The sequence below is a fragment of the Pseudomonas sp. P5_152 genome (assembly GCF_033989915.1).
Taxonomy (GTDB): domain Bacteria; phylum Pseudomonadota; class Gammaproteobacteria; order Pseudomonadales; family Pseudomonadaceae; genus Aquipseudomonas.
Genome location: NZ_JASFAH010000002.1, coordinates 4,942,719 through 4,998,866, shown reverse-complemented (window position 1 = coordinate 4,998,866; position 56,148 = coordinate 4,942,719). Strand labels below are relative to the sequence as shown.

The following is a 56,148-nucleotide window of genomic DNA, read 5'->3' as shown; positions in this document are numbered from 1 at the left end:
AGTAGCCCAGGGACTCCATGAAGTAACGCTGGCCACGAATGCCAATACGACGCGCTTCGGCGTTGTCTTCCAGAACGATAGCCGGGCACAGCGCGGCGATGTGACGGTTGGGGCGAAAGCCGACCTGTTTCTTCTCATCACGATTGTCGTAGGCCGTATGGTAGACCTCAACCTTTTTGGCAATCTCTTCCGGGCCACCGAAGCCCAGCACCAGGGCACCCATGCCACGACCACCGGCATTTTTCAGTGACTCGGTGTTGGTGCACGCCAGGTACATCGGCGGGTGCGGGTCCTGGTAAGGCTTTGGATGGATCGGACGCTTGGGGATCTGCACGAAGTCGCCGTTGTGCTCGATCTCGTCCTGCACGAACATCTTCGGGATCAGGTACATCATCTCGTCAATCTGCGGCTGCAGGGTCGCCAGGTCGTAGCCGAAGGTGCCGGCCTCCTGCTGGGTACCGCCCTTGCCGACGCCAAAGTGCACACGGCCCTTGGACAGCAGGTCGAGGGTCGCGATGCGCTCGGCGACCTTCACCGGATGATTCATCGCCGGTGGCAGGCAGACCACGCCGTGGCCGATGCCGATGCGTTCGGTCTTGCCGGCCACGAAGGCCAGCATGGTTTCCGGGGCGGACATGTGCGAGTAATTGCTCAGGGCCGTGTGCTCTACGCACCAGAAAGTGTCGAAGCCGAGCTTGTCGGCCAGCACGGCCTGTTCGACGGTATCTTCAAAAATCTTGCGGTCGCCTTCGCGGCTGGAATCCATCGTCTGGGCTTCGTAAATCAGGGAAAATTTCATGGTTGATCCTTGTGCTTATTTGGATGCGCAGTCGGCGCCAGAGACCTGTGCCTTGCGCCCATGCTCAGGTATTGGCAGGGCGCTCGAATCACGCAAACGGACTAGCTGATAGGTAGGGAGGGCTCAGAGGAAAAAGTCGCTGCTGTCCTGCCCCATGCACACGCCGCCGAGGTTCCAGGCGTACTTGGCCGGGCTATTGGCCACGTGGGCGCGACCGGCGTGAATGTCGCGGAACGCCCGGTTGATTGGATGGCTGTGAAAGATGGTCGAGGCGCCACTGTTGAACATCAGGTCGCCGGCGGCCTTGGCGCACTTGTCGGCCACCAGTGCCGAGTCGTAACGCATCTTCACCCGCTCCGGCATGCTCAACGGTTCACCTTGCTGCGCCCGCTCCAGCATCAGCGCGAAGTTGCGGTACAGCACGGTCTTGCACTCATCGACGCAGACCATGGCGTTGGCCAGTGCCGATTGCGCGGCCGGGTCCTGGACCATCTTGCGACCGTCGTTGACCCCGACCCGGGCGCGGTTGTGCTCGACAAACTGGTCTACCGCGCCTTGCAGGGCGCCGATAGCCGAGGACGAAACGGCGCGCACGAAAATCTGCCCGAACGGCAAACGAAACAATGGAGCGGTGTTGACCGCGTTGCCCGGGCTGTCCTGCATGAATCCATCGAGCGCGCGATGGCTGCGGTACTCGGGAACGAAGGCGTTCTCCACCAGAATGTCGTGGGAACCAGTGGCTTCCAGGCCCATGACGTTCCAGTTGTCGAGAATCTGATAGTTGCTGCGCGGCACCAGGAACGTCCGATAATCCGGCGCCCCGCCCGCCTCCTCCGGCGGTACCAGCGCTCCGAGGAACACCCACTCGCAATGCTTGCTGCCGGAGGAAAACCCCCAGCGACCGCTCAATCTGAAACCACCCTCGACCTGCTCGACCTTGCCTACCGGCATATAGGAAGACGAGATCAGCACGCTGGAATCACTGCCCCATACATCCTGCGCGGCGCGGTCGTCGAATAGCGCCAGTTGCCAGTTATGGATCGCCACCACCCCCAGCACCCAGGCCGAGGACATGCAGCCCTCGGCCAGGGTCATCTGCACGTCGAAGAAATCCTTGGGCTCCAGCTCATAACCTCCCCAGCGAGACGGTTGCAGGATGCGGAAGAACCCGGCGTCGTGGAAATCCTTCAGGGTTTCTTCAGGCAACTGGCCTGCTTGCGCGGCACTCAGGGCGCGTTCACGCAGGACCGGCACCAGCTCGCGGGCACGTTGGCTCAGACGCTGGCGAATCAGGTCTTGGTTGAGCATTTTTATTGTTCTCCATGGTTCACCCCATCCGCCGGGGCGCGCGTGCAACGGGGCGGGTGTAGCGCCCCTACACTGGCATTCAAACAATGCGCAACGCGGGGGACATCCCTCAAACGGACCATGTCGAGGTGGAGAATTGTTTTGCCTGGCAGGCCGTCATCGCTGGCAAGCCAGTTCCCACAGTGATTGCAGGTGTTCACAAGATCTGTGCTCACAGCTGAAACCTGTGGGAGCTGGCTTGCCAGCGATGAGGCCGGCCCATTCAACATAAATGGCAGCCAGCAGGCCTCGCAGGCCTAGTCCCCTCGGACGATGTTGAAGAAGGACGCCAGAGCAAGAATTCATCGCACTCCATCCCAACAAAAAGGCCCAGTGCGATGAACGACGTCAATCTCAAAGCCGACATGCTCCAGGCCATGCGCCGCCTGGCCAAGTCAGTCACCATAATCAGTACCAGCAACGGCTCCGAGCGCTTCGCCATGGCCGCCACGGCTGTTGACTCCCTGAGCACCGAACCACCGTCGCTGCTGATCTGCGTCAACAAGACCGCCTCACCCCACGCCGCACTGGCGACCGGCGCGGACTTCTGCGTGAACATCCTCGGAGTCGAGCAACAAGACCTGGCGCACCTGTGCAGCGGGGCGATCAAGGGCGAAGCACGTTTCGACCGTGGCAACTGGCTGACCAGCGCAGGCGGCATCCCCTACCTGGGTGACGCGCAATCGGCAATCCTCTGCCGCCAGGACGGTCACTTCAGCTATGGCACCCACACCGTATTTATCGGGCGCATCCTGCAGATCCATACCAGCGACGCCATCACCCCGCTGGTCTATCTCGACGGCAGCTACACCACCACCGCCAAGCCAACCCCTTCCTTTGCTGTAGCCGGCTGAGGCCTGGGCATGGACGGCTTGAACGGTTTGACGGCGTTGCGAGTGGACAGCGCCGACCAGTTGCCATGGGATGATCGCTGCAACTTGCTGGTGGTCGGTTTCGGCGGTGCCGGCGCCTGTGCCGCCATCGAAGCCAGCACTCGCGGCCTGTCAGTGCTGGCACTGGATCGCTTCGAAGGCGGCGGCGCCACGGTGCTCAGTGGCGGCGTGGTTTACGCCGGCGGCGGTACGCCGTATCAGCACCAGGCTGGCTATGAAGACACCAGCGAAGCCATGTTCAACTACCTGCGCCAGGAAGTCGGCGAAGCAGTCAGCCACGAGACATTGCGAGGGTTCTGCGAAGATAGCCGCGAACAACTGGCCTGGCTCGAACGTCAGGGGGTGGCGTTCGAGGCCAGCGTTCCGCCGCACAAGACCTCGTACCCAAGCGACCAGTTCTACCTCTATTACTCCGGTAATGAAGCCGTGCCGGCTTATGCCGCCAGCGCCAAGCCAGCCCCCCGCGGCCACCGCACCAAAGGCCCGGGCATGTCCGGCGCCAGCCTGTTCGCCCCGCTCAAGGCTAGCGCGTTGCGTCACGGTGCACGCCTGCGCAGCCAGTGCGAAGTGCGGCGACTGGTGCTCGACCGCGACGGCCAGGTCCTCGGCGTCGAAGCCTGGCAGTTGCCGGCAGGTAGCCGCGCTGCCAAGCAACATGCGCGCCTGTCGCGCTGGACTGCCGCCATTCATATGTACGCGCCGACATTGGCCGACCGCTTGCGCGCTCATCAGCACCGTATCGAGCAGACCAGTGCCATCCGCCAGTTGATACGCGCCGAACACGGCGTGCTGCTGAGCAGCGGCGGCTTTATTTTCAATCGCGACCTGGTGCGCCTACACGCGCCGCAGTACCTCAATGGTCTGCCGCTTGGCGCCACTGGGTGCAATGGCAGCGGCATTGCCCTGGGCCAGAGCGTTGGCGGCAGCGTTGCGCGGATGGACAAGGTCAGCGCCTGGCGCTTTATCAACCCGCCACTGGCCTGGGCCCGCGGGCTGATCGTCAATGCTCGCGGCGAGCGTTACGCCAACGAAGAAATCTACGGTGCGACCCTTGGCCACGCCATGGTCGAAGAACAGGACGGCCGCGCCATTCTGATTCTCAACCGGGCCTTGGTGCGTGAAGCGCTGAGTCAGGTCGGCCTGGGCAAGGTGTGGAATTTCCAGCGCCTGCCGGTGCTGCTCAACCTGCTGTTCAACGCCAAGCGCAGCAGCAGCCTGGCCGGGTTGGCCCAACGCTGCAACCTCGCACCGGAACGGCTGCGCCAGAGTGTCGAAGACTATTGCCGCGCAGCGCGCGGTGAGATCGCCGATGAATTCGGCAAATCCGTCGCGATGCTTGCCAACCTCGAACACGGTCCGTGGTACGCCCTCGACTTGTCTTTCGACAGCAAACTCTTCCCCTGCCCGGTCATCACCCTGGGCGGGCTGAAGGTCTGCGAGGCCAGCGGTCGGGTACTGGACCACGCCGGCCAGCCAATAAATGGACTCTACAGCGCCGGCCGCAATGCGGTCGGGGTCGCTTCCAACCTGTATGTCTCCGGCCTGTCCCTGGCCGACTGCATCTATTCCGGTCGCCGGGCTGCCGCCCACGTGGCCGACCAATTCGCACGTCAAACCGCACGATCAGGAGAACAACAATGCAACGTGTAGAAGGCAAAGTCTGCATCATCACCGGCGCCGCCAGCGGCATCGGTCGCGAAGACGCCCTGCTGCTGGCCCGCGAAGGCGCCAAAGTAGTGTTGACCGATCTCAACGAAGAGGCCGGTCGCCAGGTGGTTGCGCAAATCGGCGCCAACGCGCTGTTCATCCGTCACGACATCGCCAACGAAAGCGACTGGCAGAACGTGGTGAAAACCACCGTCGAACACTTCGGCCGCCTCGACGTGCTGGTCAATAACGCCGCGATCCTGGCCCTTGGCAGCATCGAAGACACCACCCTGGAGCTGTGGCAGAAGGTGCACAAGATCAACGGCGACGGCTACTTCCTCGGCTGCAAGTACGCAATCCAGGCGATGAAGGAAACCGGCGGCGGCTCGATCATCAACATGTCGTCGGTGGCCGCATTGGGCGCGATGCCGATGTTCTGCGCCTACTCAGCCTCCAAAGGCGCGGTGGCGGCGATGACCCGTTCGATTGCCCTGCACTGCAAGCAGCAGGGTTATCGCATCCGCTGCAACAGCGTGCACCCGGATGGCGTCAACACACCAATGACCCAGGCACTGGCCGGTGGACAGGCGATCCCACAGGAAGCGCTGGACCAGGATCCGATGAACCGGATGGCCGCGCCCCGGGACATAGCCAACGTGGTGCTGTTCCTGGCCGCCGACGAGTCGCGATTCGTCAACGGTGCCGAGATCCGTGTCGACAACGCCCAACTGATCAGCGGGCTCTGAGGCCGAGGTGAACATGGGCACGCAACAACACAACCTGTCCCCGGCCGAATCAACAACGGCAAGCGTCTCCCTGCAAGTGTGCGCGGTGATCGACGAAACCGCTGACGCGCGCTCGTTAGTGCTGGATGTACCGCCACCGCTGCGCGAGCGCTTTCGCTACAAACCGGGCCAGTTCCTGAGTTTTCGCGTGCCCTGCGCCGGCAAGGTGTTGACCCGCTGCTATTCCATGGCCAGCTCGCCCCTCGCGGATGCGCTGCCCAAGGTCACGGTGAAACGGGTCGACGGCGGCCGGGTGTCGAACTGGATGAACGAAGTGCAGGTCGGCGACTGGCTGCAAGTGCTGCCACCGGCCGGGCTGTTCTGCCTGGACGAACGACAGGCCGAGCAAGACCGGCCATTGGTGCTGTTCGGTGGAGGCTCGGGGATTACTCCGGTGTTTTCCATCCTCAAATCCGTGCTGCATAGCGGCCGGCGGCCGATCAAACTGATCTACGCCAACCGCGATGAAGCCTCGGTGATTTTCAAGGACGAGCTGTGCCGGTTGATCAAGGCGCATCCTGATCAACTGCACGTGGTGCATGTCCTGGATTCAGTGCAGGGTTTCCTGACGGACCATCAGGTCCGTCATCTGCTGCACGGGTCGGCCGGCGGTGATTACTTCATTTGTGGGCCGGGTCCGTTCATGGACACCGTCGAGCGCACGTTGCTGGCGCTGGGCGAGCCGGGCGAATGCATTCATGTCGAGCGGTTTGTCTCACCACCGGATCCCGATGAACTGTTGGCCGAAGCAGCCGTGGCACGAGCTGCGGCCATGAATTCGCAATGCGAAGCGCTGATCGTCGAGCTCGATGGCCAGCAACATGAAATCGCCTGTCAACCCGGCGATACCCTGCTGCAAAGTTGCAAGACCGCCGGCCTGGATGTGCCGTCGTCCTGTGAAGAAGGTTTTTGCGGGGCCTGCATGTGCGTGGTCAAGGAAGGTGAGGTCCAGTTGGCACGCAACGATGTGCTGACCCCCAAGGAGCTCGCCGAAGGCTGGACCCTGGCCTGCCAGAGCCGCCCGACCGGTGCCCGGGTACGCCTGAAATTCCCTGACTGAAGATGCGCCGCCCCCTGTAGGAGCGAGCCTGCTCGCGATGAACGTCAACGATAACGTGTCCTGTCAGAATGAAAGCGGTGCCCGGACGTTTTTCGCGAGCAGGCTCGCTCCTACAGTTGAAATGTGCACGACGGGGGATCTGTTGCTTAGTCTCATTGGACGATCACTGGGGCCCGGTCTGCGGTTAGACTCGACCCCAGCATTAGCCCACAACAATAAAAGAGGTGCAGTTATGGCTCGTTTGCAGAATAACGTCGCGGTGGTCACCGGCGGCGCTTCGGGGATCGGTCTGGCCTGTGTGCGCCGATTTGCCGCTGAAGGCGCGCAAGTGGTCGGGCTGGACATCGGCAGCGCCCCGGCAGACTTTCCCGGCCTGTTCATGACCCTGGATGTGCGCAACGAAGCGCAGGTGCAGCAGGTCATGCAAGAAGTCGTCAGCCACTTCGGGCGCATCGACGTGCTGGTCAACGCCGCCGGCGTCGCCGACCAGGGCAGCGTCACCCAGACCACCACCGCCAACTGGCAACGGGTGATGGACATCAACCTGACCGGCAGCATGCTCACCAGCAAATACGCGGTGGCGTCGATGGTTGAGCAGCGCAGCGGCTCGATCATCAACATCGGATCGATCTTCGGCCTGCAAGCGTGCGACAACAACGTCGCCTATAACGTTGCCAAAGGCGGCATCAACCAGTTGACCCGCTCCATGGCCATCGACTACGGCCACGCCAATGTGCGCGTCAATGGCTTGTGCCCGGGCCTGATCGAAACACCGATGACCAGCATGGTCCGTGAGCAAGAAGCGTTTCATGCCTTCTTTGCCTCGCAACACATGCTCAGCCGTTCCGGACAACCGGAAGAAGTCGCCGCTGCCGCGTTGTTCCTGGCGTCCGATGATGCTTCGTTTGTCAGCGGCCAGATGATCGCCGTGGACGGTGGTTTCTCCGCCGGTCGCCGTTTCGCCCCGCCCGCCCAGTAATTCGCATTCCGACCGGGCGCCCTGCCCGGTCTACTCCCTTTTTTCGCAACTGTCTTCTAACCGGGGAGGCCCCATGCCGCCTGTCGCCACCGCTCAGACTTTCGCTCAACTGTTCGCCACCACCGCCCAGGTTTATGGCGAACGCCCGGCCATCGAGGATGCGGGCCATACGATCAACTATCGCCAACTCGACCAGTTGCGCGGCCAGGCTGCCCGCGCGCTGCTGGCCCTCGACGTACAGGTCGGGGACCGCGTGGCAATCTGGGCGCCCAATGTGTGGGAATGGATTGTCGCTGCCGGCGCCCTGCAAAGTGTGGGCGCGGCCCTGGTGCCGCTCAATACCCGGATGAAAGGCAGCGAGGCGGCCTACATCCTGCGTGAGAGCGGAGCCTGTGTGCTGTTTGCCATCGGTGAGTTTTTGGGGGCCGATTACCCGGGCATGCTGGCGACAGAGGAGTTGCCGGCGCTGCGCCACATCGTCAGCTTGCGCAGCGCGGGTTCGGGCACGTTGAGTTGGCAGCGATTTATGGATCTGGCCAGCGATGTGCCGCAACTGGCCTTGCGCACCCGCGAACAGCATGTCGGGCCACAAACGCTATCCGATCTGTTGTTTACCTCCGGCACCACCGGCAAACCCAAAGGGGTAATGACCAGCCACGGCCAGAACCTGCGGATCGTGCGCGACTGGAGCGATATCGTCGGCTTGCGCGAAGGTGATCGCTACTTGATCGTCAATCCGTTCTTCCACTCCTTCGGCTACAAAGCCGGTTGGCTGGCGGCGCTGATGCGCGGCTGCACGATCCTGCCGCAGCAAGTGTTCGACGTGCAGGCCGTGCTCGACTGCGTGCAGCGTGAACGCATCACCGTGTTGCCCGGGCCCCCGACGTTGTATCAATCGTTGCTGGCTCATCCGCAACGGGGCGAATTCGATTTGAGTTCGTTGCGCGTGGCAGTGACCGGCGCGGCAGCGATTCCGGTGGAGATGATCCGGCGCATGCGCGACGAGCTAGGTTTCGCCACCATCGTCACCGCGTATGGCCTGACGGAAGTCTGCGGGTTCGCGACGATCTGCCGCTCGGGTGATTCTGCCGAGCTGGTCGCCAACACCAGCGGCCGGGCGATGCCTGGCGTGCAAGTGCGGTGTGTCGGCAGCGACGGTCGCAGCCAACCGGCGAACACTCCTGGTGAGGTGCAGATTCGCGGGTACAACCTGATGCAAGGCTATTTCAACAATCCGCACGCCAGCGCGCAGATTCTCGACGCCGACGGCTGGCTGCACACGGGCGACATCGGCATGCTCGATGAACAGGGTTACCTGCGCATCACCGACCGCCTCAAGGATATGTTCATTACCGGTGGCTTCAATGTTTACCCGGCAGAGATCGAGCAGTGCCTGCTGACGTATCCGGGAGTGGCTCAGGTCGCGGTGATTGGTATTCCCGATGAACGTCTCGGCGAAGTGGCGATGGCGTTTGTATTGCCGGTACCGGGCGTCGAGATCGAGCAAACCCGCTTCCTCGCCTGGTGCCGTGAGCAGATGGCCAATTACAAGGTACCGCGGCGGTTGCAGGTGCTACAAAGCATGCCGGTCAATGCGGCGGGTAAAGTGACCAAGAATGTGTTGCGCGAGTGGGCTGTGGGGGGCGTCGACTGACTGCCCGTAACACTTGAGCAACTAAATACCTGTGGGAGCGGGCTTGCCCGCGATGGCGGTGTGTCAGTCAATATTAGTGTTGAAGCTGACACCCTCATCGCGGGCAAGCCCGCTCCCACAGATTTTGTGTTGCCGAGATGACCAGTCAGAGCACCCGCGCCGGATGCTGCTGGCGCGGGTCGCCGAGCATGGCGCGGTGCGAGGGTGGCTGGCGGCCTTCGGCTTCGCTGATGCCATAGCCCGGGGCGATTTCGGCGGTGATCAGGGTCTGCCCGGACAACGCCATCAACTGCGGATCATTGAGCAACGCGTGAATCACCCGCCCATTGAATTGCGGGGTTTCAGCGTGGGCGAGAAACGCCTGGTACTGCTCGCCATGCACTTCACCGGCAATCTTCGTGCGTTCGGTCAACTGCGGACCAAGCCACAGCGACAGCGCCGCCACGCCCTGCCCTTCGAAATCGATCGCCATGTCCGCCGCCAGCTTATCGACACCAGCCTTCTGCGCCCCGTACGCCGGGCCATGCATGTAGCACCCGGCACCGAACGACGAGGTGAAGCAAATCAGTCCTTGGACACTTTTGAGCAACAACGGCGCAGCGTAGAAGCTGGCGATGTACGCAGAACGCAGACCGACATCGAGAATGCATACCAGCTCCAGCGGCTTGGCCCAGAACGGACCGGGTTCGATCAACTGGTCATGGATGAACGCTGCGTTGTTTACCAGCAGGTCCAGGTGCCCGCATTCCTCCGCCACTAGGGCAAACAGCGCCCGCACCTGTGCGTCATCGGCGTGATCACAAACCACTGCGATGCCGCGGCCACCCGCGGCGGTAATCGCCGCCGCGGTGTCTTGCAGCGAGCCACGCAACGCCTGCCCATACAGATTCGATCCGCCCTGTTCGGGGGCGCGACCGGTGACATACACGGTCATTCCCGCTGCCCCCAAAGCCAGGGCGATGCCGCGCCCCACCCCGCGACTGGCACCGGTCACTACGGCGATCTGTGGACGCTGACTGTTCATTCGACACTCCCGAGCAAGGTTCTCGCCGAAGCGGTTTCGCTCTGGCGCTTGATGTGGTTGGCCGCCAGGTAACCAAAGGTCATGGCCGGGCCTATGGTCGAACCGGCACCTGGATAGGTGCGGCCCATCATTGAAGCGGCGCTGTTGCCGATGGCGTACAGGCCGTTGATCGGTTCGCCGTCTTCATGCAACACACGGGCATGCACGTCGGTCAGCAGGCCACCCTTGGTGCCGATGTCCCCGGCGTCGATGCGCACTGCGTAGAACGGGCCTTTGAGCAACGGCGCCAGGCAGGGGTTGGGCTGCACGTTCGGGTCGCCGTAGTAGCGGTCGAACAGCGATTGGCCCTTGTGGAAATCCTCATCGACGCCTTGCACCGCCATGGCGTTGAAACGCTGCACGGTGCGCGCCAGCCCGCCCGCATTGACGCCGATTGTCGTCGCCAACTCTTCCAGGCTCGACGCCTTGTGGAAGTAATCGCGCAGGTGTTGCGGCAACTGCCAGTCACGCTGGGCATAGCCCGGCAGCAAGGCGCCGCACGGGTACTTGCGGCGAAACTCGGCGTCGAACACCATCCAGCACGGCACGCTCGCCGCGCCTTCACGGTTGTTGGCATACATGGCATAGACGATATCGGTGTAGGGCGCGGCTTCGTTGACGAAACGCTCGCCCGCCGCGTTGACCATCACACAACCCGGCAGAGTCCGCTCGACAAACAGTGCACGTTGTTTTTCTTCGCCACGCACATGGGTGGTCGGCGCCCACCAACTGTGTTCCATCAATGCGGTTCGCGCACCAAGGGCCTGGCCGGCGCGGATGCCGTCGCCGGTGTTGTACGGCGGCGTGGCACTCCAGTTCGCCTGGGACGGCTGCGGCAAGTACTGCTCGCGCATCGCCTGATTACGCTCGAAACCACCGGCGGCGATGATCACCCCGTAGCGCGCCTTGACGTTGAGCAACTGACCGTTGCGATTGACCCGCGCCCCGCCAACCCGGTCGCCAACCAGCAGCAGTTCTTCGAGCGCACAGTTGAGCCACAGCGACTTGCCGCGATCCTGTAACGAACAGCGCAAGGCTCCGATCAAGGCATTGCCCAGGGTCAGGAAACGGTCACGACGGGACAAGCGCCGCCCCTCGCGATCACGCCAGTAGCGCCACATCACCCGCAGGGTCAGGCGCAACCAGCCTGGACCACGGCAGAGCAACACTTGCGCTTCCTTCATGGTCATCGCCATACGGCCCATCATCAGGGTGCCAGGGGATGGTGGGCGCATACGCAGGAACTCTTCGCCGAGTTCGGCGGCATCGAACGGTTGCGGATCCATGGAGCGATAGCCCGGTTTTCCGCCCTCGACTTCCGGGTAGTAGTCGGCGTAGCGCGGTTGCGCCTCGAAGCGCACACGTGTCTGGTGTTCGAGGTACTCGACCATCTCGCGGCCGTGCTCGACATAGGCTTCGATACGCCCGTCGTCGATCTCACCATGGGTCACGGCGCGAATATAGGCGATCGCTTCGGCCGTCGAATCGCTGCCGCCGATGGCGTTGATCCGATGGTTGTTGGGGATCCAGATCCCGCCGCCAGACACCGCCGAAGTACCACCGTACTCGCCGCTTTTTTCAATCAGCAGCGCATTCAGGCCCAGGTCGTGGGCGCGCAATGCCGCGGTCATGCCCCCGGCTCCCGAGCCAACCACCAGCACATCACAGCACTCGTCCCATTTGATCCCGGCAGCGTTCATGCGATCACCCTTGTTCAGCGCCCATCAGGCAAAAACCGCCGCTGCCGGATCTTCGCCCGGTGCAGTCGGTCTCGGGATTGTTCGCCGCGCGCGCCGGGTGTTCATCGTCCGATGAGACTAAGGCGCTACCTCACCCCCACCCTGCAAATCGCTTAGTCCGCTTGGACGATGTTGCGCGCAAGTCGTGACTCCATAGTCGCCCACAGCACCAATCACCCCCTGAAATACAGGTCGGGCAGGCCTGACCTGGGCATGAGGACGACATGATAAAAACAATAATCGCCCCACAATCGCTGAATCCGCGCACACAGCTTGTTCTATTGATGCTGGCGGGCGGGCTGAGCACTCAAGTCAACGCATTGAGCTTCCAGCCCAGCGATGACTTGAGCGTCGACTGGGACACGACACTGACCTACAGCCTCGCCTGGCGTACCGAATCGCGCGATCACAAGCTGGTCGCCAATGCCGACGGCAACGACGGTGACAACGCGTTCGACAGAAACAGCCTGATCAACAACCGCAGTGGCTTTCTCACCGAAGCCAACATCAAGTGGCGTGAAGACTACGGGGTGTTTGTCCGCGCGACCGGCTTCTACGACAATGTCTACGACCGCGGCAACGACAACGACACCGGCACCTCGAACTGCTTCGCGGGTGGCCACTGCAGCCGCTCCGATCGTTTTTCCCAGGACACCATCGATCAGCATCGCGACGAATTGCGCATGCTCGATTACTACGCCTACGGCACCTGGGACATCGGCGGCCACAACCTCAATGCGCGCCTGGGTAACCAGGTAGTGAGCTGGGGCGAGAGCCTGTTCTACCCGGGGATATCGGCGGCACAAAGCCCGGTGGATGCCACCAAGTCAACCACCCCGGGGGTCGAGGTCAAGGAAATCCTGCTGCCGGTCGGCCAACTGTTCACCCAGTTCAGCCTCACCGACAGCCTCGATATCCAGGCCTACTACCAATACAAATGGGAGAAGACCGAGCTGTTCGGTGTGGGCAGTTACTTCTCCACCACGGACTACATCGACGAAGGCGGTTTCAACGACGCCACTGGTTTCCTCACTCGCCTGGGCGATGACAAACCAAGTGACAGCGGCCAGTACGGCGTGGCCTTTACCTATGCAGCCGAGTCGCTGAACAACACCGAGTTCGGCATCTACTACTCGCGTTATCACGACAAGACCCCGTCACTGGATTTCCAGACCGAGCTGGGCCACTACCGCGCGCGTTACTTCGACAACATCGACCTGTACGGCGCCAGCTTCTCCACGGTCATCGGTGATGTGAGCTGGGCTGGTGAAGTCAGCTACCGCGATGGTTCGCCAGTGATGGTGGACAACGGCTTCTCCAGCCCGGTGCGCGGCGAGACCCTGCAGGCGCAGACCTCGGCGATCTACGTGGTTGGCCCGACCTCCTGGGCCGACAACACTACCCTGACGGGCGAAGTCGTCTACAACACAGTGCTCGACAACGACAAGTCGCAGCCGCTGACCCTGGCCCCCGGCTTCTCCCTGCCAGGCACCGACAGCCTGGTCTACGACCGCGATGCCTGGGGCTACACGGTCCAGGTCAACTTTGATTACAACAACGTGTTCAGCGGTTGGGACATGGCCGTGCCAGTGACCTACAGCACCGCCGCCCAGCATGACAGCGCCTTGGTGGGCTCGATCAACTCGGGCCAGGGCGACGACCGCGCGAGCGTCGGCAGTTCGTGGCGCTACCTGGGCAACTTCACCGTCGAGGCCCGCTACAACGCTTACCTCGGCAACGCCAACAACAGCCCGTTGGCCGACCGCGACAACGTCGCGCTCAATTTCAAATACCGGTTCTGATTCCCCAATCGGAGGAGCACAGCATGTCCAGATTCACCCAAACATTATTGAGCACCGCGCTGACCGTCGGCTTGCTCGGCAGCGGCCTGACCTACGCCAAGGTCAGCCCCGAAGAAGCCGCCCGCCTGGGCCAGGACCTGACCCCGATGGGCGCCGAAAAGGCCGGCAACGCCGATGGCAGCATCCCGGCCTGGAGCGGCAAATGGCTCGGCCTGCCGCCAGGCCTGAAGTTTGACGGCCCCGGCACGCCATACCCGGACCCCTATGCTGCGGAAAAACCGTTGTTCGTGATCGACTCCAAGAACATGGACAAGTACGCCGCTAACCTCACCGACGGCCAGAAGGCGTTGCTCAAGCGCTACCCTGCTACCTTCAAGATCCCGGTGTACCCGAGCCACCGCGATTTCCGCGTAGATCCGAAACTGGTCGAAGCGGTAAAGAAAAACGCGGTTACCGCCGAGTTGGACAACGACAACAACGACACCAAAAACGCCTGGGCCGGTTCGCCGTTCCCGATTCCGCAGAACGGTAGCGAGTTGATGTTCAACCACACCCTCGCCGGTCGGGCCGCCGCCGAAGAGGCCAACTACCGGCAAGCGGTGGTCTACTCGAACAAGGAGCGGGTGATCGAAGAGGTCAATTACAAGATCTTCTCGATCTGGTCCGACCCGGACAGAACCCGGGAAAGCGCCAATGGCATTCTCACCAACTTCCTGATCACCACCCTGGAGCCGGTGCGCAAGAAAGGCGAAATCGTCGTCGGCCACGAGTTCATCAACCCGACCGCTTCGCCACGCCAGGCCTGGCAGTACAGCCCGGGACAACGCCGGGTACGTCGCGCGCCGACAGTGGGCTACGACTCGCCGACCGGCGCCGGGGGTTTCCGCGTCTACGACGAAGACCGTTTGTTCAACGGCGCGCCAGACCGCTACAACTGGACCATCGTCGGCAAGAAGGAAATCTACATTCCGTACCACAACTACAAGATCGACGACCCGAGTGTCAGCACCGAGCAGATCCTGGACACCACTGGCCACGTTGACCCGCAGTACATGCGCTATGAAAAACACCGCGTCTGGGTGCTGCAAGCGACCCTCAAGGAAGGCGCCCGGCACATTTACGCCAAGCGCGTGATCTACCTGGACGAGGATACCTGGGCCGCGACCCTGGCTGACAACTACGACAGTCGCGGGCAACTGTGGCGCACCAATATGCAGACCTCCATCTACGCCTATGAGATGCAGCGTTACCACGCTCGCCTTGGCATCTACCATGACCTGATTGCCGGCTCGTATCTGGTTGACCGAATGCTGATCGATCAGAAGCCGGCCAAGCTCAACGCCACCGCCTTCTCCGAAGACGAGTTCACCCCAGGCAACCTGCGCAAACTCGGCACCCGCTAAAACCACAGCGCCCCGACCGATTCATTCGGTCGGGGCGTTATGCTTGATAAAATCCGCTCCGCCCACGGAAGACTGCCCATGAACAAACTCCTCACCGGCGTCATCGCCATGGCCAGCGTTGGCCTGTCGATGCAAGCCAATGCCCTGAACATCCTGCTGACCAACGACGATGGCTGCCGCGCACCCGGCATCGATGCGATGTACCGCGCCCTGACCACCGCCGGGCATCAAGTCACCCTGGTTGGCCCATTGAATGACAGCAGTGGCATCAGCGCTGCCAGCGTGGTGGTGCCCGGTCAGGCATTGGCCGTGACTGAGTTGGCGCCGGGGCGGTTTTGCGTCGGGGCTCCAGAAGGTTATAGCCCGCCTGTCGGCAAGACATCAGCCATTGGCACGCCGGTGGATGCGGTCAACGTTGGACTCGATGTGATCCTCAAAAACAACCGGCCAGACCTGGTGGTCTCGGGCAGCAACTTTGGCGAAAACGTCGGTCCGCTGACGCAGATGTCCGGCACTCTCAACGCCGCCGTGCGCGCGATGTTCAAGGGGATTCCGGCGGTGGCGGTGTCCACGGCCATCGACATGGACCTGATCATGGCCGATCAACAGGCTGGTTATCGAAAGACGCTTGGCGCCATGGACGATACCGCGCGGTTTGCGGTGAGGGTCATCCAGGCAGCATCACTTGCCGGTGTAGAAGCTAAGCAGGCCTGCGCCAAGGACAAGCAACAGTGCGAGTTGAACGTACTCGGCCTGCCCGCCGTAAACGGTCTGAACCTCAACTACCCGCCGCTCAAGCCGCAAGAGGTCAAGGGCGTGAGCTTTGCCCCGATCGGCAATTGGGACCGCGTCAACTTCACCTCACAACGCGGCAGCGACGGCGTGGTCCACGTCAACCTGGCTCCACCGTCCACACCAACAGCCGCCCAGCAAAAGGCCGATGCGTATCAGTTGTGGCAGGGGCATGCGGTGATCACCGTGATCGACGGCAACATGACCGCACCGGATGCGGTGCAGGATCGGGCGAAGAAGATGTTGCAGGGGATCAAGCCTTAAGGGCAATGCACTTTCGACATTGATGTCTCTTGATACTCCGCCATCGCGAGCAAGCTCGCTCCCACAGGGTTATCAGGTGTACGCAAAGTCTGCGAACACCCAGATCCACTGTGGGAGCGAGCTTGCTCGCGATGGTGGCAACGCGGTTTCGGGTCAAACCCATATCGCGTCCCACAGCGGATAATCGCCAAGCTTCTTCACCAACCCAGCCCGCAGTGGGTTGGCGACGACATATCGAGCAAGCTTTACCAGATACTCATCCCGCCTCAATGCCCGATCGTGATAGCCCTGTTGCCAAAGGCTGCCTCTACGGCCACCAGCCAGGTTCACAGCCCGCGTACTCAACGATTTGGTTTTTTGCATCAGCTGACTGAGGGAACACTGCTGCAGCTCGATCAACCAATGAAAATGATCGGGCATGACGACCCAGGCTAAAGAGTTCGCCCGACTTTGTTCCTGCGCTTCTCGAAATTGTTCAACGACCAATCTTCCCAAGGCGAAATCCTTGAAGACAGGTTCTCTATCAAGTGTGTTGGTGGTAAGCAGATAAATCCTGTTGGACTCAGCATAACGACCGATACGTAGACGATGTGAAGCAGGTAAATCAGGCATTCCATTGCCCTCTCCATAATCAAATCATAAAGAAGGCTAGACCGGTTAATGCTTGGACTCTGAGGCAGCTTGCGACGGGATGTGTCTGGTAGATAGCTATCGCGAGCAAGCTCGCTCCCGCAGGGGTGGGTGTACGCAATATTCATCGACAACCGGATTTATTGTGGGAGCGGGCTTGCCCGCGAAGAGGCCGGTACATTCAACCTTGTTGCTGACTGACCGACTGCCTTCACGGGCAAGCCCGCTCCCACAGGGTTATAGGTATTGCTTCAGATCGGGGGTTGGAACGGTACGAATTCCGTCACTTGCAGATCGAAGCCCGACACGGCCTTGTATGGCACCGGCGAACTCATCAGGCGCATTTTGCGTACGTTCTGGTCCCGCAGGATTTGCGCTCCCACGCCCAAGGTCCGTTGCGGAAATTGCGGTGGACACGGCTTACCGCCGCTGCGCTGGCGCAACTGCTCCAGCACGCCGTCGGCGGTTTCCTTGTGTGCCAGCAGCACCAGGACACCGCATCCGGCGGCGGCAATGCTCGCCAGTGAACGCTCGAGGGTCCACTGCTGCGGCCCGCCTTCGCTTTCGCAACCCAGGGCATCGCGCAAGGTCTCGATGCTTTGCACCCGCACCAGTGCCGGTTGCGTGCTGTCGATCCTGCCCTTGACCAGCGCCAGGTGCAGCGAGCCCTGGTAGGTGTCCTGGTAGGTCGTCACGCGGAACTCGCCGTGGCGGGTATGCAAGGGGTATTCGCCACCGCGCTCGATCGTGCCTTCATGCAGGATGCGGTAGTGAATCAGGTCGGCAATGGTGCCGATCCGCAAGCCATGGCGTTGGGCGAAGTCATGCAGCTCGGCACCACGGGCCAGTTCGCCATCTTCATTGAGAATGCCCACCAGGGTTGCCGCCGGTTGCAGTCCCGCTAGTCGCGTCAGGTCGCAAGCGGCCTCGACATGCCCGGCCCGCTGCATCACGCCGCCGGGCAAGGCTTGCACCGGAAAGATATGCCCAGGTTGCACCAGGTCCGTCGGAACGCTGGCCGGGTCGACCGCCACCTGGATCGACCTCGCCCGGTCTGCTGCCGAGATGCCCGTGGACACCCCGGTGGCGGCTTCGATCGAGCGGGTGAAACCCACGCCATGTTGCGCCCGGGAGTTGGGCACCATCAGATCCAGGCCCAGCGCGCGGCAGCGCTGCTCGGTCAGGGCCAGGCAGATCAACCCGCGCGCCTGCACCGCCATGAACGTGACGGCCTCGGCCCCGGCCTGTTCGGCGGCCATCAGCAGCGAGCCTTCGCCGTTGTGTTCGTCGTCGGTGATCACCACCATCTGCCCTGCGCCAATGGCCTCGATCAGTTGCGGCACCGTGTTGAAAGCCAAGCCGTTCATTTGAATGCTCCGCGCAGGTCGGCCGCCGCATCGGACAAGGCCTGTGCCGCCCCTTCGACAAACGGCGCCATGCTGATAAAGCCATGGATCATGCCGTCACAACGCTGTACCCGCACAGGCACGCCGGCCTCGCGCAAGCACTCGGCCATTGCCTCGCCTTCATCGCGCAACGGGTCATATTCGGCGGTAATCAGGGTCGTTGGCGGCAATCGCGCCAGACTCTCGGCGCGAAGTGGCGAGGCCAATGGGTTCTCCGCCTGCCCGACGTCTTGCAGGTACTGCTGCCAGAACCAGCGCATCATCCCGGCGGAAAGCAGATAGCTCTCGGCAAAGTCTTCGAAGGACTGACTGTCGCATCCCGCATCGGTGACCGGATAGAACAGGCACTGATAGCTGATCTTCGGTCCCTTGCGTTGCGCCGCCAATTGGCTGACCGCCAGCGCCAGATTGCCACCGGCGCTGTCCCCGGCCACGGCCAACCGGGTACCATCGATGCGCAGTTCAGCGGCGTGCTCAACCAGCCAGCAGGTGGCCGCATAACAATCGAGGGGGGCCGCCGGGAACTTGTTTTCCGGTGCCAGTCGATAGGCGACCGACACCACCACCGCCTCGGTCTGGCGGGCCAGCGAGCGGCAGAGATTGTCGTGGGTATCGAGGTTGCCCATGACGAATCCGCCGCCATGGAAAAACACCAGCAATGGCAGGTCGGGTTCTTCCGATGGCCGGTACAGCCGAGCGTCCAGATCACCGTCCGCACCGGCCACTTTCAAGTCGCGCACCACGCTCATCGGGTCGCCGGGGATGGCCGGCAGCAGGTTGTCCGAGAACTGCCGGTACTGAGCGGCATCGACCTGGCTGAAATCGGGCTCGGGGATGTCGCGAAACTGCTGGAGCACCCCGGCGATCTGCTTATCGAGCGGCATGGGCTTTGTCCTCTACGTCGGCCATTTGAAACTGCGGATTGGTCTCGCCCAGGATGCTTTGTACCCGGCGCTCAAGGGCCGGCTTGAAACCCTTATGGGGCAGGATCCAGAAACGTTTTTGCGCGATGGCGGCGAACACTTGCGCGGCCAGCTCCGCTGGGGTCATGCCCTGGCGAATGGTACTGTCGAGCAGTTGGCTGAAGCCGGATCCAGCGGTGTCCACCACCTGGTTCGAGGTCATGATTTCACTGGCCACCGGCCCTGGGCACAGCACCGAAACCGACACCAGCGCACCGAGCATGGCGAGTTCATAATGCAGCGTTTCCGAGAGCGCGACCACGGCCTGCTTGGTCACGTTGTACGGCGCCATCAGCGGACTGCTGACCAACCCGGCAAGGGATGCCGTGTTGATCACATGGGCGGCCCGGCCCTGACTGAGCAACAGCGGTACAAAGCTGCGAATGCCGTTGATCACACCCTTGAGGTTGACGTCCAGCATTCGCTGCCATTGCGCCTCGGTGATTTCCCAGCTGAATCCGGTTTGCATCACCCCGGCGTTGTTGAACAGCAGGTCGACCCCGCCAAAGTGCTCGACTGCCTGGTCACGCAAGCGCTCGACCTGCTTCACATCACTGACATCGGTGACGCATGCAATCGTTTGTACACCGCGGGCCTTCAATCCGTCGCACAGGGCTTGCAGGCCCGCGGCATCTCGATCCGCCAGCACCAGGCGCATGCCCAGCATCGCCGCGTGTTCGGCCAGCCCGCGGCCAATACCACTGGCGGCCCCGGTAATCACCGTCACCCGCCCTTGTTCATTACTCATCGCCAACTCCTGCCATGGGTCCAATGGCGCCAGTAGAGCGGGCCGGCCCAAAGCAGCCATCGTCCATTCAGACGATGCCCGCTTTTACAGGGTCGGCAGAATCCCTTACATGCGCCAAACCCGTGAGCCCTTGGGAGAATAATAAGATGAGTACCCTGCACCGCATCGAAGCCAAACTGCTGGAAGACCGCTACGCCCGCGGCTGGCACTGCCTGGGCCTGGCCGCGCAATACCGCGACGGCAAGGCCCATCGCCTGGAGGTGTTCGGCACCCGTCTGGTGGCGTTCCAGGGTGAAGACGGCGAACTGCATGTTCTGGATGGCTACTGCCCGCACATGGGCGCCGACCTGAGCACCGGTTGTGTCGAAGGCAACTCGATCCGTTGCCCGTTCCACGCCTGGCGCTGGGGTGCCGATGGCGTGTGCGATGACATCCCTTATGCCAAACGCATTCCGCCACGGGCCAAAATCAAAAGCTGGCCGATCATGGAAGAGAACCAGTTGCTGTTTGTCTGGAACGATCCCGAAGGCAACCCGCCGCTGCCCGAGCAACGTATCCCGCGCATCGACGCCTGCTACAGCGACGAATGGGCCGCATGGGAAGTAGCCGAATTGCAGATTGGCACCAACTGCCGCGAATTGATCGACAACATCGCCGACATGGCGCACTTCGGCACCGTCCACGGCGCGCCGGTCGAAGAGTTCATCAACATTTTCGAAGGCCACCTGGCTACCCAGCTCATGCGCGCCCGCAGTGAGCGCCTGTCCGGCGACAGCGTGTTGAGCACCGAAGCCACCTATTTCGGCCCGGCCTACCAGATCACCGAGATGACCGGTGCGATGAACGGCCAGCCAATCCATTCGATCCTGCTCAACTGCCACGTACCGATCGATCTCGACAGCTTCACCCTGCGTTACGGCGTGCTGGTGAAAAAGATCCCGGGGCTCAGCGAAGAGCAGAACCAGGCGATGGCCAAGGCCTATGTGGCGCAGGCGCAGGCAGCCTTCTACGAAGACGTGGCCATCTGGCACAGCAAGACCCGCGTCGACAACCCGCTGCTGTGTGACGGTGATGGGCCGGTCTATCAGTTGCGCCGTTGGTACGAGCAGTTCTACACCGATGTCCAGGCGCTGTCTTCGGATGTGCACGAGCATAAGAAATTTGTCGTGCGTGCCCGCGAACGTGTCTGATAGCAGCGGCTTTTCGCCCGCCCCGGGCCCGTCCGGCAGCCGCCGGTCAGGCCCGGAGCCCGAACGTTGCAAGGAGTCGATACCGGCGCTTATTCTCGGCCACCGCCAACGCTAATAATAAAAAACGGTTTTCCCTATGCAGCAGAGCCTCAGCCTCGATACGTTCAGTGATTTGCTCGGCAACCTTTATCAGGGGCCGCTGGAAACCATTCCCTGGGCGACTTTTCTCAATCAGCTCAATGTGCATCTGAACAGTAAGTATGTGACCTTCATCCTGCGTCCGCCCAGCGCCCATGTGGACGGTTTGATGGTCAACACCACCGGCACCTCGACCGAGGCGACCGCGTCCTACAACAAACACTTTTTCAGCCTCGATCCGTTTGTCGACCTGCCCAACCGCCAGGTGGTGACTCTTGCCGAATTCGTCTCCAACGACGATTGGCAAAACTGCGAGTTCTACAAGAATTTCCTCGAGCCAGTGGACGTGTTCCACATCCTCGGTGCCGACATCAACACCGTCGATGGCGCCCAGTGCCGCATTCGCATCAGCCGCGGGCGTGCGGACAAGCCTTTCGGCAATGAAGAAAAGGCCATGCTTACGCATTTCATTGCGCACCTGGAACGCTCGATCAAGATCCACATGCAGCTCAACCGCATCGAAGCCGAACGCAACCTGTACGCCGGTGCGGTGAACCAGATGGCGGTCGGCACGATCATCCTCGACGAGTCCGGCAAGGTGCTGCAGACCAATCAGGTTGCTGACCGGCTGATCCAGGAAAAGGACGGGATCAAACTGGTCAACGATAGCTTGCAGGTCGGTACGGCCCGGGATACCCAGGAGTTTCGCCGACTGGTCAAGCAATCGCTGCTGTCGCAAAAAAGCAGTAACCCCTCAGTGGTCGAAGCCTTACGCGTGCAGCGACCGTCCGGCAAAGCGGATTTGGGGATCATCGTGCGTTCGGTACCATTGACCGACTGGAGCGAAGGCAAGCAGTGCCCGACCGTGGTGATTTTCATCAGCGACCCGGAGCAACAATCCACCGCGCCCCAGGAGATCGTCCGCGCGTTGTTTGACTTCACTCCGGCGGAAACCCAGCTTGCCATGCTGTTGGCCAACGGCTTGACCCTGGATGAAGCATCGGAAGAGCTGGGCATCAGCCGCAATACCTCGCGGGCGCACCTGCGTTCGACCTTCTCCAAGACCGGTGTAACCCGCCAGACCATGCTGGTACGCCTGATCCTGCGCAGCGTGGCGACCCTCGGCTAACGGTCATCGTCACCCTCGTCCGCTTGGACGATGGCGGCCCTTGTTGCACGGCGCACAGTGTGATTATCCCAAACAGGGGCCTGACCCATGCGCAACTGCCCAACCATCCTCAAGACTGAACTGCTGGCCGAAAGTGGCCACTTCCAGATCGAAGCCCTGCACCTGCAGTTCAGCAATGGCCAGCAGCGGGTCTACGAGCGTCTGCGCGGCACCGGGTATCGCTCGGTGATGCTGGTGGCGATGCCTGATCCAGAGCATGTGTTACTGGTGCGCGAGTACGCGGTCGGTGTGGAGAAGACCATTCTTGGCCTGCCCAAGGGTGGCGCAGAGCCCGATGAAGACTACTTGCAGGCGGCGCAGCGCGAGTTGAGCGAGGAAGTCGGCATGCGCGCCGCCCGCCTCACCGAGCTGGGCGAGCTGACGCTGGCCCCGGGACATTTGTGTCACCGCTACCGCGTAGTGTTGGCCGAACAACTGAGCCCCTGCCAACTGGTCGGCGACGAACCCGAACCCCTGGAATGCCTGAACGTGCCATTGGCGCAAGTCCCCGAGCTGGTGGCACGGGGCGAGCTGCATGAAGCCCGGGCCATTGCAGCGCTGTTCATGGCCATAGCCGCCCTCGCCCAACGCATCTGACACCCCAGCAGTACATCCAGTATCCATGTCGCCTGGTAGGCCGCCATCGCGAGCAAGCTCGCTCCCACATTAGTGACTTGAGTACTACGCCGATTTGCATACAACCATCGAACATGTGGGAGCGAGCCTGCTCGCGATGAGGGCGGCACATCCAGCATCCATTTCACTGACTCTCCGCCATCGCGAGCAGGCTCGCTCCCACAGGGTACGGAGTCGCTGGTGATTGAAGGGCTAGTCCATTCGGACGAAGTCACTGGCGAGCCGCCGCCATAACCTGTCTCTACAACAATAAAACCGTGTCGAGACTCATCATGCGCAAAACTACTTGTGCTCTGTTCATCATCCTCTGTGCCGGTGCTTCCATCAGTCTGTGCCAGCTGTTCAAGAATGAAGCCTACCGACCCACCACGGCCTACTTCAGCTGTTCGAGCACAGCGATCCAGTGCTATCCACCCGTGGTACGCAATCTGCTGCCCTGAGCCGGGTTTCCACTGGCCATGAAAAAACCACCGGATCGGTGGTTTTTTCGCTGCCGTAACACTCAGGTAGGCAGTACACCCCTGGCCCGCGACAGGGTCAGCGCCAGGTCTTCAATCATGTCTTCCTGACCGCCCACCGTGCCACGTCGTCCCAGCTCCACCAGCAGTTCACGAGCTGCGATGCCGTACTTTTGCTCTGCGCGCTTGGCGAACAGCAGGAACGAACTGTAGACCCCGGCGTACCCCAGGGTCAGGGCATCGCGGTCGAGACGGATCGGCTGGTCCATCATCGGCACCACCAGGTCTTCGGCGACGTCCATGATTTTGTACAGATCCACGCCACTGTTGACGCCCATACGCTCCAGCACCGCGACGAACACTTCCAGCGGCGTATTGCCCGCCCCGGCGCCCAGCCCCGCCACCGAACCGTCGATCCGTGCCGCACCGGCCTCGATGGCCGCCAGGGAGTTGGCAATGGCCATGCCCATGTTGTGGTGGCCGTGAAAGCCGACTTCGGTCCCGGTGTTCAACCCGGCACGCAAGGCAGCGATTTTTTGTGTCACCTCATCGGGCAGCATGTAGCCGGCCGAATCCGTGCAGTAGATGCAATTGGCGCCGTAGCTTTCCATCAGCCGTGCCTGCTCCAGCAGCTTCTCGGGGCTGACCATGTGCGCCATCATCAGGAAGCCGACGGTGTCCAGGCCCATCTTTGCCGACATGCCGATGTGTTGGCCAGAGACGTCCGCTTCGGTGCAATGGGTGGCGACGCGAATGGTCGACACGCCGTGTTCGTGGGCCATTTTCAGGTGATCAAGGGTACCGATCCCCGGCAGCAGCAACGCCGAAACCTTGGCCTGCCGCATTTTCGGGATCACCGCGGCGAAGTACTCTTCGTCGCTGTGGGCGGGAAAGCCGTAGTTCAACGAAGCTCCGCCCAGGCCATCGCCGTGGGTGATTTCAATCAGCGGCACACCGGCCTCATCGAGGCCGGTGGCCACCGAGACCATCTGCTCGATACTGATCTGGTGCTGTTTGGCGTGCATGCCGTCGCGCAGGCTCATGTCATGCAGACGGACGCTCTTACCTTGCAAATTCATAGCGATTCTCCACTCAACGGGCAGGCAATTGCAGGGTGCCCTTGTGGGCTTCTTCGGCGAACATCTCGGCCGTGCGCAAACCGGCGGCGGTCATGATGTCGAGGTTGCCGGCAGACTTGGGCAGGAAATCGCCGAGACCTTCGACCTCGATGAAAATCGACACTTTGCGTCCGTCGAACACCGGCCCGTTGATCAGCTTGTAGCCGGGTACATAGCGCTGCACTTCGCGCACCATCTCCAGCACCGAGGCACGGATCGCGTCCTGGTTCGGCTCGTCATCGGTCAGGCAGTGGATGGTGTCGCGCATCATCAGCGGCGGCTCGGCCGGGTTGATCACGATAATTGCCTTGCCCCGTCGAGCGCCGCCGATCTGCTCGACTGCGCCGGCCGTGGTGCGGGTGAACTCATCGATGTTCTGCCGCGTGCCCGGCCCCACCGAACCGGAGGACACCGTGGCAACGATCTCGCCGTAGCTCACCGGTTGTACCCGCGACACCGCCGCCACCATCGGGATGGTCGCCTGGCCACCGCAAGTGACCATATTGACGTTCATCGCCAGGCTCGACGCGTGCTGCTTGAGGTTGACCGGCGGCACGCAGAACGGGCCGATGGCCGCCGGCGTGAGGTCGATCATGATCACCCCGAGTTCGTTGAGCTTGCGGCTGTTTTGCGCGTGCACGTACGCCGAGGTGGCATCGAAGGCGATGCGAATGTCATCGTCGAGCACGTGGGGCAGCAAGCCGTCGACACCCCCGGCGGTGGTTTTGATGCCCAGCTCCCTGGCACGTTTCAGGCCTTCGGATTCAGGATCGACGCCAACCATCCACACCGGCTCGATCCATTGCGAGCGGCACATTTTCATCAGCAGATCAGTGCCGATATTGCCCGGGCCGATAATGGCCGCTCTGAGTTTTTTGCTCATGGGGTCAAACTCCAAAAGTCAGGCGCAGAAAGACACCCGGGCGCTGCCCAGGCCATCAATGGTCAACTCAAAACCGTCGCCGGCACGGGCCGGCTCCAGTGGCACCAGCGAGCCGGACAAAATGATTTCCCCGGCCTTGAACGGAATGCCGAAGGCGCCCAGGGTGTTGGCCAGCCAGGCCACTGCGGTCAACGGATTACCCTGCACCGCCGAACCCAGGCCTTCACTCAATGGCTGACCATTCTTGAACACACGCATGCGCAGGTTCGGCAGATCCAGTTCTCGGGGATCGACCTGGCTGTCGCCCAGGACAAACACGCCGCAGGAAGCGTTATCGGCCACGGTGTCCTGAATGCGGATGCGCCACTCGTGAATCCGCGAATCGACGATCTCGAAGCACGGCATCACGTATTCGGTGGCGGCCAGTACGTCAGCTTCGGTGATACCGGGGCCGACCAGGTCCTGCTTGAGTTTGAAGGCAATCTCGCCCTCGGCACGAGGCTGGATCAGTTTGTTGGCCGCCAGGGAAATCTGCGCACCATCGGTGAAGGCCATCTGCCGCGTGATAAAGCCGAAATCCGGCTGGTGCACGTTGAGCATCTGCTGGACTGCCGCCGAGGTTACGCCGATTTTCTTGCCGACGATCTGGTCACCGGCGGCTACGCGACGCTCAATCGCGTACAGGGAAATGTGATAGGCGTCTTCGATGCTGATCGTCGGCCAGCGCTCGGTCAGCGGTGCCAGGGTCGTGCCGCCAAGCAGCGCTTGATAAAGCTCTTCGCCGAACTCACGGCGCAATTGCACGCTCATCCGCGGGCCTCCTGAAGAAACGCCAGGCACTCGCGGTTGAACAGCGCACGGTGCTCGACCTGAACCCAATGCCCGCATTCGCTGAGCATCACGAAACGGATCCCGGAGCAGTTTTCGAGCATGGTCTGGGCGCCGGAGGACGGGCAGAATTTATCGTTGATGCCCCAGAAGCCGAGGATCGGGCATTGCAACTCGCCCAGCCGCGCAGTCATGTTCGGCACCTGCATGGTCGACAGAACGCACACTGGTTGCTGTTGCACCACGGCCACACGCTCGTTGACGGTTTCGTCGCTGATCAGGGTTTCGTCGAACAGTTGCAACGCCAGCAAACGACGCATGCCCACCGCATCGTTCAGCTCACCCTTGGCGAACGCCGCGCCCATTTTCTGGATGCCTTCCATCTGCAGGTAATACTGTTCTTTTTCCATTAGACCGCCGGGCGCCATCAACACCAGACGGCTGACGCGCTGCGGTTGATCAAGGGCCAGTTTGATCGCGATCGCACCGCCCAGGGAGTTGCCAACCAGCACACAATGCTGGAGGTCGAGGGCATCGAGCAGACCACTCAGTGCGGCAACGAAGAAGTCCAGGGTGTAGAGGGTGTCGGGTTTATCGGACGCGCCATAGCCCGGCAGGTCGGGAACGATCACCCGGTAGCCGGCCTCGGCAAACACTGGGTAGTTCTGCTTGAAATTGCTGTGACCGCTGGCGCCCGGCCCGCTGCCATGAATGAATATCACCGGCTCGCCACTGCCGGTGTCCTTGTAGTGCAGCTGCAAACCATCCGGCAGCGTAACGAAGTGCCCTTGCGCTGAAGCGCCCATAAGGTGTCCTCCCGGCCTGTTGTTGTAGTCGGATTATTCCGAGGGGCCGGGAGATCAACATCGTCCGACAAGACTACGCCCCCTGTAGGAGCGAGCCTGCTCGCGATGGTCGTCAACGATGACGCTGGATGCCTGACACCCCGCGGTGTTCTCAGGTCCATCGCGAGCAGGCTCGCTCCTACACGGTCTCTAGTCTCATCGGACGTTGGATAACACGGTCGGCAGACCTAGCATCGAAGGCATTCCCGAGCGACAAAAAGAGAATTCCCATGCTTGATCCGATGGACTTTCGCGGCAAAGTGGTACTGGTCACCGGCGGTGGCAAAGGTGTGGGTCGCGGCATCAGCCAACGCTTTCTCGACTGCGGCGCCGAGGTGGTGATTTGCGGTCGGGAAGCACCACAAACCTTGCCGGCCAGCGCGGGGCGCGAGGCGTTGTTCATGCCCTGCAACCTGCGGGACGTCGAGCAATCCGGGCGCTTGATCGAGCAAATCGCCAAGTATTTCGGTCGCCTCGATGTATTGGTCAACAACGCCGGCGGTTCGCCGAATGCCGACGCTGCTACAGCCTCGCCGCGTTTCAGCGAGGCAATCATCCGTTTGAACCTGATCGCACCGCTGAACCTGTGCCAACAGGCCAACCAGGTAATGCAGGGCCAGGCTGAAGGCGGTGTAATCATCAACATCTGCAGCGTCAGTGCCACCCGCCCTTCCCCCGGCACCGCCGCTTATGGCGCGGCCAAGGCCGGTCTGCTGAACCTGACCACTTCGCTGGCGGTGGAATGGGCGCCGAAGGTGCGGGTCAACGCCGTCACCGCCGGGCTGATTCTCACCGAGCAAGCGGCCATGCATTATGGTGACGACGCGGGCATTGCCCGGGTGGCGGCGACCATTCCGTTGCAACGACTGGCGAATCCGGAAGACATCGGCGATACCTGCCTGTACCTGGCCTCTACGCTGGCCCGCTACGTCAGCGGCGCGGATATTGCGGTGCATGGCGCCGGAGAACGACCGGCGTTTCTTGATGCCGCCCAATCCCATTCATAAGAGGAACTCAGACATGCCCGCGACTGCCAGCCACAGCGTTTTGCTCGATCTCACGCCTCAAGCCGCATGGGCCAAATTGCGTGACTTGAGCCTTGCCCCGCACTACGTGCCCGGGTTGATCGGTTGCCAGTTTTATCCCGGCGCACACGAAGGCCTCGGCGCCAGTCGCCGGGTGTTGCGCAAGGGTGGGCAATATCTGGATGAAAGCGTGGTGCAATGGAAGGACGGCTTCGGGTTTGTGCTGCGGTTGCACAAGGGCAACAGTGATTCGCCCTTTCCGTTTCGTCGGGCGAGTTTCAGTTATGCCTTGCAAGCCGAAGGCAACGCGACGCGCATCACCCTGCAAATGAGCTACAGCCTGCGCGGTGGCAGGCTGATGGAATTACTTTTGGGAAAAGCCTTCAACAAAGTCGTGCGGCAAATTGCCGAAAACCTCAAGGCCTACTACGAAACCGGCCGAACGCAGAATCCGGATAGGGCAGTTGGCACATCCAACATCAATGTCGCCTGACATGCCGCAATCGCTGGCAAGCCAGCTCCCACAGGGGATCGGGGGGCTCGCAATGCCAAGGTCACCACAAAAACTGTGGGAGCTGGCTGCGATAAGGCCGGCACATCCAACATCCATGTTGCCTGACATGCCGCCTTCGCGAGCAAGCCAGCTCATACAGGGATCGCGGCGGTCTTCAGGAACGCGCCACTTGCGAGTGAGCGGTAAAACGGGTGGCGACGATCTTCCATTGTCCGGCGATGCGCTGGTAACGGTCCTGATAGAACCCACCCAACTGCCGCGTCGCCCCGCTCTCGCCATCCAGATTGAAGTACCACAGGGCCCAACGGCCCTGGGCTTCGTCCTCGTTGAGCCATTCAATCTCCGGGTTGGCGCCATGGTGCAGATCGATCACCCGCGCATGACAGGCGAGTTCGCGATACAAGGCGACAAAACTGTCGCGCTCACGAAAGACCCCGAGCGGACCGTAATCGATCAGCACTTCACCTTCGGCGAAGCAGTCGGTAATCACCTCGACCTGCTTCAGATCACAGGCATTGAGGTAGCGGTGCTTGAGCTGGCGGATGTCCTCCAGCGCTTCCAGGCGGGTAATTCGCTGCTGCAGATTCACACAACACCTCGCGCCGTCACATTGACCTCACTCCAGAAGGCTTTCATCGAGCGGATCTTGCCCTGGGCGTCAAACTCCATCACGTCGATCACATGCAGCGAGCAGGGTTGCCCAGCCCATTCCATGTCGACCCGGAACGGCATCGCACCGCAACCGCTCGAGGTCGCCCGCACCGGGCCGGTCCGGGTCGCCGAGACCTTCATCGCCCCCAATCCTTCACGGTAAAAGCCTGCGATGGCGTCGATGCCCTGCAACGGCGCCTGGCCGACCGGGTCTTCAACGGTGGCGTCTTTGGCGTAGAGCGCGAGGATGCCATCGATGTCACCGGCATCCACCAGTTCCACGTAACGTGCCATTGTCGTCTGGATATGTTGTGCACTGATCATTCAGACCACCTCGAACAAAGCCGCAGCGCCCATGCCGCCACCGATGCACATGCTCACCACCACGTAACGCAAACCGCGGCGCTGGCCTTCGATCAAGGCGTGGCCGACCATCCGCGCCCCGGACATGCCGAACGGATGACCGATGGCGATCGCCCCGCCATTGACGTTCAGGCGCTCGGCCGCAATGCCCAGGGTGTCGCGGCAGTACAGCACCTGACAGGCGAACGCTTCGTTCAACTCCCATAGGCCGATGTGGTCCATAGTCAGACCGTGGCGCTTGAGCAGCTTGGGAATGGCGTAGATCGGACCGATACCCATCTCGTCGGAGTTGCAGCCGGCAACGGCCATGCCGCGATAGATTCCCAGCGGTTCCAAGCCTCGTTTCTCGGCCATTTTTGCACTCATCAGTACCGCAGCCGATGCGCCGTCGGACAGCTGCGAGGCGTTGCCAGCGGTGATGAATCGACCCTTTTCGCTCCACTGACCACCGGGCCATACCGGGTCCAGTGCGTTAAGACTTTCACGGCTGGTATCGATGCGGTTGCACTCGTCGCGCAGCAAGGTGACAGTTTCATAAGTGGTTTCGCCGGTGGCCTTGTCGAACAGCGCCTTGCGGCTGGCCAGCGGCGCCAGTTCACGGTCAAAGCGCCCGGCGCTCTGTGCCTGTGCGGTACGCAGTTGGCTCTGGTAGCTGTATTCGTCCTGCTCGTCGCGAGAGATGCCGTAGCGCGCAGAGACGATCTCGGCGGTTTCGATCATCGGGATATAGGCGTGCGGGTCCAGCTCGATCACCGAGCCCGACTGATTGCGATACAGGTTCTTGTGCTTGTTCTGCACCAGGGAGATCGACTCCAGACCACCGGCCACGGCGATATCGATTTCATCGCACATGATGCCTTTGGCGGCCATGGCGATGCTCATCAGGCCCGACGAGCACTGGCGCTCGACGGCCATCCCGGCGACGGAAGTCGGCAGGCCGCCGGCAATCGCACACAGGCGCCCCAGATTGTACGACTGGGTACCCTGCTGCGCGGCGGCACCGATGATCACGTCGTCCACTTCACCCGGTTCGATACCGGCGCGGCGCACGGCTTCGCGCACCACGTGGCCGCCCAGTTGCGGCGCTTCGGTGTCATTGAACGCGCCGCGAAAGGCTTTGCCGATCGGGGTGCGGGCGGTGGAAACAATGACGGCTTCTTTCATGTTCAATTCCTCGAAAATTCTGTTGAAGGTCAAGCCGGGTAATAACGACTGATGGTGTCGACCACGACGCCTGGGCGTTCCTCGCCATCGATCTCGACGCTGACGCGAATAGTTGCCTGCACGCCGCCCCTCACTTGTTCGACCGCGATCAATTGCGCACTGCCGCGCACCCGCGAGCCGACGCGCACCACTGCAGGAAAACGCACCCGTTCGCAGCCGTAATTGACACCCATGGCCAGGCCGCGAACCTCAACGATTTGCGGCAAGAACAGATTGACCAGGGCAAGACTCAAGTAACCATGGGCAATACAGCCGCCAAACGGGCCGCCGGCGGCCTTGAGCGGATCGACGTGAATCCACTGGTGATCGCCGGTGGCCTCGGCAAACTGATCAATACGCGCCTGCTCCAGCAGCAGCCAATCGCTGACGCCGAGCGCCTGGCCCACGGCGTCGAACAAGTCCATCGGAGTGTCGAAAATACGTGGCATGTTCAGGCCCTCTGACTGGACACCGACAACACTTCGCCGGTCATGTAGGAGCTGTAGTCGCTGGCCAGGAACATCATTACGTTGGCCACTTCCCAGACTTCGGCGGCGCGGCCGAACGCTTCGTTGCTGGCCAGTTGATCGAGCACGGCCTGGGGCGCGGATTTACGCAGGAAATCGTGCAGGGCAATGCTCGGGCTGACCGCGTTGATGCGGATGCCGTAGTCGGCGGCCTCGACCGCTGCGCAGCGGGTCAGCGCCATCACTCCGGCCTTGGCGGCGGCGTAGTGCGCCTGTTCTTTCTGCGCCCGCCAGCCGAGTACCGAAGCGTTGTTGACGATGACCCCGGCACGCCGCGCCATCATTTTTGGGAGCATGGCGCGGGTCATGCGCATGGTGCCGGTGAGCGTGACATCGATGACCCGATGCCATTCTTCATCGGCCATCTCCACCAGCAATCGCGAACCGCCAAGCCCGGCGTTGTTGATCAGCACATCGACGCCTTGCAGGTCACGCTCGGCGCAGGTGATCAACTGCTGCACCTGGGCTTCGTCGGCGACGTTGCAAACCTGGCCGAAAACCTGTTGCAGTCCAGTGGCCTCGCGGACTTTCAGCACCGCTTCGGCCAACCGGCCTTCATGGATATCGCTGATCATCAGCGCCCGGCAGCCTTCTTCGGCAGCGCGCACGGCGGCGGAAAAACCGATCCCGGCGCCGGCGGCGGCGGTAATCAGCACCGACTTGCCGCGCAGCAGGCCACGACCTTCAACATATTGCGGTACAGACATGAACTCTCTCCTTTCAGGCGCGCGGACGCGGCTCTTTGGGCATGCCCAAGGCACGCTCGGCGATGATGTTGCGCTGGATTTCGTTGCTGCCGCCGTAGAGGGTGTCAGCGCGGCTGAACAGGTACAGCGACTGCAATCGGGTCAACTGGTAGGGCGCGGCTTCGAGCAACTCCGCTTCGGCGCCGAGGACGTCCATTGCCAACTTGCCGAGGCTGGCGTGCCAGGTCGACCAGAACAGCTTGTAGATCGTTGCTTCTTTGCGCAGCGATCCGTCCTGGCTACCCGAGAGCATACGCAGCGAGTTGTAGCGCATGATCCGCAAGCCGCTCCAGGCTTCGGCCAGACGCTGGCGCAGGATCGGATCGCGGGCAGCGCCGTTATGCTTGGCGATGGCGATGATTTCGTCGAGTTCGTTGTGGAACTGCATCTGCTGGCCGAGGGTCGACACGCCGCGCTCGAAACCCAGCAGCGCCATGGCAATCTTCCAGCCTTCGCCCGGCGCGCCGATGATGTTGGCGGCGTCGGTGCGGGCATCGTCGAAGAACACCTCGTTGAATTCCGAGGTGCCGGTCAATTGCTCGATGGGGCGCACGGTGATTTGTCCCTGGTCCATCGGCACCAGCAGGAACGACAGACCGCGATGGCCGACGCTGCCAGGTTCAGTGCGGACGATGACAAAGCACCAATCCGATTCGTGGGCCAGGGAGGTCCAGACTTTTTGGCCGTTGATCACCCACTGCCCCGTCGCCTCATCCAGCGTGGCGCGGGTCTTGACGTTGGCCAGGTCGGAACCGGCGCCCGGCTCTGAATAGCCCTGGCACCAGAACGCCGTGCCGCTGACGATTGCCGGCAACAAGCGCTGTTTCTGTTCGACCGTACCAAACGCCGCGATAGTCGGCCCGGCCAGCCCCTCACCGATGTGGCCCATGCGTCCGGGTCCGCCGGCGCGGGCGTATTCTTCGTGGAAAATCACCTGTTGGGTGATCGATAGCCCGCGCCCGCCATGTTCCGGTGCCCAGCCGACACAGGTCCAGCGGCCCTCGGCGAGTTTGCGTTCCCAGGCTTTGCGCTCTTGCGCAAACATGTGCTCATCGCCCGGCCCACCGCGAAAACGCAGGGGCTCGAATTCGCCGCAGAGGTTGGCGCTCATCCAGTCGGCGACTTCCTGGCGGAAGCGTTCGTCCTGCTCGCTGAAACTGATTTTCATGGCTGCTCTCCCAGGATCACCGAAGCAATGCGCTCGCGATGCCAGGCCGGTAGCCCGAGGAAGCTCTCACTGGCGCGGGCGCGCTTGAAGTAGAGGTGCGGGTCATATTCCCAGGTGAAACCGACGCCGCCATGCAACTGGATCGACTCTGACGCGCAGTGGAAATAGATTTCCGAGCACTGCGCCTTGGCTAACGCCGCCGCCAGTGGCAGTTCGGCCGCGACCTGCGGATCACCCTGCGGATCGAGGACTTCCTGGGCCACGCACGCAGCGTAATAACTGGCCGAACGCGCGCATTCGACTTGCAGCATCAGGTCGGCGGCGCGGTGTTTGAGGGCCTGGAAACTGGCGATCGGGCGACCGAACTGCTGGCGCTCCTGCATATAGGCCACGCTGAGATCGAGCACCTGCTGCGCACCGCCGGTCTGTTCGGCGGCGAGGCCGATGCAGGCCAGTTGCAAGACCTTTTCCAGATGCGGCCAGCCCTGGCCGAATTCGCCCAGCAGCGCGTCAGCCTCAAGGTACAGGCCTTTGAGCTGGATCCGTGCCTGACGTCGGGTCTGGTCCATGGTCGGCAGCATTCGCCGTTCTATGCCGGCCCGTACAGCGTCGACGGCAAACAGGCTGATACCCGCTTCGCCAACGGTTCCGGGCTGGCGCGCGGCAATGATCAAAAGATCGGCGCCGTGCCCGTCGAGCACATGCTTGAGCATGCCGTCGAGGACAAAGCCGTTGCCTTCGGCCACCACCGTGGCCTGGACATCGTCGGCCGACCAGCCGTTGGCGCTGCTGAAACCCAGGGTCGCGGTCACGCTGCCGTCGGCAATCAACGGTAACCAGCGCAGCCTCTGTTCATCGTTGGCCGCCAACAGCAGTGCAGGCGTGGCCATGCAGGCGGTGGCGAAAAACGGCGAGCACAGCAAACGCCGGCCCATCTGTTCCAGCAGGATCGCCAGTTCGACAAAGCCCAGGCCAAGACCGCCATAGGCTTGGGGAATATGAATCGCCGGCCAGTACATTTCCTGGCACAGCCGCTGCCAGAGCGCTTCGTCGAAGCCCCGTTGACTGACCATGGCCGCGCGTACGGCGGCAGAATCCGAGACATCGGCGAGGAAACCCTCGGCCGATGCGCGGATCATTTCCTGTTCGTCGCTGAATGCAAACTCCATCGCGGCGCCTTCTGCTCGTTTGGCGGGGCACGCGTGGCGCAACACCCCTTTGAGCTTGAAGTCTGGCGCCGCGCGTACGTGGTGCAATCGTCAGCCCTGCCTAGTCCAAACAGGTGATGCCGTGGACAATGAAGCGCTGCATGCCGGCAACGCTCGACTAACCTGCAGCAACGAGGTCTTATAAGCCGAGAAAATCCAGACCAACCGTTAGCGAGGTTCCAGACACTGTGAGTACTGAGCAAGAGACGACTATCGACGAACCACGCCTGAACAGCACGGAAATCCGCATTTTGGGCTGCCTGATTGAAAAGCAGGCCACCAGCCCGGAAACCTACCCGCTGACCCTCAATGCCGTGGTTATCGCCTGCAACCAGAAAACCAGCCGCGAACCGGTGATGAACCTGAGCCAGGGTCAGGTCGGGCAAAGCCTGCGCGCACTTGAAGGGCGCGGTTTTACCCGATTGGTGATGGGCAGCCGCGCCGATCGCTGGGAGCATCGCCTGGACAAGGCGCTGGAGTTGGTGCCGGCGCAGGTGATCCTGACCGGGCTGTTGTTTTTAAGAGGTCCGCAGACGGTCAACGAACTGCTGACCCGCAGCGGCCGCATGCACGACTTCGAAGATGCCGAGCAAGTCGTGCATCAACTGGAACGCCTGATCGCCCGTAACCTGGCGCTGCTCATCCCGCGCCAGGCGGGCCAGCGCGAAGACCGCTACATGCACGCCTTGGGCGACCCGGCGGATATCGAAGCGATCCTCGCGGCGCGCCAGAACCCGGTGGAGCGCGGCAGCGTCAGCGGTGTGTCACTGGAGCGCATTGAAGAGCTGGAAGCGCGAATTGCCGCGCTTGAAGAGCGCCTGGCCCGACTCGAGTAGCCCTGCCAGGCCCGTCTACCCTGCCCCGCCGCCTGATCAGGCGCGGGCAAACGCCACCGCTTGCTGGAATTGCGCTTCGCTGGGGCGCACGCCGGTGTACAACACAAACTGCTCCAGCGCCTGGATGGCGATGACTTCAAGGCCGGTGATCACCTGCTTGCCAGCCGCCTGGGCCTGCACGATCAGCGGAGTTTGCGATGGAATCGCCACCACATCGAAGACGATATGCGCCTGATCGATCACCTCGGCCGGGAACGCCAGTTGCTCGGCCTCGCTGCCACCGGCCATGCCAATGGGCGTGACGTTGATCAGCATCTGCGGGCGCTCCTCGCCCAGTTCCGCTTGCCAGCGATACCCCAGCGAGTCGGCCAGGGCGCGCCCGGCACTTGCATTGCGGGCCACGATCAGGCCGTTGCTGTAGCCGCCATCGCGCAGGGCACTGGCAACCGCCTTGGCCATGCCACCGCTGCCGCGCAAGGCGAAGCTTGAAGCCTGCGGCACGGCGTGGCTCTTGAGTAATTGCGCGATCGCGATGTAGTCGGTGTTGTAGGCCTTGAGATGACCGTTGGTGTTGACGATGGTGTTGATCGAGGCGATGGCCGCCGCCGATGCGTCCAGCTCATCGACCAGGGCGATGCAGGCTTCCTTGAACGGCATCGACACCCCACAACCGCGGATACCCAGGGCGCGAATCCCCGCCACCGCCCCCGGCAGGTCCTGGCTGCTGAACGCTTTGTAGTAGAAGTTCAGGCCCAGTTGCTCGTACAGATGGTTGTGGAAACGCAGGCCGAAATTTCCGGGGCGCCCCGACAACGACATGCACAGTTGGGTGTCTTTGTTCGGGTTCATCAGCATGTGGGACTCCTTCGCTAAGCACTTTCAGACCAACGGGATTAGCCAGCCCGCAAACGTTGATCAATCATGACAAGGTGCCCGGCCCTGTTGGCGTAGCCGGGTCCGGACGGCGCTACAGACCTTACACAAAATTTACCCAGGCGCCTCGTGAAATCGCCAAAAAACGCTGTCTGAGAGATATCCCCGCGACACTTGCTGGCTCTATCGCAGAACCAGGCGCCGGGGAGACACAACGAGGAACCATCATGCTCCGTAAACTCCCTGCAATTGCCTTGCTGATCGGAGCCTTCGCTGTCGCAGGACAGGCCCAGGCCCACGGTGGTGGTTACTACGGATGGGGTGCGCCGGCGGCAGTCGGCGCGGTTGTCGGTGCCGTGGTCGCAGGCTCGGTGATCGCCAACTCGCAACGCCCCGTGTATGTCCAGCAACCGGTCTACCTCCAGCCGCAACCGGTGTACATCCAGCAACCGCCGCCGGTCTACTACCAGCCGCCGCCGGTGTATGTGCAACAACCGGTCTACTACCGCCCGGCACCGGTGTACTACGGCCCGCCCCATGGTTATTACGGCCCGCCCCGCTACTACGGTCCACGCTGGTAAGCGCTGGCCGATAAAAACCCCAGGCCTCGCATCGCTGCGGGGCCTGTTGCCGTTTTGCAGCCGATTGCATGTCTGAATAAATCTCGCCAAGGTCGCTGCCGGGACAATGCCTGCGGCAAGATGGCGCATGATGGATCCGACGAATAGCCTGGCTTGCGTCGCCCAGGTGTCATATTTATGTCATGACAGGACCGCAATCTCTATTCTGTCCGTCACAAACGGTTAATAAAAACAAGGACGACCCTCTATGCCCACGCAAAACCCGCACCGCATTGTCGGACTCTGCACCTCCAGCAAGGTCTATAGCGCACTGACCGAACTCAAGCACCTTGAGGGCCATCGCAGTGCCAAGTTTCTTTCGCTACTGGCCGAGAACCTGGTGCGCAAAGGCCTGCTCAATGAACACGAAGTCATGAACATGCTCGACCAGGTCGTCGACTGACCGCCCCAACGCCGTCAATGTCCACTATCGAGCGCGTTGATTGTCCCAGGAATCAGCGCGCCGGTAAGGTAGCTCCATCGATTGATGGAGGTACTTATGCCCAAGGTTCAGATCATGTCCGTGATTGGTAGCGCCGTCCCCGCGCCCCTCAGAGAGCTGGGATTGCTCGCCTGTTGGTATGTGGTGCAGGACGGCGAGGCCATCAGTGGCCCGCTGACCTCGCTGCCCGCCGCCCAGGCCCTGTCGCAACGCATCGGCAGTTTTACCCTGAGCGCTTAAGGCAACTGCACCCGCGGCTTGGTTTCGACGTACAGCGCCCAGCTGGAGATGAACAGTGCGGCGATCAACGGACCAATGACAAAACCATTGAGCCCGAAAACCGCCAGGCCGCCCAGGGTCGAGATCAGGATCAGGTAATCCGGCATCTTGGTGTCCTTGCCTACCAGGATCGGGCGCAACACGTTATCCACCAGGCCGATCACGAACACCCCGTACAGCCCCAGGACCACCCCCTGCCAGACCGCACCACTGAGCAGGAACCAGGCTGCGACGGGCGCCCAGACAATCCCCGCCCCCACCGCCGGCAACAGCGACAGAAACGCCATCAACACCGCCCAGAGCAGCGCACTGGGAATGTCCAGGAACCAGAAGATCAGCCCACCCAGCGCGCCCTGCGTGACGGCCACCAGCAGGTTGCCTTTGACCGTTGCCCGCACCACGCGGTTGAACTTGAGCTGCAGGCGGCGTTTTTGATGCTCTTCCAAAGGCACTGCCGTGCGCAGCTTGCGCGCCAGCTCCGGGCCGTCGCGTAAAAAGAAGAACAGCAGGTACAGCATGATGAAAAAACTCACCAGGAACTCGAACGTGCCCTGACCGAAGCTGAACGCCTTGGTGGCAAAAAACTCGCTGCCCTGCATCGCCCCCTTGACGATTTTTTCCCGCAAGCCACTCAAGTCGCCCATGCCGAAACGATCCAGCAGGTGCTGGAAATACGGCGGCAGGCTGTGTTTGAACTGCGCCAGGTAGCCGGCAATGTCCAGTTCGCCGCTCTCGATGTTCTTGTAGAGCGTGGCTCCCTCCTGCACCAGCAAGGCGCTGATGGTGATCACCGGCAAGATCGCGATCACCAGGCACACGCTGAGGGTAAACAGTGAGACCAGGTTGCGTTGCCAGCCAAATTTCAATTGCAGCCGATGCTGCAACGGGGCAAACACGATGCCCAGAATCACCGCCCAGAACACCGCACCGTAGAACGGCAGGAGAATCCAGATAAACGCCAGGGTGACCAGGACCAGCAGGACCATCAGTGATTTGTTCTGTATCGAGGAGTGGTTCATGTCCGATCCATGTCTGAAAAGCGCCGACTGCGCCTTACAGGTTAGTCAGCCACGCAACGCGCGAGTGCCGTGATTTCTTCAGCGAGCATAGATCCAGATCAATAAACGTCCGGCGCACCTGCCCTACCCTCGCGCCCTTTTGCGATCGACGCTGCCATGACTCTCGCCACGCCCGAACTGCTTGCCCCCGCCGGCACCCTGAAAAACATGCGTTATGCCTTCGCCTATGGTGCCGATGCGGTGTATGCCGGCCAGCCGCGCTACAGCCTGCGGGTGCGCAACAATGAGTTCGATCACGCCAACCTGGCCCTCGGGATCAGCGAGGCCCAGGCCCAGGGCAAGCGCTTTTACGTGGTGATCAACATCGCCCCGCACAACGCCAAGCTCAAGACCTTTCTCAAGGACCTCGAACCGGTGATTGCCATGGCCCCGGACGCGCTGATCATGTCCGACCCGGGCTTGATCATGCTGGTGCGCCGGCATTTCCCGCAGATGCCGATCCACCTCTCGGTGCAAGCCAATACCGTCAACTGGGCCAGTGTCGAGTTCTGGCAACAGCAAGGGCTGAGCCGGATCATCCTCTCGCGCGAGTTATCCCTGGAGGAAATCGCCGAGATCCGCCAGCAGGTACCGGCCATGGAGCTGGAAGTGTTTGTCCACGGCGCACTGTGCATGGCCTATTCCGGGCGCTGCCTGCTGTCGGGCTACATGAACAAGCGCGATGCCAACCAGGGTTCCTGCACCAACGCCTGCCGCTGGAAGTACGCAGCCCAGCCGGCGACGGAAAACCACGTGGGCCAGATCGTCCAGCAGTTTGCGCCGCAACCGACCCTGGGCCTCGGCACACCGACCGACCAGGTGTTCCTGTTGCAGGAAGCCAATCGCCCGGACGAACTGCTGCCGGCCTTTGAAGATGAGCACGGCACCTACATCATGAACGCCAAGGACCTGCGCGCCGTGCAGCACGTGGAGCGCCTGACGCACATGGGCGTGCATTCGCTGAAGATCGAAGGCCGGACCAAGTCGCACTTCTATTGCGCGCGCACCACCCAGGTCTACCGCCGAGCAATCGACGACGCCGTGGCCGGCCGCCCGTTCGACCGCAGCCTGATGACTGACCTGGAATCCCTGGCCCAGCGCGGCTACACCGAAGGTTTCCTGCGCCGTCACGTCCACGACGAATACCAGAACTACCAGAACGGCAGTTCGGTCTGCGACCGCCAGCAGTTCGTCGGCGAGCTGACCGGCGAGCGCCGTGAACGCCTGGCCGAGGTCAAAGTGAAAAACCGCTTTGCCCTGGGCGACCACATGGAACTGATGACCCCCAAAGGCAATTTCCACTTCGACCTGCAGCAGTTGCAGAACGCCAAGGGCGAGCCGCTGGAAGTGGCACCGGGGGACGGCCACATCGTCTACCTGCCGATTCCGGATGCGGTGGACTTGCAATATGGGCTGTTGATGCGAGACGTGAACAAGGGCTGATCGTGGCCCTCGCACCTACACAATCCCTCTAGGCACACACCCAAGCCCCCTTGTAGGAGCGAGCTTGCTCGCGAAGAACGTCAACGATAACGCGCCCATCCAGGATGAATACAAGCACCGCAAGCGGGCGCCGCAAGCGAGCGCCGCCCCTGCAACAAGCTTGACTGCCGGGTTACAACACCATCGCCGCCACCCAACCAAACGCCAGCAACGGCAGGTTGTAGTGCAGGAACGTCGGGACCACGGTGTCCCAGATATGGTGATGCTGGCCGTCGATGTTCAGGCCCGAGGTTGGGCCCAGGGTCGAGTCCGAGGCTGGTGAACCGGCGTCACCCAAGGCGCCGGCAGTGCCGACGATGCAGACGATGGCCAACGGACTGAAGCCCAGTTGCACGCACAGCGGCACAAAGATCGCCGCCAGGATCGGCACCGTGGAAAAGGACGAGCCGATACCCATGGTCACCAGCAGCCCGACCAGCAGCATCAGCAACGCACCGACGCCCTTGCTGTGGCCGATCCACGCCGCCGACGTCTCAACCAGGGTCTGCACCTCGCCGGTGGCCTTCATGACCTCGGCGAACCCAGAGGCGGCGATCATGATGAAACCGATCATCGCCATCATCTTCATGCCTTCGGTGAACAGATCATCGGTCTCGCGCCAGCGCACCACCCCCGATACCGAGAAGATCAGGAACCCGGCCAAAGCGCCGATAATCATCGAATCCAGCAGCAACTGGATGATGAAGGCGGCGGCAATCGCCAGCCCTGCCACCATCAACGTCAGCGGGTTGTACTGGACTGCCACCTGCTCGACCCGCTCGATTTTCTCCAGGTCATACACGCGTTTCTTGCGGTAGCTGACAAACGCCAGCAACAACCCGAACACCATGCCCAACGCCGGAATACCCATGGCGTGGGTGACGTTGACGCCACTGATGTCGACGCCGCTCTTGGCCACGTTGGCCAGCAGAATCTCATTAAGGAAGATATTGCCGAAACCCACCGGCAGGAACATGTACGGCGTGATCAAGCCGAAGGTCATGACGCAGGCGATCAAGCGGCGATCCAGTTGCAACTTGGTCAGCACATACAGCAGCGGCGGCACCAGCAGCGGGATAAAGGCAATGTGAATCGGCAGGATGTTCTGCGAGGCGATTGCCACCACCCAGAGCAAACCGATCAGTAACCACTTGACCTGGCCGCCGCCATTGGCGTCCTGCCGATCCACCAGGGCCAGGGCCTTGTCTGCCAAGGCATGGGCCAGGCCAGACTTGGCAATCGCCACCGCAAAGGCGCCGAGCAAGGCGTAGGACAACGCCACGGTCGCGCCGCCGCCCAGGCCACTGTTGAAGGCCTTGAGCGTCGCTTCCATACCCAGGCCGCCGGTCAGGCCACCCACCAGGGCGCCAATGATCAGCGCGATCACCACATGCACGCGGGACAGGCTGAGTACCAGCATGATGCCGACCGCGGCAATTACTGCATTAATCATCGTTACCTCAAGGCACAGTCGCCGCTGAACGCGGCGCAAACGGGATGAGTCCGGCCTGCCAGCTGCAAGGGCCGACACCGGATGGAATAGAGGTTTTATTAGAGGGCGCGCACTGTGCCGCAGCCCGCCGCGCTTGTCAAAAACTACGCGGCAGTTGGTACAGGACTCAAGAAAGCGCTGGTGAGGCCGTTACAGGTCCAGGTCTTGGATATTTATCGATTAAGGGCGCCTCCATGTCACTCAGACAGCTGTCGATTCAATGGAAAATCACCCTGCTGGCCGGGCTGTGCCTGGCCGGCATCGTGACCTTGCTGGTGGGCCTGTCGTTGTATCGCATGGAGCACAGTTCCGAACTGGTCAAGGCGTCGAGCATGAGCATGCTCAATGAAGCGGCCCAGTCGCGCATCGAAGCCCAGGGCGAAGTCCAGGCGCTGGGGATTCGCCAGCAGTTCATGGACGCCTATCAATATGGCCACGGCTTCTCGCGCCAGGTGCTGTTCCTGCGCGAACAGGCCGAGAAACGTTTCCTCGACGCCTTCGACCTGCGCGAAGACCTGACCCGCCAGGTCAAGTCGGCGCTGCAGGCCAACCCGCAACTGCTCGGGTTGTCGCTGGTATTCGAAGCCAACGCCCTGGATGGCAAGGATGAGCTGTTTGCCGGCCAGGATGAACTGGGCAGCAACGACAAGGGCCGCTTTGCCCTGTACTGGTCGCAGCCGACCGCCGGCAAGTTGAACTCAATGGCGCTGCCTGAAAGCGACATGGCCGACACTAGCTCCGGCCCCAGCGGCGAACCGGCCAATGCCTGGTTCACTTGCCCGCGCGCAACCCTCAAGCCCTGCGTGATCGAACCCTACTTCTATGTGATCGATGGCCAGAACGTGCTGATGACCAGCATCGTCTTCCCCTTGCTGGCGGATGGCAAAGTCATCGCCTCGCTGTCGGTGGACATCAACCTCAACAGCCTGCAGGCCGTCAGCCAGCAGGCGAGCCGCGAACTCTACGACGGCCAGACGAGCGTCAGCATCCTCAGCCCCGTCGGCCTGCTCGCCGGCTACAGCCCAGACGCCAGCAAACTCAGCCAGCGCCTGGGCACGGTGGACCAGGACGGCAGCGAACTGCTGCGCATGCTGGGCACCAGTAACCAGACCCAGAGCCTGCGCAGCCAGCAGCAACTCAAGGTGCTCTCGCCGTTCGAACCGATTCCCGGCGGCAAGGCCTGGGGGGTGTTGCTCGACGTGCCGCAACAGGTCGTGGTCGGCCCGGCGCAAGCCCTGCAGGCCGAACTCGACGCCACCAACACCACCGGCACCCTGATCGAGTTGGGCCTGGGCCTGATAGCCGCGGTCATCGGCCTGCTGCTGGTCTGGCTGATGGCCCGCAGCGTGACCCGGCCGATTCTCGGCGTGGCCCAGATGCTCGAAGACATCGCCAGCGGCGAAGGCGACTTGACCCGGCGCCTGGCCTACGACAAGCAGGACGAACTCGGGCAACTGGCCGGCTGGTTCAACCGCTTCCTCGACAAGCTGCAACCGATCATCGCCGAGGTCAAACGTTCGGTGCAGGACGCCCGCAGCACCGCCGACCAGTCCTCGGCCATCGCCACCCAGACCAGCGCCGGGATGGAGCAGCAGTATCGCCAGGTCGATCAGGTGGCCACCGCCTCCCACGAAATGAGCGCCACCGCCCAGGACGTCGCCCGCAGCGCAGCGCAGGCGGCACAAGCGGCGCGCGACGCGGACCAGGCAACCCGCCAGGGCCTGACCGTGATCGACCGCACCACCGCCAGCATCGACAGCCTGGCCGCCGACATGAGCACGGCCATGGTCCAGGTCGAAGGCCTGGCGGCCAACAGCGAGAAAATCGGTTCGGTGCTGGAAGTGATTCGCGCCATCGCCGAGCAGACCAACCTGCTGGCGCTCAACGCCGCCATTGAAGCCGCGCGCGCCGGGGAAGCCGGGCGCGGTTTTGCGGTGGTGGCCGACGAGGTGCGCAACCTCGCCCGCCGCACGCAAGAGTCGGTGGAGGAAACCCGCCAGGTGATCGAGCAACTGCAAAGTGGCACCCAGCAAGTGGTCGGCGCCATGGGCAACAGCCACCGCCAAGCCCAGGGCAGCGTCGAGCAGGTTGGCCAGGCCGTGACCGCACTGCGCCAGATCGGCGACGCGGTGACGGTGATTACCGACATGAATCTGCAGATTGCCAGTGCCGCCGAAGAACAGAGCGCGGTGGCCGAAGAGATCAACAACAACGTGGCAACCATCCGCGACGTGACCGAGTCGCTATCGGGCCAGGCCAATGAATCGGCCCGGGTCAGCCAGTCGCTCAACACTCTGGCCAACCAGCAGCAGAGCCTGATGGATCAGTTCCGGGTGTAATCCAGCGCCAGTGGGGCGAACAGACGCGCCCCACTGGCCTGATCAGCTATCAGATCCTGGGTAACTCGATCACTACCCGCAATCCGCCCCACTGGCTTTCTTCCAAGCGCAATATCCCGCCCCACGCCTCGACGATATCGCGCACGATGCCCAAGCCCAGGCCATGCCCGTTGGTCTGTTCATCCAGGCGTGTACCGCGGCTGAATACCTGGTCGCGCTGGGCTTCGGGAATCCCCGGACCATCGTCTTCGACCGCCAGCAAAAAGCCCTCTGGCGCCTGCGCCACGCTCAGGCGCACCTCGGCGTCGGCCCATTTGCAGGCGTTGTCCAGCAAGTTGCCGAGCAATTCCAGCAAGTCCTCGCGATCCCACGGCAGGTGCAGACCGGCCGGCGCGACGTAACTGAGGTCCAGGTGCTCCCCGTGAATCATGTTCAAGGTAGCCAGTAACCCCGGCAGCTCGGCATCGCAATCAAACAACGCGCCGGGCAAGGCGTCACCGGCCAGTCGCGCGCGGTTCAGTTCACGGTTCAAGCGCTGCTGCACCTGCTCCAGTTGCGTTTGCAGGACTTTACGCAGCTCGGGATGGGCATCCAGCTTGTCGCTGGAAGCCAGGCTCAGCAACACCGCCAACGGGGTCTTCAGCGCATGGCCGAGGTTGCCCAGGGCATTGCGCGAGCGCTTGAGGCTGTCTTCGGTGTGCGCCAGCAGATGGTTGATCTGCGCCACCAGGGGTTCCAGTTCTTCGGGGACCTGGGCGTCCAGTTGCGAGCGTTGCCCCTGTTGCAATTGGGCGATCTGCTCCCGCGCGCTTTCCAGCGGGCGCAGGGCGCGGCGCACGGTGATCCGCTGCAACAGCAGAATCAGCAGCAGGCAGGCCAGGCCGAGGCCGAGGCCGATCTGACGCATGCGCCGGAAGCTCTCCTGCACCGGGGTGTAGTCCTGGGCCACGCTGATGGAGATCGACTGGCCCAGGCGCCGGTAGTCCGAACGCAACACCAGCAGTTGCTGACCCTCAGGCCCTAATTGCAGGTTGCTGTGCAGGCCCGGCTGCTCGAGCAACGGCAGTTCCTGGTCCCACAACGAACGCGAACGCCAGTGTGTGTCGGCAAAGTCGATGCGGAAATAATGCCCGGAGAATGGCCGCTGATAGGCCGGCGACAGGCGACGCTCGTCCAATTGCACGCCTTGCGGGCCGCGCACCAGGGCCACCAGCAGGTTTTCACTGTCGTTGCGCAGGCCCGCTTCGAGGTAACGTTGCAGCCCCTGTTCGAACAACCACAGGCTGGTCTGCACCAGCACCAGGCCGACGATCAGCAACACGCTGATCAGGCCCAGGCTCAAGCGCCGCTGGATCGACCTCACTGCGCCTGCCCACCGAACAGGTAGCCCTGGCCTCGACGGGTTTCGATCACGCTGCGCCCCAGCTTGCGCCGCAGGTGGTTGACGTGGACTTCGAGGACATTGGAGTCGCGCTCGGTTTCACCGTCGTAGAGGTGTTCAGCCAAGTGACTTTTGGACAGGATCTGCTGCGGGTGCAGCATGAAGTAGCGCAACAGGCGGAACTCGGCGGCGGTCAGCTGGATATCGGCGCCATCGCGCACCACGCACTGCCGGCCTTCGTCCAGGTGCAGGCCGGCGGACTTGAGCGTCGGCTGATTGGCCTGCCCGTGGGAACGGCGCAGCAGCGCCTGAATCCGCAGGTGCAGCTCTTCGGGGTGAAAAGGTTTAGTCAGGTAGTCGTCGGCGCCCGCCTTGAGCCCCTCGATGCGTTCGGCCCAGGAGTCGCGCGCGGTCAGCACCAGCACCGGCGTGGCCAAGCCACCCGCGCGCCATTGGCTGAGCACTTCCAGACCCGGCAGGCCCGGCAAGCCGAGGTCGAGGACGATCAGGTCATAGGGCTCGCTGCTGCCCTGGTACACGGCATCGCGTCCATCGGCCAGCCAGTCCACCGCGTAACCCTGGCGATTGAGTCCGGCCAACAACTCGTCGGCCAGCGGCACGTGGTCTTCCACCAGAAGCAAACGCATCGATCAATCTTCCTTGTCTTTGAGTAAACGGCCGGTCCTGGCGTCCAGGTCCAGCTCACGCACCACGCCCTGCGGGGTCAGCAGTTCGACTTCATAAATGTAGACGTCATGCTTCTCTTCCAGCTCCGCTTCCAGGAGCTTGGCGCCAGGGTAGCGGTCCAGCGCCTGCTGCAGCAGTTGCTCCAACGGCAGGATCACCCCTTGCTGGCGCAGGCGCAGGGCTTCGTCCTGATCGAGATCGCGGGCCACTGCCAGTGAGCAGACCGCCAGTAGCGCCAGGGCACCGAGCCCATAAGCGCGCAGATTAACCTTCATTACGTATCCTGATGATCCTTGAGTAGCTGCCCGCTGACAGCGTCCAATTCCAGGTCCCACTGAATGCCTTGTTGATCACGCAACTCGATCTGGTAGATGTACTTGCCGTACTCTTCTTCCAGTTCGGTTTCAGTAATGGTCGCGCCGGGGTGTTTGGCCAGTGCGCTGGCATTGAGCTTCTCGAAAGACACAATGGTACCAGCGTCACGCAATCTCAGGGCCTCATCCGGTCCCAGGTCACGGGCGTGGGCCAGGCTGGCCGTCAGGGCGATCAGGCTGGCGGTGAACAGGGTGGTCAGGTTTTTCATGGGCGGTCTCCAGATCGGTATGGGCCCAGACTAACGGCAGCAACTTAATTCAAACTGAATCGCCATCATTGATGGACGACGTACACCAACCCAGCAGGAGCGCGGCTTGCCGGCGATGGCGTCCCCAGGATGCCCCGCAAGCCTGGCTGCACTAAGCGAGAGCTGTATGAGCGCTATCCATATCAAATTCCCGGCCCTGACCCTCAAGGCCGGACCGCGGGCTTTCACGCGGATTCGGCAACAGGGCCTGAACGCGATGCACGTGGGCACGCTGCCCGGTGCCGCCGGTGGGCCCAAAGCCCTGGGCATCCAGGGCCTGGACCTGGCGCTGTTCGGCGAGTGGTTGCCGGCCGCGCCCCGTGAGCGCTCGCTGATTGGCGCCTCGGTGGGTTCCTGGCGCTTCGCCAGTGCTTGCTTGCCGGACGCCGCCGAAGGTATCCAGCGCCTGGGCCAGCTCTACACCGAACAGCATTTCAGCAAAGGCGTAAGCATGGCGCAGATCAGCCAGAGCTCGCGGCGCATGCTCGATGAACTGCTCGATGGCCGCGATGCGCGGATCCTCGACAACCCCCATTACCGTTTGAACATCATGGTGGTCAGGAGCCATGGCCTGCTGGCGGACGATCACCGCGGCCGCCTTGGCCTGGGGCTGTCGTCGGTGATCGCCGATAACCTGCGGGGACGCGCACGCTTGTCGCGACATTTCGAACGGCTGATCATCCATGATCCGCGCCTCGCGCCGCCGCTCAATGCCCTGCACGACTTCCCTTCGCGTTATGTCGCGTTGAATGCCGGCAACTTGCGCCAGGCCTTGCTCGCGTCGGGTTCGATCCCGATGGTCATGGAGGGCGTGCGTGACCTGCCGGGGGCCGGAGCCGGGACCTTTCGCGACGGTGGCCTGCTGGACTACCACCTCGATTTGCCCTACAGCGGCGACGACATCGTGCTTTATCCGCACTTCACCGACCGGGTAATTCCTGGCTGGTTCGACAAGACCCTGCCCTGGCGTCGCGCCTGCCCCCAGCGCTTACAGGATGTGCTGTTGCTGGCACCGTCCAAGGACTACCTGGCCCGCCTGCCCTACGGCAAACTCCCGGACCGCAACGACTTCAAGCGATTCATGGATGATGCCCCCGGCCGCCAGAAATACTGGCGCACCACCATGCAGGAAAGCCAGCGCCTGGGCGACGAGTTCCTCGAACTGGCCGCCAACGGCCGCCTGGGCGAGCACTTGCTGACCCTTTAGTCAGTGTTTTCCCGCAAGCGTTATTTCAAGCTGTTAAACTCGCGACCTGCCCCATCGCCGCGGGCGATAGCCACCTGACAGAGCTCAAACCACTGTGGAAATTTTCAAAGAATTCACCTTCGAGTCCGCCCACCGCCTGCCCCACGTTCCGGACGGCCACAAATGCGGGCGCCTGCACGGCCACTCGTTCAAAGTGGCGATCCACCTGAGCGGTAACCTCGACCCGCACACTGGCTGGATCCGTGACTTCTCGGAAATCAAGGCGATCTTCAAGCCGCTGTACGAGCGCCTGGACCACAACTACCTGAACGACATCCCTGGCCTGGAAAACCCGACCAGTGAAGTGCTGGCCAAGTTCATCTGGAATGAACTCAAGCCACTGCTGCCGGAACTCAGTGCAATCCGCATCCACGAGACTTGCACCAGCGGTTGCATCTATCGCGGCGAGTGAGCCAGGCAGTCGAAAAAAACCACCGTCCCCGGTGGTTTTTTTATGCCTGTAGTTTGGCGCTCCTTGTGACTGAAGACGCGCTCCCACTTGGGTCCGGTGTTTGGTCAGGCGCACCGCTTTCGAGCCCGTCTTGGGCCAAATACCCGCGCTCGACTATAAGTAATAGGGCCATCACCGGCTTTGGCATGAGCACTGCAACACCCCCGCGTCCTCCTCTCTCGCAAGGAACGCCACATGACGCAGAACGATCCGGGCAACGACTACCCTCTCAGTGAAGTGCCGATGCATGCCCGCAAGGGCCTGATGTCGACGGCCATGGTGCTGCTGGGCTTCACTTTTTTTACGGCGACCATGTTTGCCGGCGGCAAACTCGGGGTGGCATTCAGTTTTGCCGAAATGATGACGGTGATTGTCCTCGGCAACCTGCTGCTGGGCATGTATGCCGCAGGCCTGGGCTACATCGCCTTCAAGAGCGGCCTCAACTCGGTGCTGATGGGACGTTTCTGCTTTGGTGAACTGGGCAGCAAGCTCAGCGACCTGATCCTCGGTTTCACCCAGATTGGCTGGTATGCCTGGGGCACGGCCACGGCTGCCGTGGTGCTGGGCAAATATTTACAGTTGAGCGACGGTACGGTGCTGGGGCTGATGGTGCTGTTCGGCCTGGTGTTCTGCGCCACGGCCTATGTCGGCTATCGCGGCCTGGAAATCCTCTCCTACATCGCGGTGCCGGCGATGATGCTGCTGCTGATGCTGTCGATGTGGGTTTCCACGCTGCAGATCGGTGGCCTCGACGCGCTGCTGGCAGTGGTGCCGAGCAGCCACATGGACTGGTCGACCGCCATCACCCTGGTGTTCGGCACCTTTGTCAGCGGTGCAACCCAGGCCACCAACTGGACCCGCTTTTCCCGTTCCGCCCGGGTCGCGGTGCTGGCGAGCCTGATCGGGTTTTTCCTTGGCAACGGCCTGATGGTCCTGATCGGTGCCTATGGGGCCATCGTCTATCAGCAACCGGATGTGGTCGAGGTCCTGCTGTTGCAAGGGTTCGCCATCGCTGCGATGGCCATGCTGCTGCTCAACATCTGGAGCACCCAGGACAACACCATCTACAACTTCGCCGTGGCCGGCTGCAACCTGTTGCGCACCCGGCGGCGCAAAACCGTGACCCTGGCCGGCGCCGTGATCGGCACTCTGCTGGCGCTGCTGGGCATGTACGACATGCTGGTGCCTTACCTGATCCTGTTGGGCACGGTGATTCCGCCGATTGGTGGAGTGATCATGGCGGACTTCTTCTACCGTTATCGTGGCCACTATCCGCGCCTGGCCGATGCCCGGCTGCCGGCCTTCAACTGGGCCGGACTCGGCGCCTATGCAGTCGGCACCGTCGCCGCGTTCGGCTCGCCGTGGGTCGCGCCGCTGGTAGGGATCGGCGCTGCCGCGCTAACGTATGTGGCATTGACCTGCGTCCTGGGGACCCGTACCTCCAGCGCAGCACTACCAGATCTATAAAGGGATTCGCCTGATGCACATCATCAACGCCCGCCTGCGCAACCGTGAAGGCTTGCATGAGCTGCACCTGGAAAACGGCCTGATCAGCGGGATCGCCCGCCAGACCGAGGCACCGACCCTGGGCCCCGACGACCTCGACGCGAACGGCAACCTGGTGGTGCCGCCTTTCGTCGAGCCGCACATTCACCTCGACGCCACGCTGACCGCCGGTGAGCCGCGCTGGAACATGAGCGGCACGCTGTTCGAAGGCATCGAATGCTGGGGCGAGCGCAAGGCGACCATTACCCAGGAAGACACCAAGACCCGGGCGAAAAAGACCATCGACGCCCTCGCCGCCCATGGCATCCAGCATGTGCGCACCCACGTCGATGTCACCGACCCGCAACTGACCGCGCTCAAGGCCATGCTCGAAGTGCGCGAAGAGAGCCGGCACCTGATCGACCTGCAGATCGTCGCCTTTCCCCAGGAAGGCATCGAGTCCTACCGCAATGGCCGCGAGCTGATGGAGGAAGCGATTCGCCTGGGCGCCGACGTGGTGGGGGGCATTCCGCATTTTGAATACACCCGCGACCAGGGCGTCAGCTCGGTGAAATTCCTGATGGACCTGGCCGAGCGCACCGGCTGCCTGGTAGACGTGCATTGCGACGAAACCGACGACCCGCACTCGCGCTTTCTCGAAGTGCTGGCCGAAGAAGCCCGCAGCCGCGACATGGGTGCGCGGGTGACCGCCAGCCACACCACAGCCATGGGCTCCTACGACAACGCTTACTGCGCCAAGCTGTTTCGCCTGCTGGGGCACTCGGGGATCAGTTTTGTCTCCTGCCCGACCGAGAGCATTCACTTGCAAGGGCGCTTCGACAATTTCCCGAAACGCCGGGGCGTGACCCGGGTCAACGAGTTGCTCGAAGCCGGCATGAACGTGTGTTTTGGCCAGGACTCAATCGTCGACCCGTGGTACCCACTGGGCAATGGCAACATCTTGCGGGTCCTGGAAGCCGGCCTGCACATCTGCCACATGCTCGGCTACCGCAACCTGCAAAGCTCGCTGGACCTGGTGACCGACAACAGCGCCAAGGCCATGGCCCTGGGTGACCGCTACGGGCTGGAACCGGGGCGGCCAGCCAACCTGCTGATCCTCTCGGCCGACAGTGACTACGAAGTGATCCGCAGCCAGGGACTGCCGCTGTACTCGATCCGCGGCGGCAAGGTGTTGATGAAACGCCAGATGCCAGTGGTCGAGATGTTTGGCTCGGCTTGATCCGACCGGCCTCATCGCGAGCAGGCTCGCTCCCACAGGGGGCCAGGCATGGCAAAAATCACCCTGTGCGAGCCTGCTCGCGATGGACGTCAACGATAACGCGTGCTGCCTGAAACAACGCGTCGCCCTCAGGTTCTTCGCGAGCAGGCTCGCTCCTACAAAGGTTTGCTGGGTGTATGCGGGATTTGTGGGCAGCCTTAACCCTTGTGCGAGCTTGCTCGCGATGGCGGATTTGAGTTCAACGCAGCAAGCGCGCCGTCCCGAACAAGCTGACCCGGTTCAACTCACCGTCCTGCTCTTCGAGCAACACTGGGGCCGTGCCGCCGGGCATCACCACCGCCACCGTGCCCGCGGTCACCCAGCCGACACTCCACGCGGCACAGGCTACCGCGCTGGCGCTGGTGCCCGAAGACGCGGTCGGGCCTTCGCCGCGTTCGAACACCCGGGCACTGAGGCGGTTGGCCGATTCGCGCATTGCCCATTGCAGATTGACCCCGGCGGCACAGGGCTGCCCCCCGCCGCTGGGTGGGGCGAATGCAATGCGAGTCAGGTCGTCCGCCAGGCCGGGAGCGGCCATCTGCAGGTTGCTCGGCAGCGCGTCCGCCTGGGTCACCAACGTCACGCAATGGGGGTTGCCGATGCGCACGAATTGACTGTGTTGCCACTGAGGATTGACCCGAGCCAGCTGCGGCACATGGCTCAATGGTCGCTGATTCAACTGCGCCGCTGACACTCCCTGAGCCGCCACCGCCGGCGGGCCGAACTGAGGTTTGCCCAGGTCCAGCCAAAACCCTTGCACAGCCTCGACTTCGGCCGCGTGTACCGAGGTTTGCACGGGCGACCGGGCGTTGCCCTGGTCATGATGGACCTTGAGCAGACTGCAGCCCTCGGCCAGCATCAAGCCCTGCTCGGTCAGCGCCTGGGCGAAGATGGTCAAGCCATTGCCGCTGCGCTCGGCCAGGGTCCCGTCGGTGTTGACGATCAACAGATCAAAGGGCGCGGCCTGTTGAAATGGGCCGACCAGCAAACCATCGCTGCAATGCGCCTTGGCCCCGTCTGGCTGCGTGCCCGGCGCCCAACTGCAGCAGGCCAGGATCGCCCGTGAAGTCCAGGCCATTCGTTGTTGCGCCGCCTCGGCGGCGGTGTCAGGCAGGTCGATCCCCAGTTCGCGCAATTGCTGGGGGCTGACCACCGCATAGATGTTCCCGCGTGCATCAAACAACGAGGTCATGAACAGATCCTGGGTTGAGTCTGGAGTGATTGCCCACTGTAGGCGATTTCCTCGGATCAACGAACCGCCTGGTGACGAACCCCGAGGTCGTCTGACGGTCACTGATGTGCAAGGATGTGCCCCTGTTTGTCGCTTCCATTGAAAGACCAAGGATTTTCCATGACCGCCATCACGTCACCCGCCCAGGTAATCCCTGGGCGCCTCGAGCAGATGTCGACCCGCATCGCATTCTTCATCGCCGGCTTTGGCATTGCCGCGTGGGCGCCGCTAGTGCCCTACGCCAAGGCACGGGCCGGGCTGGATGAAGGCACCCTCGGCCTGCTGCTACTGAGCCTGGGGGTCGGCTCGATCCTGGCGATGCCGCTGGCCGGCGTGCTGGCGACGCGCTTCGGCTGTCGGCGCGTGCTGACCGGCGGCACGCTGCTAATCTGCCTGGCGCTGCCGTTGCTGGCGACGGTGTCCACGGTGCCCCTGCTGATTGGCGCGCTGTTCCTGTTCGGTGCCGGTCTGGGTACGGTGGACTCGACGACCAACCTGCAGGCGGTGATTGTCGAGCGCGCCAGCGGCAAGACCATGATGTCGGGTTTTCATGGCATGTTCAGCCTCGGTGGGATTGTCGGCGCGGCGGGGGTCAGCGCCCTGCTGGGCCTGGGCATTTCTCCGCTGGGGGCGATGGCCGTGGTGATCCTGATGCTGCTGGCGGCGCTGTTCAAGGCCGCGCCCCATCTGCTGACCTACGGCAGCGAAAGCACCGGGCCGGCGTTTGCGGTGCCCCACGGGATCGTGCTGTTCATCGGTGGCATGTGCTTCATCGTGTTCCTGGCTGAAGGCGCGGCACTGGACTGGAGCGCGGTATTCCTCGCCCAGGAGCGTGGGATCGACACGGCGTATGCGGGATTGGGGTATGCGGCGTTCGCCCTGACCATGACCATCGGACGCCTGACCGGCGACCGGATTGTCCGCCGACTGGGCGCTACCCGGGTGATCGTATTCGGTGGCCTGACCGCCGCCGCGGGCTTGTTCCTGGCGACCTTTGCCCCGAGCTGGGAAGCGGCCCTGGTGGGCTATGCGCTACTGGGCGTGGGCTGTTCGAACATCGTGCCGGTGCTGTACACCGCGGTCGGCAAACAGACGGTGATGCCCGAAAGCATTGCCGTGCCGGCTATCACCACCCTGGGTTATGCCGGCATCCTCGCCGGGCCCGCAGTGATCGGTTTTGTCGCCCACGCCAGCAGCCTGAGTTTTGCCTTTGGCTTGATGGCGCTGTTGCTGGTGGCAGTGGCCATTGGCGGGAAAGTGTTGAAGGTGTGACAGCATCGCGAGCTGGCTCGTTTGTGGGAGCGAGCCTGCTCGCGATGAAAGCACTGCGGCCTATCAGAAACCAACGCTGGCCTGGACGAAGAAGGTCCTTGGCGCACCCACGTACATCCCCGCATTGTTGTCGCTGGAGCGGGTGAAGTACTGCTTGTCGAAGAGGTTTTTCACCCCGGCGCCGAGCTTCAGGTTCGACAGTTGCGCGCCAAAGTCATAGCCGCCACGCACGTTCCAGGTCACATAACCAGGGATGTCGCCGTACTGTCCGTCGGCAGTGCCTTCGGTGATGTAGTCGCCGCTGAAACTGCCATCGGCATTCACCGCAGTGCCCGGTGAGTGCTGCTTGGACTGGGCGAACGCATCGACGTTGTAGGTCCAGCGGTTGACGTCGTAACGCAGGCCGACGGTGGCTACCTGACGGGAGTAGAACGGCAGGTCACGGCCCTTGAAACCCGGGATCTCGCCTTCATACACAGCGCGGGTGTAGGTGACCCCGGCATTGGCGGTCAGGCCATCGAGCCGTGGGTCGAGCGCGGCCATGTCGTAGTGCACCGAGGCTTCAATGCCCTGGTGGGTGGTGGCGCCCAGGTTGGTCCAGCCGGCATCGTTGCTGATGTATTGCAGCTCTTCGTCGAAGTCGATGTAGAACAGCGTCACTTCAGCGCCCCACACATCATCGTTATAGCGCGTGCCGATTTCGTAGGTCTTGGCCTTTTCCGGGTTGAGGCCGCTGGCGGTCTCGTCACCCGAACCGCCCTGGCCCAGCTGGAAATACTGCAAGGCGCCGAACGAGGTTTCGTAGTTGGCGAACAGCTTCCAGGCATCGGACAGGTGATACATCACGCTCAAGGCCGGCAGCGGTTCATGGCTGTCGATGCTGCGGCGTTTCTCCTGCACCGGTTTGCCCGACGTATCGAGCACCGGGCGGTCGTGCCACTCGGTGCGGATGTCTTCAAAACGAATGCCCGGGGTCACGGTCCAGTTGCCGACATCGATTTTGTTGTCGACGTAGAACGCGTTGGCTTCGGTGCCGCCGGTGCGGTCCTGATACACGTGGCCGTCGGAGGTCGGGGTCTGCACCGGCTGGTTGTTCACCAGTGCCAGGCGGCTGGCCTGTTCGTGCATGCCCTCCTTGAGGTAGCGATAACCGACGCTGACTTCCTGGGAAGTCGGACCGACATCGAACACATGGGACACCCGTGGCTCGATGCCGAAGGTGTAGTAGGTGCGCGGGTAGGAACTCAGGGTTTTCTGGTCGCGGGCGGCGATGGTGCTGCCGCGAAAACTGTCGGAGTAGTAGGTCAGCACTTCGGCCTGGGTACGATCGCCGATCAGCCGCGCCCACTTGAAGGACACGTCCTTGCGCCGGCCGGCGAAGTTGTCGTGGTCGCGCACCGACTGGTAGGGATCTTCGTCGTACTGTTGCTGGGTCAGCCCGCCGGGCATGTCAGCCTTGGCGTCGTAGTAGTGGAAGTTCAGCGAAAAATCGTCGACATCGGTGGGCGCCCAGTGAGTCTTGAGGATCACGTCGTCGATGTCGTTGTCGTTATTGCTCTGCCGATAGCCGTTGCCGTTGACCCCGGAGTACAACAGTGCCACGCCCATGCCGTTGTCCGCGGTGCCGCCGAGAAACGCCGTGTCGATGTGCTTCCAGCCACCGCGCTGGGAGGTTTCCAGGGTGCTGCCGATTTCCCCGGTGGCTTTCTCCGGGATGGCCCGGGTGACGAAGTTGATCACCCCGCCGACGTTCTGCGGGCCATAACGAACCGACCCTGCGCCCCGTACCACGTCGATGCTGTCGAGGTTGCCGGAAGAGATCGGCGCCATCGACAATTGCGGCTGGCCGTAAGGGACGAAGGCGGCCGGGACACCGTCGATCAACACCGTGGAGCGCGGTGACAGGCGCGAGGTCAGGCCGCGCACGCCGACGTTCAGGGAGATGTCACTGCCACCCGTGCCGTTGGCGTCCTGGACCTGCACCCCGGGTACACGCTTGAGCACGTCGCCGACGGTCATCGCGCCCTGCTCGACCATGGCCTCGCGACGGATCACCGTGCGCGCACCGGGGTGGTTCTGCACCACCGCCGCATTGGCGTCAGCCAGCCAGTCGCCGACCACGGTGATGTCGGTCACCCCCAGTTCCAGCGGACCCGCTGCGGATGTCGAAGTGGCGGCCGGGCTCAGGGTCACCGAACCCTGGTCGATCGAATACTCCAGGCCGCTGCCCTGCAGCAACTGGCGCAAGGCTTGCTCCGGCGACAAGTTGCCGTCCACCGCCGGCGCCTGCTTGCCGGCCACCAGTTGCGGATCGAAAAACACCTGCAGGGAGGTCTGCTGACCCAGTTGGCTCAGGGCCGTCCCCAAGGGCTGCGCTTGAATCTGGATATTGCCGCCAGCCGCCTCGGCATATGCCAGCGGCAGGCCCGCA

General features: G+C 62.3%; 54 protein-coding genes and 1 pseudogene (2 of these 55 running past the window's edge). 27 read left to right on the top strand and 28 right to left on the bottom strand.

The window, feature by feature from the left end:
* A protein-coding gene (locus QMK50_RS22745) for an LLM class flavin-dependent oxidoreductase (protein ID WP_320334019.1) crosses the window boundary here: on the bottom strand, window positions 1–799 show its 5' portion. 323 nt of this gene lie to the left of the window's left edge; 799 of the gene's 1,122 nt are visible here — the first part of the coding sequence; it begins with the start codon at window positions 797–799; its stop codon lies off the left edge, out of view.
* Window positions 800–922: 123 nt separating this feature from the next.
* Entirely contained in the window at window positions 923–2,107 is a 1,185-nt protein-coding gene (locus QMK50_RS22740) for an acyl-CoA dehydrogenase family protein (RefSeq protein WP_320334018.1), read from the bottom strand.
* A 377-nt stretch (window positions 2,108–2,484) separates the two neighbouring features.
* Between QMK50_RS22740 and QMK50_RS22735 the strand changes: the two genes are divergently transcribed.
* The 6 genes from QMK50_RS22735 to QMK50_RS22710 all read left to right on the top strand — a co-directional run bounded on the left by QMK50_RS22735 (window position 2,485) and on the right by QMK50_RS22710 (window position 9,164).
* Window positions 2,485–3,000: a flavin reductase family protein gene (locus QMK50_RS22735; RefSeq protein ID WP_320334017.1), complete on the top strand. Its 516-nt coding sequence runs from the start codon at window positions 2,485–2,487 to the stop codon at window positions 2,998–3,000.
* Between the two features lie 9 nt (window positions 3,001–3,009).
* Entirely contained in the window at window positions 3,010–4,689 is a 1,680-nt protein-coding gene (locus tag QMK50_RS22730; RefSeq protein ID WP_320334016.1) for an FAD-binding protein, read from the top strand.
* Window positions 4,677–5,432, top strand: coding sequence for a glucose 1-dehydrogenase (locus QMK50_RS22725; protein WP_320334015.1), 756 nt, complete (start codon window positions 4,677–4,679; stop codon window positions 5,430–5,432). Before QMK50_RS22730 ends, QMK50_RS22725 begins: the two co-directional genes overlap by 13 nt.
* A gap of 13 nt (window positions 5,433–5,445) precedes the next feature.
* Window positions 5,446–6,531, top strand: a complete 1,086-nt coding sequence (locus tag QMK50_RS22720) for a ferredoxin--NADP reductase (RefSeq protein ID WP_320334014.1) — start codon at window positions 5,446–5,448, stop codon at window positions 6,529–6,531.
* 232 nt (window positions 6,532–6,763) lie between these two features.
* Window positions 6,764–7,510 carry an SDR family oxidoreductase gene (locus tag QMK50_RS22715; RefSeq protein WP_320334013.1) on the top strand — a complete coding sequence of 249 codons (747 nt, stop codon included), beginning with the start codon at window positions 6,764–6,766 and terminating at the stop codon, window positions 7,508–7,510.
* A 73-nt stretch (window positions 7,511–7,583) separates the two neighbouring features.
* Window positions 7,584–9,164, top strand: coding sequence for a FadD3 family acyl-CoA ligase (locus QMK50_RS22710; protein WP_320334012.1), 1,581 nt, complete (start codon window positions 7,584–7,586; stop codon window positions 9,162–9,164).
* 145 nt (window positions 9,165–9,309) lie between these two features.
* Here the strand turns inward: QMK50_RS22710 and QMK50_RS22705 are convergent, their stop codons facing one another.
* On the bottom strand, window positions 9,310–10,188 hold the full coding sequence (locus QMK50_RS22705; RefSeq protein ID WP_320334011.1) for an SDR family NAD(P)-dependent oxidoreductase: 879 nt from the start codon (window positions 10,186–10,188) through the stop codon (window positions 9,310–9,312).
* Window positions 10,185–11,927, bottom strand: coding sequence for an FAD-binding protein (locus QMK50_RS22700; protein ID WP_320334010.1), 1,743 nt, complete (start codon window positions 11,925–11,927; stop codon window positions 10,185–10,187). Before QMK50_RS22700 ends, QMK50_RS22705 begins: the two co-directional genes overlap by 4 nt.
* Window positions 11,928–12,190: 263 nt before the next feature.
* Between QMK50_RS22700 and QMK50_RS22695 the strand changes: the two genes are divergently transcribed.
* The 3 genes from QMK50_RS22695 to surE all read left to right on the top strand — a co-directional run bounded on the left by QMK50_RS22695 (window position 12,191) and on the right by surE (window position 16,227).
* Window positions 12,191–13,768, top strand: a complete 1,578-nt coding sequence (locus QMK50_RS22695) for a DUF1302 domain-containing protein (protein ID WP_320334009.1) — start codon at window positions 12,191–12,193, stop codon at window positions 13,766–13,768.
* A gap of 23 nt (window positions 13,769–13,791) precedes the next feature.
* On the top strand, window positions 13,792–15,171 hold the full coding sequence (locus QMK50_RS22690) for a DUF1329 domain-containing protein (protein WP_320334008.1): 1,380 nt from the start codon (window positions 13,792–13,794) through the stop codon (window positions 15,169–15,171).
* Between the two features lie 78 nt (window positions 15,172–15,249).
* A complete protein-coding gene (surE, locus tag QMK50_RS22685) occupies window positions 15,250–16,227 on the top strand; it encodes a 5'/3'-nucleotidase SurE (protein ID WP_320334007.1) in 978 nt (325 codons plus the stop codon).
* A 153-nt stretch (window positions 16,228–16,380) separates the two neighbouring features.
* On the opposite strand, the gene QMK50_RS22680 is transcribed toward surE, so the two are convergent.
* From QMK50_RS22680 to QMK50_RS22665, 4 genes are all read right to left on the bottom strand, one after another.
* Window positions 16,381–16,839 carry an REP-associated tyrosine transposase gene (locus tag QMK50_RS22680; RefSeq protein WP_320334006.1) on the bottom strand — a complete coding sequence of 153 codons (459 nt, stop codon included), beginning with the start codon at window positions 16,837–16,839 and terminating at the stop codon, window positions 16,381–16,383.
* Between the two features lie 269 nt (window positions 16,840–17,108).
* Window positions 17,109–18,224, bottom strand: coding sequence for a 3,4-dihydroxy-2-butanone-4-phosphate synthase (locus QMK50_RS22675; protein ID WP_320334005.1), 1,116 nt, complete (start codon window positions 18,222–18,224; stop codon window positions 17,109–17,111).
* A complete protein-coding gene (locus QMK50_RS22670) occupies window positions 18,221–19,147 on the bottom strand; it encodes an alpha/beta hydrolase (protein ID WP_320334004.1) in 927 nt (308 codons plus the stop codon). The genes QMK50_RS22675 and QMK50_RS22670 overlap by 4 nt, the downstream gene beginning before the upstream one ends.
* Complete coding sequence (locus tag QMK50_RS22665; protein WP_320334003.1) at window positions 19,134–19,973, bottom strand: SDR family NAD(P)-dependent oxidoreductase; 840 nt, start codon at window positions 19,971–19,973, stop codon at window positions 19,134–19,136. Before QMK50_RS22665 ends, QMK50_RS22670 begins: the two co-directional genes overlap by 14 nt.
* A 146-nt stretch (window positions 19,974–20,119) precedes the next feature.
* Here QMK50_RS22665 and QMK50_RS22660 point away from each other — a divergent pair, with 146 nt between their 5' ends.
* The 4 genes from QMK50_RS22660 (at window position 20,120) to QMK50_RS22645 (ending at window position 23,545) form a co-directional block, all read left to right on the top strand.
* Window positions 20,120–21,163, top strand: coding sequence for a Rieske 2Fe-2S domain-containing protein (locus tag QMK50_RS22660; protein ID WP_320334002.1), 1,044 nt, complete (start codon window positions 20,120–20,122; stop codon window positions 21,161–21,163).
* Between the two features lie 136 nt (window positions 21,164–21,299).
* Window positions 21,300–22,430 (top strand): helix-turn-helix transcriptional regulator, encoded by a 1,131-nt coding sequence (locus QMK50_RS22655; protein WP_320334001.1) that lies wholly within the window; start codon window positions 21,300–21,302, stop codon window positions 22,428–22,430.
* 87 nt (window positions 22,431–22,517) lie between these two features.
* A complete protein-coding gene (gene nudE, locus QMK50_RS22650; RefSeq protein ID WP_320334000.1) occupies window positions 22,518–23,066 on the top strand; it encodes an ADP compounds hydrolase NudE in 549 nt (182 codons plus the stop codon).
* Window positions 23,067–23,377: 311 nt separating this feature from the next.
* Window positions 23,378–23,545 (top strand): hypothetical protein, encoded by a 168-nt coding sequence (locus QMK50_RS22645; RefSeq protein WP_320333999.1) that lies wholly within the window; start codon window positions 23,378–23,380, stop codon window positions 23,543–23,545.
* 62 nt (window positions 23,546–23,607) lie between these two features.
* Here QMK50_RS22645 and dmpG read toward each other — a convergent pair whose 3' ends face one another.
* Genes dmpG through QMK50_RS22625 form a run of 4 tightly spaced genes read right to left on the bottom strand, consistent with a single transcriptional unit; the run spans window position 23,608 to window position 27,198 of the window.
* The gene (gene dmpG, locus QMK50_RS22640) at window positions 23,608–24,642 is read right to left on the bottom strand and encodes a 4-hydroxy-2-oxovalerate aldolase (RefSeq protein WP_320333998.1); all 1,035 of its coding nucleotides are present in this window, start codon (window positions 24,640–24,642) and stop codon (window positions 23,608–23,610) included.
* 13 nt (window positions 24,643–24,655) lie between these two features.
* Window positions 24,656–25,564 (bottom strand): acetaldehyde dehydrogenase (acetylating), encoded by a 909-nt coding sequence (locus QMK50_RS22635; RefSeq protein ID WP_320333997.1) that lies wholly within the window; start codon window positions 25,562–25,564, stop codon window positions 24,656–24,658.
* Between the two features lie 18 nt (window positions 25,565–25,582).
* Window positions 25,583–26,374, bottom strand: coding sequence for a fumarylacetoacetate hydrolase family protein (locus QMK50_RS22630; RefSeq protein ID WP_320333996.1), 792 nt, complete (start codon window positions 26,372–26,374; stop codon window positions 25,583–25,585).
* Window positions 26,371–27,198: an alpha/beta fold hydrolase gene (locus QMK50_RS22625; RefSeq protein ID WP_320333995.1), complete on the bottom strand. Its 828-nt coding sequence runs from the start codon at window positions 27,196–27,198 to the stop codon at window positions 26,371–26,373. The genes QMK50_RS22630 and QMK50_RS22625 overlap by 4 nt, the downstream gene beginning before the upstream one ends.
* Before the next feature lie 269 nt (window positions 27,199–27,467).
* On the opposite strand from QMK50_RS22625, the gene QMK50_RS22620 reads away from it, so the two are divergent.
* Together QMK50_RS22620 and QMK50_RS22615 are read left to right on the top strand one after the other, a co-directional pair.
* On the top strand, window positions 27,468–28,244 hold the full coding sequence (locus tag QMK50_RS22620; RefSeq protein ID WP_320333994.1) for an SDR family oxidoreductase: 777 nt from the start codon (window positions 27,468–27,470) through the stop codon (window positions 28,242–28,244).
* Window positions 28,192–28,755: an SRPBCC family protein gene (locus tag QMK50_RS22615; protein ID WP_320333993.1), complete on the top strand. Its 564-nt coding sequence runs from the start codon at window positions 28,192–28,194 to the stop codon at window positions 28,753–28,755. The genes QMK50_RS22620 and QMK50_RS22615 overlap by 53 nt, the downstream gene beginning before the upstream one ends.
* A gap of 175 nt (window positions 28,756–28,930) precedes the next feature.
* On the opposite strand, the gene QMK50_RS22610 is transcribed toward QMK50_RS22615, so the two are convergent.
* The 7 genes from QMK50_RS22610 to QMK50_RS22580 are packed head-to-tail and all read right to left on the bottom strand — an operon-like array spanning window position 28,931 to window position 34,603.
* On the bottom strand, window positions 28,931–29,365 hold the full coding sequence (locus QMK50_RS22610) for a nuclear transport factor 2 family protein (protein ID WP_320333992.1): 435 nt from the start codon (window positions 29,363–29,365) through the stop codon (window positions 28,931–28,933).
* On the bottom strand, window positions 29,362–29,751 hold the full coding sequence (locus QMK50_RS22605; RefSeq protein ID WP_320333991.1) for a nuclear transport factor 2 family protein: 390 nt from the start codon (window positions 29,749–29,751) through the stop codon (window positions 29,362–29,364). The genes QMK50_RS22610 and QMK50_RS22605 overlap by 4 nt, the downstream gene beginning before the upstream one ends.
* Window positions 29,752–30,954, bottom strand: coding sequence for an acetyl-CoA C-acyltransferase (locus tag QMK50_RS22600; RefSeq protein WP_320333990.1), 1,203 nt, complete (start codon window positions 30,952–30,954; stop codon window positions 29,752–29,754).
* A gap of 29 nt (window positions 30,955–30,983) precedes the next feature.
* Complete coding sequence (locus QMK50_RS22595; RefSeq protein ID WP_320333989.1) at window positions 30,984–31,442, bottom strand: MaoC family dehydratase; 459 nt, start codon at window positions 31,440–31,442, stop codon at window positions 30,984–30,986.
* Window positions 31,443–31,444: 2 nt separating this feature from the next.
* The gene (locus QMK50_RS22590; protein WP_320333988.1) at window positions 31,445–32,227 is read right to left on the bottom strand and encodes an SDR family oxidoreductase; all 783 of its coding nucleotides are present in this window, start codon (window positions 32,225–32,227) and stop codon (window positions 31,445–31,447) included.
* Between the two features lie 13 nt (window positions 32,228–32,240).
* Window positions 32,241–33,434 carry an acyl-CoA dehydrogenase family protein gene (locus QMK50_RS22585; RefSeq protein ID WP_320333987.1) on the bottom strand — a complete coding sequence of 398 codons (1,194 nt, stop codon included), beginning with the start codon at window positions 33,432–33,434 and terminating at the stop codon, window positions 32,241–32,243.
* Window positions 33,431–34,603: an acyl-CoA dehydrogenase family protein gene (locus tag QMK50_RS22580; protein ID WP_320333986.1), complete on the bottom strand. Its 1,173-nt coding sequence runs from the start codon at window positions 34,601–34,603 to the stop codon at window positions 33,431–33,433. Before QMK50_RS22580 ends, QMK50_RS22585 begins: the two co-directional genes overlap by 4 nt.
* A gap of 227 nt (window positions 34,604–34,830) precedes the next feature.
* Between QMK50_RS22580 and QMK50_RS22575 the strand changes: the two genes are divergently transcribed.
* On the top strand, window positions 34,831–35,478 hold the full coding sequence (locus tag QMK50_RS22575; RefSeq protein ID WP_320333985.1) for a YceH family protein: 648 nt from the start codon (window positions 34,831–34,833) through the stop codon (window positions 35,476–35,478).
* A 36-nt stretch (window positions 35,479–35,514) separates the two neighbouring features.
* Here QMK50_RS22575 and QMK50_RS22570 read toward each other — a convergent pair whose 3' ends face one another.
* Window positions 35,515–36,333, bottom strand: coding sequence for a shikimate 5-dehydrogenase (locus QMK50_RS22570; protein ID WP_320333984.1), 819 nt, complete (start codon window positions 36,331–36,333; stop codon window positions 35,515–35,517).
* Between the two features lie 245 nt (window positions 36,334–36,578).
* On the opposite strand from QMK50_RS22570, the gene QMK50_RS22565 reads away from it, so the two are divergent.
* From QMK50_RS22565 to QMK50_RS22555, 3 genes are all read left to right on the top strand, one after another.
* Window positions 36,579–36,932 (top strand): hypothetical protein, encoded by a 354-nt coding sequence (locus QMK50_RS22565; protein WP_320333983.1) that lies wholly within the window; start codon window positions 36,579–36,581, stop codon window positions 36,930–36,932.
* Between the two features lie 247 nt (window positions 36,933–37,179).
* Complete coding sequence (locus QMK50_RS22560) at window positions 37,180–37,374, top strand: hypothetical protein (protein ID WP_095167768.1); 195 nt, start codon at window positions 37,180–37,182, stop codon at window positions 37,372–37,374.
* Between the two features lie 96 nt (window positions 37,375–37,470).
* Window positions 37,471–37,653 carry a hypothetical protein gene (locus tag QMK50_RS22555; RefSeq protein ID WP_095167766.1) on the top strand — a complete coding sequence of 61 codons (183 nt, stop codon included), beginning with the start codon at window positions 37,471–37,473 and terminating at the stop codon, window positions 37,651–37,653.
* Here QMK50_RS22555 and QMK50_RS22550 read toward each other — a convergent pair.
* Window positions 37,650–38,711 carry an AI-2E family transporter gene (locus QMK50_RS22550; RefSeq protein WP_320333982.1) on the bottom strand — a complete coding sequence of 354 codons (1,062 nt, stop codon included), beginning with the start codon at window positions 38,709–38,711 and terminating at the stop codon, window positions 37,650–37,652. The genes QMK50_RS22555 and QMK50_RS22550 overlap by 4 nt on opposite strands.
* A gap of 156 nt (window positions 38,712–38,867) precedes the next feature.
* Here QMK50_RS22550 and yegQ point away from each other — a divergent pair, with 156 nt between their 5' ends.
* Window positions 38,868–40,193, top strand: a complete 1,326-nt coding sequence (yegQ, locus tag QMK50_RS22545) for a tRNA 5-hydroxyuridine modification protein YegQ (protein WP_159994571.1) — start codon at window positions 38,868–38,870, stop codon at window positions 40,191–40,193.
* Window positions 40,194–40,365: 172 nt separating this feature from the next.
* Here the strand turns inward: yegQ and QMK50_RS22540 are convergent, their stop codons facing one another.
* Entirely contained in the window at window positions 40,366–41,682 is a 1,317-nt protein-coding gene (locus QMK50_RS22540; RefSeq protein WP_177440618.1) for a Na+/H+ antiporter family protein, read from the bottom strand.
* 47 nt (window positions 41,683–41,729) lie between these two features.
* Between QMK50_RS22540 and QMK50_RS27435 the strand changes: the two are divergent.
* Both QMK50_RS27435 and QMK50_RS27430 read left to right on the top strand, forming a co-directional pair.
* Window positions 41,730–43,205 (top strand): annotated as a pseudogene (locus QMK50_RS27435) (HAMP domain-containing protein); the annotation flags it as partial.
* Between the two features lie 102 nt (window positions 43,206–43,307).
* Window positions 43,308–44,063, top strand: a complete 756-nt coding sequence (locus QMK50_RS27430) for a methyl-accepting chemotaxis protein (RefSeq protein WP_371917584.1) — start codon at window positions 43,308–43,310, stop codon at window positions 44,061–44,063.
* Window positions 44,064–44,112: 49 nt separating this feature from the next.
* Here QMK50_RS27430 and QMK50_RS22530 read toward each other — a convergent pair whose 3' ends face one another.
* Genes QMK50_RS22530 through QMK50_RS22515 form a run of 4 tightly spaced genes read right to left on the bottom strand, consistent with a single transcriptional unit; the run spans window position 44,113 to window position 46,714 of the window.
* Window positions 44,113–45,426: a sensor histidine kinase gene (locus tag QMK50_RS22530; protein WP_320333980.1), complete on the bottom strand. Its 1,314-nt coding sequence runs from the start codon at window positions 45,424–45,426 to the stop codon at window positions 44,113–44,115.
* Window positions 45,423–46,091, bottom strand: coding sequence for a response regulator transcription factor (locus QMK50_RS22525; RefSeq protein WP_095167756.1), 669 nt, complete (start codon window positions 46,089–46,091; stop codon window positions 45,423–45,425). The genes QMK50_RS22530 and QMK50_RS22525 overlap by 4 nt, the downstream gene beginning before the upstream one ends.
* Before the next feature lie 3 nt (window positions 46,092–46,094).
* Window positions 46,095–46,406 (bottom strand): PepSY domain-containing protein, encoded by a 312-nt coding sequence (locus QMK50_RS22520; protein ID WP_095167754.1) that lies wholly within the window; start codon window positions 46,404–46,406, stop codon window positions 46,095–46,097.
* On the bottom strand, window positions 46,406–46,714 hold the full coding sequence (locus QMK50_RS22515; RefSeq protein ID WP_320333979.1) for a PepSY domain-containing protein: 309 nt from the start codon (window positions 46,712–46,714) through the stop codon (window positions 46,406–46,408). The genes QMK50_RS22520 and QMK50_RS22515 overlap by 1 nt, the downstream gene beginning before the upstream one ends.
* 166 nt (window positions 46,715–46,880) lie before the next feature.
* Between QMK50_RS22515 and QMK50_RS22510 the strand changes: the two genes are divergently transcribed.
* The 4 genes from QMK50_RS22510 to codA all read left to right on the top strand — a co-directional run bounded on the left by QMK50_RS22510 (window position 46,881) and on the right by codA (window position 51,175).
* Window positions 46,881–47,960, top strand: a complete 1,080-nt coding sequence (locus tag QMK50_RS22510; protein ID WP_320333978.1) for a patatin-like phospholipase family protein — start codon at window positions 46,881–46,883, stop codon at window positions 47,958–47,960.
* A gap of 94 nt (window positions 47,961–48,054) precedes the next feature.
* Entirely contained in the window at window positions 48,055–48,411 is a 357-nt protein-coding gene (gene queD, locus QMK50_RS22505; RefSeq protein ID WP_320333977.1) for a 6-carboxytetrahydropterin synthase QueD, read from the top strand.
* Window positions 48,412–48,645: 234 nt separating this feature from the next.
* Window positions 48,646–49,917, top strand: coding sequence for a cytosine permease (gene codB / locus QMK50_RS22500; RefSeq protein ID WP_320333976.1), 1,272 nt, complete (start codon window positions 48,646–48,648; stop codon window positions 49,915–49,917).
* A gap of 13 nt (window positions 49,918–49,930) precedes the next feature.
* Window positions 49,931–51,175, top strand: a complete 1,245-nt coding sequence (gene codA / locus QMK50_RS22495) for a cytosine deaminase (RefSeq protein ID WP_320333975.1) — start codon at window positions 49,931–49,933, stop codon at window positions 51,173–51,175.
* Window positions 51,176–51,413: 238 nt separating this feature from the next.
* Here codA and QMK50_RS22490 read toward each other — a convergent pair whose 3' ends face one another.
* Complete coding sequence (locus QMK50_RS22490; protein ID WP_320333974.1) at window positions 51,414–52,406, bottom strand: diaminopimelate epimerase; 993 nt, start codon at window positions 52,404–52,406, stop codon at window positions 51,414–51,416.
* Window positions 52,407–52,565: 159 nt separating this feature from the next.
* Between QMK50_RS22490 and QMK50_RS22485 the strand changes: the two genes are divergently transcribed.
* Window positions 52,566–53,717 (top strand): MFS transporter, encoded by a 1,152-nt coding sequence (locus tag QMK50_RS22485; protein WP_159994557.1) that lies wholly within the window; start codon window positions 52,566–52,568, stop codon window positions 53,715–53,717.
* Window positions 53,718–53,780: 63 nt separating this feature from the next.
* Here QMK50_RS22485 and QMK50_RS22480 read toward each other — a convergent pair whose 3' ends face one another.
* On the bottom strand, window positions 53,781–56,148 hold the 3' portion of the coding sequence (locus QMK50_RS22480; protein ID WP_320333973.1) for a TonB-dependent siderophore receptor. The gene runs 83 nt beyond the window's last position; the window shows 2,368 of its 2,451 coding nt (coding positions 84–2,451); the start codon falls outside the window, past its right edge; it ends in the stop codon at window positions 53,781–53,783.

Bases quoted from the DNA above. Each gene is read 5' to 3' on its own strand.
- QMK50_RS22590 (WP_320333988.1), bottom strand. From the start codon at position 32,227: ATGTCTGTACCGCAATATGTTGAAGGTCGTGGCCTGCTGCGCGGCAAG.
- QMK50_RS22740 (WP_320334018.1), bottom strand. From the start codon at position 2,107: ATGCTCAACCAAGACCTGATTCGCCAGCGTCTGAGCCAACGTGCCCGC.
- QMK50_RS22525 (WP_095167756.1), bottom strand. From the start codon at position 46,091: ATGCGTTTGCTTCTGGTGGAAGACCACGTGCCGCTGGCCGACGAGTTG.
- surE (WP_320334007.1), top strand. From the start codon at position 15,250: ATGAACAAACTCCTCACCGGCGTCATCGCCATGGCCAGCGTTGGCCTG.
- QMK50_RS22600 (WP_320333990.1), bottom strand. From the start codon at position 30,954: ATGAAAGAAGCCGTCATTGTTTCCACCGCCCGCACCCCGATCGGCAAA.
- QMK50_RS22565 (WP_320333983.1), top strand. From the start codon at position 36,579: ATGCTCCGTAAACTCCCTGCAATTGCCTTGCTGATCGGAGCCTTCGCT.
- QMK50_RS22675 (WP_320334005.1), bottom strand. From the start codon at position 18,224: ATGAACGGCTTGGCTTTCAACACGGTGCCGCAACTGATCGAGGCCATT.
- QMK50_RS22720 (WP_320334014.1), top strand. From the start codon at position 5,446: ATGGGCACGCAACAACACAACCTGTCCCCGGCCGAATCAACAACGGCA.
- QMK50_RS22615 (WP_320333993.1), top strand. From the start codon at position 28,192: ATGGCGCCGGAGAACGACCGGCGTTTCTTGATGCCGCCCAATCCCATT.
- QMK50_RS22660 (WP_320334002.1), top strand. From the start codon at position 20,120: ATGAGTACCCTGCACCGCATCGAAGCCAAACTGCTGGAAGACCGCTAC.
- QMK50_RS22705 (WP_320334011.1), bottom strand. From the start codon at position 10,188: ATGAACAGTCAGCGTCCACAGATCGCCGTAGTGACCGGTGCCAGTCGC.
- QMK50_RS22655 (WP_320334001.1), top strand. From the start codon at position 21,300: ATGCAGCAGAGCCTCAGCCTCGATACGTTCAGTGATTTGCTCGGCAAC.
- QMK50_RS22630 (WP_320333996.1), bottom strand. From the start codon at position 26,374: ATGAGCGTGCAATTGCGCCGTGAGTTCGGCGAAGAGCTTTATCAAGCG.
- QMK50_RS22710 (WP_320334012.1), top strand. From the start codon at position 7,584: ATGCCGCCTGTCGCCACCGCTCAGACTTTCGCTCAACTGTTCGCCACC.
- QMK50_RS22680 (WP_320334006.1), bottom strand. From the start codon at position 16,839: ATGCCTGATTTACCTGCTTCACATCGTCTACGTATCGGTCGTTATGCT.
- QMK50_RS22620 (WP_320333994.1), top strand. From the start codon at position 27,468: ATGCTTGATCCGATGGACTTTCGCGGCAAAGTGGTACTGGTCACCGGC.
- QMK50_RS22665 (WP_320334003.1), bottom strand. From the start codon at position 19,973: ATGAGTAATGAACAAGGGCGGGTGACGGTGATTACCGGGGCCGCCAGT.
- QMK50_RS22555 (WP_095167766.1), top strand. From the start codon at position 37,471: ATGCCCAAGGTTCAGATCATGTCCGTGATTGGTAGCGCCGTCCCCGCG.
- QMK50_RS22670 (WP_320334004.1), bottom strand. From the start codon at position 19,147: ATGCCGCTCGATAAGCAGATCGCCGGGGTGCTCCAGCAGTTTCGCGAC.
- QMK50_RS22645 (WP_320333999.1), top strand. From the start codon at position 23,378: ATGCGCAAAACTACTTGTGCTCTGTTCATCATCCTCTGTGCCGGTGCT.
- QMK50_RS22730 (WP_320334016.1), top strand. From the start codon at position 3,010: ATGGACGGCTTGAACGGTTTGACGGCGTTGCGAGTGGACAGCGCCGAC.
- QMK50_RS22635 (WP_320333997.1), bottom strand. From the start codon at position 25,564: ATGAGCAAAAAACTCAGAGCGGCCATTATCGGCCCGGGCAATATCGGC.
- QMK50_RS22695 (WP_320334009.1), top strand. From the start codon at position 12,191: ATGATAAAAACAATAATCGCCCCACAATCGCTGAATCCGCGCACACAG.
- QMK50_RS22595 (WP_320333989.1), bottom strand. From the start codon at position 31,442: ATGCCACGTATTTTCGACACTCCGATGGACTTGTTCGACGCCGTGGGC.
- QMK50_RS22515 (WP_320333979.1), bottom strand. From the start codon at position 46,714: ATGAAAAACCTGACCACCCTGTTCACCGCCAGCCTGATCGCCCTGACG.
- codA (WP_320333975.1), top strand. From the start codon at position 49,931: ATGCACATCATCAACGCCCGCCTGCGCAACCGTGAAGGCTTGCATGAG.
- QMK50_RS22510 (WP_320333978.1), top strand. From the start codon at position 46,881: ATGAGCGCTATCCATATCAAATTCCCGGCCCTGACCCTCAAGGCCGGA.
- QMK50_RS22585 (WP_320333987.1), bottom strand. From the start codon at position 33,434: ATGAAAATCAGTTTCAGCGAGCAGGACGAACGCTTCCGCCAGGAAGTC.
- QMK50_RS22490 (WP_320333974.1), bottom strand. From the start codon at position 52,406: ATGACCTCGTTGTTTGATGCACGCGGGAACATCTATGCGGTGGTCAGC.
- codB (WP_320333976.1), top strand. From the start codon at position 48,646: ATGACGCAGAACGATCCGGGCAACGACTACCCTCTCAGTGAAGTGCCG.
- QMK50_RS27430 (WP_371917584.1), top strand. From the start codon at position 43,308: ATGGAGCAGCAGTATCGCCAGGTCGATCAGGTGGCCACCGCCTCCCAC.
- QMK50_RS22550 (WP_320333982.1), bottom strand. From the start codon at position 38,711: ATGAACCACTCCTCGATACAGAACAAATCACTGATGGTCCTGCTGGTC.
- dmpG (WP_320333998.1), bottom strand. From the start codon at position 24,642: ATGAATTTGCAAGGTAAGAGCGTCCGTCTGCATGACATGAGCCTGCGC.
- QMK50_RS22570 (WP_320333984.1), bottom strand. From the start codon at position 36,333: ATGCTGATGAACCCGAACAAAGACACCCAACTGTGCATGTCGTTGTCG.
- QMK50_RS22715 (WP_320334013.1), top strand. From the start codon at position 6,764: ATGGCTCGTTTGCAGAATAACGTCGCGGTGGTCACCGGCGGCGCTTCG.
- yegQ (WP_159994571.1), top strand. From the start codon at position 38,868: ATGACTCTCGCCACGCCCGAACTGCTTGCCCCCGCCGGCACCCTGAAA.
- QMK50_RS22700 (WP_320334010.1), bottom strand. From the start codon at position 11,927: ATGAACGCTGCCGGGATCAAATGGGACGAGTGCTGTGATGTGCTGGTG.
- QMK50_RS22520 (WP_095167754.1), bottom strand. From the start codon at position 46,406: ATGAAGGTTAATCTGCGCGCTTATGGGCTCGGTGCCCTGGCGCTACTG.
- nudE (WP_320334000.1), top strand. From the start codon at position 22,518: ATGCGCAACTGCCCAACCATCCTCAAGACTGAACTGCTGGCCGAAAGT.
- QMK50_RS22690 (WP_320334008.1), top strand. From the start codon at position 13,792: ATGTCCAGATTCACCCAAACATTATTGAGCACCGCGCTGACCGTCGGC.
- QMK50_RS22725 (WP_320334015.1), top strand. From the start codon at position 4,677: ATGCAACGTGTAGAAGGCAAAGTCTGCATCATCACCGGCGCCGCCAGC.
- QMK50_RS22580 (WP_320333986.1), bottom strand. From the start codon at position 34,603: ATGGAGTTTGCATTCAGCGACGAACAGGAAATGATCCGCGCATCGGCC.
- QMK50_RS22485 (WP_159994557.1), top strand. From the start codon at position 52,566: ATGACCGCCATCACGTCACCCGCCCAGGTAATCCCTGGGCGCCTCGAG.
- QMK50_RS22735 (WP_320334017.1), top strand. From the start codon at position 2,485: ATGAACGACGTCAATCTCAAAGCCGACATGCTCCAGGCCATGCGCCGC.
- QMK50_RS22605 (WP_320333991.1), bottom strand. From the start codon at position 29,751: ATGATCAGTGCACAACATATCCAGACGACAATGGCACGTTACGTGGAA.
- QMK50_RS22625 (WP_320333995.1), bottom strand. From the start codon at position 27,198: ATGGGCGCTTCAGCGCAAGGGCACTTCGTTACGCTGCCGGATGGTTTG.
- QMK50_RS22560 (WP_095167768.1), top strand. From the start codon at position 37,180: ATGCCCACGCAAAACCCGCACCGCATTGTCGGACTCTGCACCTCCAGC.